This window comes from Aminobacter sp. P4_D5, assembly GCF_056401815.1.
This window is the reverse complement of sequence record NZ_JBFUIP010000029.1, coordinates 1-43,841: the sequence shown is the minus strand read 5'-3', so window position 1 is coordinate 43,841 and position 43,841 is coordinate 1. Positions and strand designations below refer to the sequence as shown.

34 protein-coding genes, 2 tRNA genes and 2 pseudogenes are annotated in these 43,841 nt (G+C 61.5%); 10 read left to right on the top strand and 28 right to left on the bottom strand.

All coding sequences use genetic code 11. From position 1 onward, the window contains the following. From AC1DWF_RS09205 to AC1DWF_RS09160, 10 genes and pseudogenes are all read right to left on the bottom strand, one after another. Positions 1 to 724: pseudogene (locus AC1DWF_RS09205) on the bottom strand (helix-turn-helix domain-containing protein); the annotation flags it as partial. Positions 725 to 1,036: 312 nt separating this feature from the next. Further along, a complete protein-coding gene (locus AC1DWF_RS09200; RefSeq protein WP_476784268.1) occupies positions 1,037 to 1,855 on the bottom strand; it encodes an MBL fold metallo-hydrolase in 819 nt (272 codons plus the stop codon). A gap of 3 nt (positions 1,856 to 1,858) precedes the next feature. Further along, positions 1,859 to 2,641, bottom strand: coding sequence for a TatD family hydrolase (locus tag AC1DWF_RS09195; RefSeq protein WP_476784267.1), 783 nt, complete (start codon positions 2,639 to 2,641; stop codon positions 1,859 to 1,861). A 13-nt stretch (positions 2,642 to 2,654) separates the two neighbouring features. After that, positions 2,655 to 4,196, bottom strand: a complete 1,542-nt coding sequence (gene metG / locus AC1DWF_RS09190; protein WP_476784266.1) for a methionine--tRNA ligase — start codon at positions 4,194 to 4,196, stop codon at positions 2,655 to 2,657. Between the two features lie 86 nt (positions 4,197 to 4,282). Continuing rightward, positions 4,283 to 5,338: a DNA polymerase III subunit delta' gene (locus tag AC1DWF_RS09185; RefSeq protein WP_476784269.1), complete on the bottom strand. Its 1,056-nt coding sequence runs from the start codon at positions 5,336 to 5,338 to the stop codon at positions 4,283 to 4,285. Next, positions 5,335 to 6,006, bottom strand: a complete 672-nt coding sequence (tmk, locus tag AC1DWF_RS09180) for a dTMP kinase (protein WP_476788866.1) — start codon at positions 6,004 to 6,006, stop codon at positions 5,335 to 5,337. The genes AC1DWF_RS09185 and tmk overlap by 4 nt, the downstream gene beginning before the upstream one ends. Positions 6,007 to 6,115: 109 nt before the next feature. Further along, positions 6,116 to 7,282, bottom strand: a complete 1,167-nt coding sequence (locus AC1DWF_RS09175; protein ID WP_476788867.1) for a D-alanyl-D-alanine carboxypeptidase family protein — start codon at positions 7,280 to 7,282, stop codon at positions 6,116 to 6,118. A gap of 117 nt (positions 7,283 to 7,399) precedes the next feature. Further along, positions 7,400 to 8,695, bottom strand: a complete 1,296-nt coding sequence (locus AC1DWF_RS09170; protein WP_476784263.1) for a septal ring lytic transglycosylase RlpA family protein — start codon at positions 8,693 to 8,695, stop codon at positions 7,400 to 7,402. Positions 8,696 to 8,929: 234 nt separating this feature from the next. Then, positions 8,930 to 9,019, bottom strand: a tRNA-Ser gene (locus tag AC1DWF_RS09165). Positions 9,020 to 9,136: 117 nt separating this feature from the next. Further along, entirely contained in the window at positions 9,137 to 9,283 is a 147-nt protein-coding gene (locus tag AC1DWF_RS09160; RefSeq protein WP_476786721.1) for a hypothetical protein, read from the bottom strand. A gap of 111 nt (positions 9,284 to 9,394) precedes the next feature. On the opposite strand from AC1DWF_RS09160, the gene AC1DWF_RS09155 reads away from it, so the two are divergent. Beyond that, positions 9,395 to 10,063, top strand: a complete 669-nt coding sequence (locus AC1DWF_RS09155) for a DUF2161 domain-containing phosphodiesterase (RefSeq protein WP_476788868.1) — start codon at positions 9,395 to 9,397, stop codon at positions 10,061 to 10,063. A 12-nt stretch (positions 10,064 to 10,075) separates the two neighbouring features. On the opposite strand, the pseudogene AC1DWF_RS09150 reads toward AC1DWF_RS09155, so the two are convergent. Both AC1DWF_RS09150 and AC1DWF_RS09145 read right to left on the bottom strand, forming a co-directional pair. Next, positions 10,076 to 13,147, bottom strand: a pseudogene (locus tag AC1DWF_RS09150) (efflux RND transporter permease subunit). Positions 13,148 to 13,189: 42 nt separating this feature from the next. Next, positions 13,190 to 14,320, bottom strand: a complete 1,131-nt coding sequence (locus AC1DWF_RS09145; RefSeq protein WP_476788869.1) for an efflux RND transporter periplasmic adaptor subunit — start codon at positions 14,318 to 14,320, stop codon at positions 13,190 to 13,192. A 291-nt stretch (positions 14,321 to 14,611) separates the two neighbouring features. On the opposite strand from AC1DWF_RS09145, the gene AC1DWF_RS09140 reads away from it, so the two are divergent. From AC1DWF_RS09140 to rimO, 3 genes are all read left to right on the top strand, one after another. Next, positions 14,612 to 14,947: a hypothetical protein gene (locus AC1DWF_RS09140; RefSeq protein WP_476783279.1), complete on the top strand. Its 336-nt coding sequence runs from the start codon at positions 14,612 to 14,614 to the stop codon at positions 14,945 to 14,947. A 203-nt stretch (positions 14,948 to 15,150) separates the two neighbouring features. Continuing rightward, complete coding sequence (locus tag AC1DWF_RS09135) at positions 15,151 to 15,843, top strand: TerC family protein (RefSeq protein WP_476783280.1); 693 nt, start codon at positions 15,151 to 15,153, stop codon at positions 15,841 to 15,843. Between the two features lie 201 nt (positions 15,844 to 16,044). Next, positions 16,045 to 17,361: a 30S ribosomal protein S12 methylthiotransferase RimO gene (gene rimO / locus AC1DWF_RS09130; protein ID WP_476841617.1), complete on the top strand. Its 1,317-nt coding sequence runs from the start codon at positions 16,045 to 16,047 to the stop codon at positions 17,359 to 17,361. Between the two features lie 101 nt (positions 17,362 to 17,462). On the opposite strand, the gene AC1DWF_RS09125 is transcribed toward rimO, so the two are convergent. The 6 genes from AC1DWF_RS09125 to pcsA all read right to left on the bottom strand — a co-directional run bounded on the left by AC1DWF_RS09125 (position 17,463) and on the right by pcsA (position 24,055). Next, positions 17,463 to 18,533, bottom strand: a complete 1,071-nt coding sequence (locus AC1DWF_RS09125) for a BMP family ABC transporter substrate-binding protein (protein WP_476841616.1) — start codon at positions 18,531 to 18,533, stop codon at positions 17,463 to 17,465. A 113-nt stretch (positions 18,534 to 18,646) separates the two neighbouring features. Next, the gene (locus tag AC1DWF_RS09120; protein WP_476783283.1) at positions 18,647 to 19,561 is read right to left on the bottom strand and encodes an ABC transporter permease; all 915 of its coding nucleotides are present in this window, start codon (positions 19,559 to 19,561) and stop codon (positions 18,647 to 18,649) included. After that, positions 19,554 to 20,654: an ABC transporter permease gene (locus AC1DWF_RS09115; protein ID WP_476783284.1), complete on the bottom strand. Its 1,101-nt coding sequence runs from the start codon at positions 20,652 to 20,654 to the stop codon at positions 19,554 to 19,556. The genes AC1DWF_RS09120 and AC1DWF_RS09115 overlap by 8 nt, the downstream gene beginning before the upstream one ends. Continuing rightward, positions 20,654 to 22,231, bottom strand: a complete 1,578-nt coding sequence (locus tag AC1DWF_RS09110) for an ABC transporter ATP-binding protein (protein WP_476788872.1) — start codon at positions 22,229 to 22,231, stop codon at positions 20,654 to 20,656. The genes AC1DWF_RS09115 and AC1DWF_RS09110 overlap by 1 nt, the downstream gene beginning before the upstream one ends. A gap of 101 nt (positions 22,232 to 22,332) precedes the next feature. After that, positions 22,333 to 23,310, bottom strand: coding sequence for a quinone oxidoreductase family protein (locus AC1DWF_RS09105; protein WP_476783289.1), 978 nt, complete (start codon positions 23,308 to 23,310; stop codon positions 22,333 to 22,335). Positions 23,311 to 23,314: 4 nt separating this feature from the next. Next, positions 23,315 to 24,055: a phosphatidylcholine synthase gene (pcsA, locus tag AC1DWF_RS09100; RefSeq protein ID WP_476788873.1), complete on the bottom strand. Its 741-nt coding sequence runs from the start codon at positions 24,053 to 24,055 to the stop codon at positions 23,315 to 23,317. A gap of 386 nt (positions 24,056 to 24,441) precedes the next feature. Here pcsA and AC1DWF_RS09095 point away from each other — a divergent pair, with 386 nt between their 5' ends. Continuing rightward, complete coding sequence (locus AC1DWF_RS09095; RefSeq protein WP_476783287.1) at positions 24,442 to 25,671, top strand: UbiH/UbiF family hydroxylase; 1,230 nt, start codon at positions 24,442 to 24,444, stop codon at positions 25,669 to 25,671. Here the strand turns inward: AC1DWF_RS09095 and AC1DWF_RS09090 are convergent. Further along, the gene (locus tag AC1DWF_RS09090; RefSeq protein ID WP_476783288.1) at positions 25,668 to 26,630 is read right to left on the bottom strand and encodes an AEC family transporter; all 963 of its coding nucleotides are present in this window, start codon (positions 26,628 to 26,630) and stop codon (positions 25,668 to 25,670) included. The two genes, AC1DWF_RS09095 and AC1DWF_RS09090, sit on opposite strands and share 4 nt — an antisense overlap. A 227-nt stretch (positions 26,631 to 26,857) precedes the next feature. On the opposite strand from AC1DWF_RS09090, the gene hspQ reads away from it, so the two are divergent. Then, a complete protein-coding gene (hspQ, locus tag AC1DWF_RS09085; RefSeq protein WP_476785459.1) occupies positions 26,858 to 27,181 on the top strand; it encodes a heat shock protein HspQ in 324 nt (107 codons plus the stop codon). A 75-nt stretch (positions 27,182 to 27,256) separates the two neighbouring features. Here the strand turns inward: hspQ and AC1DWF_RS09080 are convergent, their stop codons facing one another. Continuing rightward, complete coding sequence (locus AC1DWF_RS09080) at positions 27,257 to 27,883, bottom strand: invasion associated locus B family protein (protein ID WP_476785455.1); 627 nt, start codon at positions 27,881 to 27,883, stop codon at positions 27,257 to 27,259. A 234-nt stretch (positions 27,884 to 28,117) separates the two neighbouring features. On the opposite strand from AC1DWF_RS09080, the gene AC1DWF_RS09075 reads away from it, so the two are divergent. Both AC1DWF_RS09075 and AC1DWF_RS09070 read left to right on the top strand, forming a co-directional pair. Beyond that, positions 28,118 to 29,938 carry an extracellular solute-binding protein gene (locus tag AC1DWF_RS09075; protein ID WP_476788875.1) on the top strand — a complete coding sequence of 607 codons (1,821 nt, stop codon included), beginning with the start codon at positions 28,118 to 28,120 and terminating at the stop codon, positions 29,936 to 29,938. A gap of 29 nt (positions 29,939 to 29,967) precedes the next feature. After that, a complete protein-coding gene (locus AC1DWF_RS09070; RefSeq protein ID WP_476785457.1) occupies positions 29,968 to 30,645 on the top strand; it encodes a DsbA family oxidoreductase in 678 nt (225 codons plus the stop codon). A 61-nt stretch (positions 30,646 to 30,706) separates the two neighbouring features. Here the strand turns inward: AC1DWF_RS09070 and mfd are convergent, their stop codons facing one another. Both mfd and AC1DWF_RS09060 read right to left on the bottom strand, forming a co-directional pair. Then, on the bottom strand, positions 30,707 to 34,207 hold the full coding sequence (mfd, locus tag AC1DWF_RS09065) for a transcription-repair coupling factor (RefSeq protein ID WP_476788877.1): 3,501 nt from the start codon (positions 34,205 to 34,207) through the stop codon (positions 30,707 to 30,709). Between the two features lie 8 nt (positions 34,208 to 34,215). Next, positions 34,216 to 34,503, bottom strand: a complete 288-nt coding sequence (locus tag AC1DWF_RS09060; RefSeq protein ID WP_476786675.1) for an FAD assembly factor SdhE — start codon at positions 34,501 to 34,503, stop codon at positions 34,216 to 34,218. 93 nt (positions 34,504 to 34,596) lie between these two features. On the opposite strand from AC1DWF_RS09060, the gene recG reads away from it, so the two are divergent. Further along, positions 34,597 to 36,705, top strand: a complete 2,109-nt coding sequence (gene recG / locus AC1DWF_RS09055; protein ID WP_476788878.1) for an ATP-dependent DNA helicase RecG — start codon at positions 34,597 to 34,599, stop codon at positions 36,703 to 36,705. Here the strand turns inward: recG and AC1DWF_RS09050 are convergent. The 6 genes from AC1DWF_RS09050 to AC1DWF_RS09025 form a co-directional block, all read right to left on the bottom strand. Beyond that, positions 36,657 to 37,412 (bottom strand): DUF502 domain-containing protein, encoded by a 756-nt coding sequence (locus AC1DWF_RS09050; RefSeq protein WP_476841615.1) that lies wholly within the window; start codon positions 37,410 to 37,412, stop codon positions 36,657 to 36,659. The two genes, recG and AC1DWF_RS09050, sit on opposite strands and share 49 nt — an antisense overlap. A gap of 194 nt (positions 37,413 to 37,606) precedes the next feature. Further along, entirely contained in the window at positions 37,607 to 38,185 is a 579-nt protein-coding gene (locus AC1DWF_RS09045; RefSeq protein ID WP_476787255.1) for a DUF2272 domain-containing protein, read from the bottom strand. 179 nt (positions 38,186 to 38,364) lie between these two features. Then, a complete protein-coding gene (gene glmS / locus AC1DWF_RS09040; protein ID WP_476804482.1) occupies positions 38,365 to 40,188 on the bottom strand; it encodes a glutamine--fructose-6-phosphate transaminase (isomerizing) in 1,824 nt (607 codons plus the stop codon). A gap of 146 nt (positions 40,189 to 40,334) precedes the next feature. Beyond that, positions 40,335 to 41,702 (bottom strand): bifunctional UDP-N-acetylglucosamine diphosphorylase/glucosamine-1-phosphate N-acetyltransferase GlmU, encoded by a 1,368-nt coding sequence (gene glmU / locus AC1DWF_RS09035; RefSeq protein WP_476788881.1) that lies wholly within the window; start codon positions 41,700 to 41,702, stop codon positions 40,335 to 40,337. A 100-nt stretch (positions 41,703 to 41,802) separates the two neighbouring features. Then, entirely contained in the window at positions 41,803 to 42,549 is a 747-nt protein-coding gene (locus AC1DWF_RS09030) for a cytochrome c biogenesis CcdA family protein (RefSeq protein ID WP_476786699.1), read from the bottom strand. 154 nt (positions 42,550 to 42,703) lie between these two features. Further along, positions 42,704 to 43,000: a hypothetical protein gene (locus AC1DWF_RS09025; protein ID WP_476788886.1), complete on the bottom strand. Its 297-nt coding sequence runs from the start codon at positions 42,998 to 43,000 to the stop codon at positions 42,704 to 42,706. 310 nt (positions 43,001 to 43,310) lie between these two features. Between AC1DWF_RS09025 and AC1DWF_RS09020 the strand changes: the two genes are divergently transcribed. Next, a tRNA-Lys gene (locus AC1DWF_RS09020) sits at positions 43,311 to 43,386 on the top strand. The last annotated feature ends 455 nt before the right edge of the window (positions 43,387 to 43,841 follow it).

Genomic DNA, 43,841 nt, shown 5'->3' with positions numbered 1-43,841 from the left:
CGGTGCAGGTCATCTGACCGGGCAGGGGTGCGTGCGAACCGTGCGTTGTAGCGCGTAACAAAACCGGGCAGGAACGCATTGCCCGCCTCCATATCCGAGATCCCTGCCAACCGCAGCTCCTTCACCAAGCGGTCCTGAAGCGTCCGATTGGCGCGCTCGACACGACCTTTCGCCTGGCTCGAATTTGCGCAAAGAATCTCGATGTTTAGCTCTGAAAGCGCACGGCCGAACTGCGTCATGCCCTGGCCGCCCTTGGCATCCTTCTTGGTCACCCGGAACACCGAATGCTTGTCGGAATAAAAGGCAACGGGAGCACCATGGTCCTTCAAATAGAGTTCCAGTGCCGCAAAATAGCTGAAGGCGCTTTCCGAGCGCACAAAGCGCAACTGCATCAGCTTGCCCGTCGCATCGTCGATGAACCGTCGAGCTCCGCAAGCTTCTCCGCCGCCAGTGTCGGACCAAAGTCCGCATAGCGCTCTAGCACGATCGCCATGGCATAATCGCGCACGCCGTCACAAATCCGATTGTTCGATGGGCGGCCGATCGCCTTGTGTCGGATCGAGCCCGCGCCGCTCGTCTTCATCCGTTCCAGSAGCCGGCGCACCTGGCGCGGGCTCAGCGCCAGAACATGYGCTGCCGAAACGATCGTCGTCCGGCCGGCAACAACCTTCGACAAAACTTCGATCCGTTGCAGATCGCGCTCGCTCATCGCAATCAGTCCCATCCGCAATCTCCCGCGTCGTCAAAACGCGGGCAGAGTGACATTCTTACTTTGCAGRATCAGGACATTYYAACTTTGCGGCTACAACCAACTATCGCATAAGATAGATTATGGAACTGCAATGATACGCCGGAGCGCTGTTCGGCCGCGTTTCGTGTGCCGCTGGCCTTCACGCAAGCTGCAAGCTTGGGGCCACAGAATGCACCTGTATGGGGCCACAGGATGCACCTGTATGCAAACCGGCGCGCCTATGGTCGTCGGCCATTCTGGCTTATCGACACAACCAGCAACGCCTGACCGCATCAAACAGTCCGTCTATAACCCTGACGGATAAGGTATTTCCATGATTATGCCGTCATAGGCTGGTTCGACATGCGCCGGCGTGGCGTCCATGACGGCAGCGTAGTCCAGCGGCACATGCATGTGCGTCAGGACGGCCTTGCTCGGCTTGAGCCTCTCTATCCATTCCAGCGCCTCCGACAGCGACAGATGGCTGACATGTGGCCTGTGCTGCAATGCGTCGATGACCAGCAGCTCAAGGCCGGCCATCAGTGCTGCCGTGGCCTCCGGGAAGTCGCTGACGTCGGAGCAATAGGCGATCGGCCCGACGCGGAAGCCGAGTGAAATGATGTCGCCATGGATCTGCGGCAGCGGCAAAAAGGTGAGGGGACCCCCCTCTCCTGCTATGACGAACGGCTGATCGTGCTCGATGATGCGCGGCCTAACGATCGGTGGATACGAGCTTCCCGGCGGCGTTTTGATGCAATAGCCGAAGGCCAGCGTCAGGCGTTCCAGCGTGAATTGGTCGGCATGGATATCGATCAGGCTGCCGCGCTCGAGCACATAGCCTCTGAGGTCGTCTATGCCATGGATATGGTCGGCATGCGGGTGTGTGTAGACCACGGCGTCGATATGGCTGACGTTTGCCGCCAACATCTGGGCGCGGAAATCTGGTCCCGTGTCGATGACGACGCGGGTCGTGCCGGACGCTGAAATGCGCTCGACCATCGCCGCCGCGCGCGTGCGCCGGTTCTTCGGATTGGTCGGATCGCACGCGCCCCAGTCGCCGGTGATGCGCGGCGTGCCCGGCGACGAGCCGCAGCCCAATATGGTGAGGCGCAGCGTATCCGGCATCGCTCAGGCCGGCTTCGGCATCTTGGTGAACAGCCGGAAGAAATTGGCGGTGGTGATCTCGGCGATTTCCCCGGCACTGACGCCAATCGTCTCGGCTAGGACGGCAGCCGTGTGGGCCACGAAGGCCGGTTCGTTGCGCTTGCCGCGATGAGGTGGCGGCGCAAGGTAAGGCGCGTCCGTTTCGACCAGCAACCGGTCGCGCGGCACGTCCTTGGCAATCTCGCGCAGCTCGGCCGAGTTCTTGAACGTCACGATGCCGGAGAAAGACACGTAACCGCCAAGCTCGACGCCAATGCGTGCAAGCTCGGCGCCGGAGGAAAAGCAATGCAGGATGAAGGGGAAGGTGCCCTTCCCTGTTTCTTCCCTGAGCATCGCTGCCATGTCTTCGTCGGCGTTACGGGCGTGGATGACCAGCGGCAATCCGGTCTCGCGGGCCGCCGCGATATGGTTCCGCAACCCTTTCGCTTGTGCATCGCGAGGCGCCTTGTCGTAGAAATAGTCGAGCCCCGCCTCGCCGATCGCAACGACCTTCGGGTGCGCGGCAAGCTTGACCAGATCGGCCGTGGTGACGTCGAGTTCTTCGGCGGCATTGTGCGGATGGGTGCCGACCGAGCAATAGACCTCGTCATATTCCTCAGCGATCGCAAGCACTTGCTCGAAGCGCTTCACGCGCGTCGAGATGGTGACCATACGCTCGACCCCGGCGGCCTTGGCGCGCGCGATGATCTCCGCGCGCTCTTCGGCGAAGTCAGGAAAGTCGAGATGGCAATGACTGTCGACTAGCATCTTTTCTGTGGCCTCAGCTTTCCGTCGTCGGCTCGACAAAGCGCGGGAACACCGGCTGCGGTGTCGGCAATGCCGCGCCCGGCACAAGCGCATGTGCAGCGTCGACATGGACAAAGTCCCTGTCGGTCACGGCCAGCAAGTCAAGCAATTTGGCGGCCGATGCAGGAATGAACGGCTGGCACATGATGCCGACGCGGCGGATCACCTCGGCGGTGGTCCACAGCACCGTTTCCATGCGCGCCGGATCGGTCTTCTTCAGTGCCCAGGGTTCTTGTGCGGCGAAATACCGGTTGGCCTCGGCAACGACGGCAAAGATCGCCGCAAGCGCGTGGTGGATGCCCTGCTCCGCCATCGTCTTGCGCGCGGTCACCAGTGCTGCCGTAGCCTGGTCGAGGATCGCCTTGTCGGCATCAGCCAGTTCACCGCGCTGCGGCACGACGCCATTGCAATTCTTGGCGATCATCGACAGCGAGCGTTGCGCAAGATTACCGAGATCGTTGGCGAGATCGGCGTTGGTGCGATTGACGATCGCTTCGTGGCTGTAGCTGCCATCCTGGCCAAACGGCACTTCGCGCAACAGGAAATAGCGCACCTGGTCGAGGCCGTAATGCTCGACCATGGTGAACGGATCGACGACGTTGCCGAGCGACTTCGACATCTTCTCGCCGCGGTTGAACAGGAATCCGTGGCCGAACACCCGCTTGGGCAACTCGATGCCTGCCGACATCAGGAAAGCCGGCCAGTAGACGGCATGGAAGCGCACGATGTCCTTGCCGATGATGTGCACCGCAGGCCAGTAGGCCCACTTCTCGGCATTGGTGTCGGGATAGCCGAGCGCGGTGATGTAGTTGGTCAGCGCGTCGACCCAGACATACATGACGTGCTTGTCGTCACCGGGCACCGGCACGCCCCAGTCGAAGGTGGTGCGCGAGATCGACAGGTCCTTCAGGCCGGAACGAACGAAGCTCGCCACTTCGTTGCGGCGCTCGTTGGGGCCGATGAAGTCCGGCTGGCTGTCGTACAGCGCAAGCAACTTGTCCTGGTAGGCCGACAGGCGGAAGAAGTAGCTCTCCTCCTCGACCCATTCGACCGGCGTGCCCTGGGGGCCATAGCGCACATTGTCGGGACGGACTTCGGTCTCTTCTTCGCCGTAATAGGCTTCGTCGCGCACTGAATACCAGCCGGCATAGCTGCTTTTGTAGATGTCGCCCTTCTCCGCCATCGCCCTCCAGATCGCCTGGGAGGCAGCGTAGTGGCGCTCTTCGGTGGTGCGGATGAAATCATCGTTCGACGCATTCAGAAGTGTTGCCATCTTCTTGAATTCATTCGAATTACGGTCAGCAAGTTCACGCGCGGAAATGCCTTCCCGATTTGCCGTCTGCAGCATCTTGATGCCGTGCTCGTCGGTGCCGGTCAGGAAGAACACGTCCTTGCCGTCATGGCGCTGGAAGCGGGCAAGCGCGTCGGTGGCGATCAACTCGTAGGCGTGCCCGATATGCGGCTTGCCGTTCGGGTAGGAAATAGCGGTCGTGATGTAGAATTTTTCGCGGGACATGGATGAGCCGTCATGAATATCGGATTGAAAGGGTCGCGGTCAGATAACGCATCGGCATGGCGATTGCCATCCGGCTCGGACGAGCGTCACATTCGCAATGCGGTATTCAAGCGGTCGATCATGGCCAGGACGTGTTGTTTCTTATCAAGATTGTAGGTCTCGGTCTCGGATATCGCGTTTTGCGCCTCGTGCCAAGCATCGGACAGGATCTTGGCCCTGGAAAGGTCCGAGTTGTAGCCGGCCTCAGTCGCCGTGTCGGAAAGCAGGTCGAGTGCGCGGCGATTGAAGACGTCAAACTGGATGGCGTTGTCCCTGCCCGCCACCGCATCGGCCAGCCGGTGTGCGGCAGCAATGTCGTTGCGGCCCGATTGCACGATCTTGTCGAGCGCCTCGGCGATCTCCAGCCCACCATATTGGGTGAGCAGGATCGCCACGCGTGCGCTACCCCCTGCCCGCCGCACGAGCGCGGCGCGCGCTTCCGGCTCATCCGGTGCCGGCTGATCGGTACCTGCAAGCGCTGCCAACAAGGCATCATCTTCGAGTGGGGTCAGCCGAATGGTCTGGCAACGCGAACGAATGGTCGGCAACAGGCTTCCGGGCGCGTGCACGATCAGGATGAACAGCGTACGCGCCGGCGGCTCCTCGAGGTTCTTGAGCAGTGCGTTGGCAGCGTTGGTGTTCATGTCGTCGGCCGGATCGACGATGACGACGCGGTAGGCGCCATTGTGCGAGGTCATCGACAGGAAGCGCGACACCTTGCGGATCTCGTCGACGGTGACGACCGACTTGAAACCCTTGGTCTTGTCGTTTTGCGGCCGCGTCAGATGCAGCACCGAGGGATGCGCACCAGTGGCGACTTGCCTGAACAGCGCCGACTTGGGGTCTGGATGCGCCAGCGTTTCAGGCGCGCTGCGATAATCGGGATAGCTCAGCAAATGGTGGGCGAGATGAAAGGCGAGTGTCGCCTTGCCGATGCCGACCGGGCCGGTGAGGATCAGCGCGTGTGGCAGCTTGCCCGAGCGATAGGCGGCAGTGAGCATCGAGATCGCCTGCTCATGGCCGAACAGGTGGGGATTCTCCGCCGGTTCCGGCACGCCGTCCAATGTGTCGTGCTGCTCGGGGGCGATGCGCTCGAACATCAGGCGTCCACCCTCGCCCGGCTGCCTGCTGTGGCGCGCGCCTCAAGGGCTGCGAACACCGCATCGGTGATGGCGTGCTCGACATCCTCCTGGTTCAGCGAGGCGTCGATGAGCACGCAGCGTTCGGGTTCGCTTTCGGCGATCGCCAGATAGGCTTCGCGCCGGCGCTGGTGAATGTCGACTGTCTCTTTCTCGAACCGGTCGGCGACATCCTGGCCGCGCCTCGCCGTCGCGCGCCGCAAGCCCTCTGTCGGGTCCAGGTCGAGGATCAGCGTCATGTCGGGCATCATGCCGTTGATCGCCACGCGCTCGACCGCGGCCATGAAGTCCGGGTCAAGGTTGCCGGTCACGCCCTGATAGACACGCGAAGAATCCAAAAAGCGATCACAGAGCACGATGGCGCCGCGCTCCACTGCCGGCCGGATCACCTGCTCGACATGGTCGGAACGTGCAGCGGCAAACAGCAGCGCTTCCATTTCCGGTCCAAAGGGCTCGGCGGCACCTGACAACAGCACATGCCGCACCGCTTCCGCGCCGGGCGAACCGCCGGGTTCACGCGTGACGACGATGTCGTAGCGCTTGTCGCGCAGCTTTGAGGCCAGGCGCTCGATCTGTGTCGATTTGCCTGCGCCCTCGCCGCCTTCGAATGTGATGAAGAAGCCGCGCGCCAATCCAAATGCCTTTCTGTCCGCCGTATCGCAAGTTCTGCCGAACGAACGGCCTCACGGCATATGTAAGTGCTGAAGCTCTACCGTCGAGAGTGGCAAAGGTCCACCCGAACTATCGCAGCCAGCCGATGGCAAGCTCCTTGACCGCGTCAAAAGCGCGGCTTTGCAGCGAGCCGACACCGACGGCTTCGGCTGCATACAACGGCGTCTCCTGGCTCAGCGTATCGCCGATCCAAACCTTGAGCGATCCTATCGGCGTTCCGGCGGCCACCGGTGCTGCCACCGGGCCGTCATAGACGATGCGGGCAACCAGCCGCTCCCGGTTGGTGATGGGCAAGAAGATGGAGACAGGCTTCTGGGCCACCAGCGCCACATGCGATTTCACCCCGCCGAACACCTGGGCCTCGCCGACCGTTTCGTTTGCGGCAAAAATCTCGGTCTTCTCAAATGCCCGCATGCCCCAGTCGAGCAGTTTGCGGGCTTCCTCCGAGCGTTCGCGGTCGCTGGCCATGCCGCCCATGGCGGCAAACAGCCGCCTGCCCTCGCGGTTGACCGAACCGACGATGGCAAAGCCCTCGCCCTCGGTGAAGCCGGCAGCCATGCCGTCAGCTCCAATATCCATGGCAATCAGCGGGTTACGGTTGCGCTGCAGGATCTTGTTCCAGGTGAACTCGGGCAGGCCGTAGTACCTGTAGAAATCGGGATAGGTCGTCCAGATGTGCAGGCCAAGTTCGGCAAGCTCGCGCACGGTGGTCATCTGGCCCGGTGCGGGCAACCCGGTCGAATTGACGAACACCGACTTCTTGAGCCCGATCTCGCGTGCGCGCTCGGTCATCTGCAGCGCAAAATTGCCCTCCGATCCGGCCATGCCCTCGGCAAGTATGATGCAGCCATCATTAGCAAGCTGCACGGTCACGCCCTGGATCAGGTCCTCTATGCGGATCTGCGATCTCACCGCGGCAAACATGGTCGAGGCGCGCGATGCCGCACCGCCGGTGCGCCAGGCGTTTTCACTGACGGCAAAAGTATCGTCGAGCTTGTAGCGGCCCGACTTGATGGCGTTGAACACCACCTCCATCGTCATCAGCTTGGCAAGTGAAGCTGGTGCAATGAGCTTGTCGGGATCCTTGGAAAACAGCACGGTGCCGGTTTCGGCATCGATCATGTAGGCCTGTGGTGCCTTGGTTTCGAACAGCTGCGCCTGTGCCTGGCTGGTAAAGGCCAGCGCTGCAAATAGGCCGGTCAACAACATGAGCGGCGCGGATAGTCTGAAAATCATGGGAGATGCTGCCCCGTTCGGCCCCGAATTCCGGTCGAGGCCTCAAAGACTATCAGGCCTTGTCTGGGCAGATCAACCGGGCGGGCACGATAGCCACAACTCGCCGAACCGGCGAACTCAGTCGTGCACGGCGAAAGCGTCGGGCGCGCCGTGCGTCCATGCGGCCTTGAGCATGGCGTCGAGCGAAATCTTACCATCCGGATAGAGGTCGACCGAATACCAGGTCTTGCCTTCGAAATCGGATTGCTCGACCAAAGTACGGCCATAGGCGGAAAGCGCCTTGGCGACACGCTTGGCTTCTTCACCGTCCTCGAAAGTGCCGGCGGCGACATAAGAATCCAGGTCCTGCTGGGCGCGCGGCCCTGGATTGAGGCGCTTCCAGGAATCGGTGATGTCGTTTGACGCAATCCCCTTGCCTTCCAGCACCCCGAAGGCTCTTGCAGCTTCGCTTTCGCGTTCGCTGGCGTAGCCCATGGTGGCGAGAGCCACACGCGACTGAGGAACTTGCATCATTTCCACGGGACGCGCAGGCGCGATGGGGCCAAAATCCGGCAAGGCGACATCGACCATGCCCTGCCCGTGCGCTGCCATCACAGGCTGCTCGAACTGGACCGCCTGGGCTGCAAGCGTGTTGGCCGGGGCGCCGGCCTGCATTGCTACCGCCGGCGCAGTATTCGTCATCGTGCCAGGGAAGGCAGCCGCCTGCCCCACCCCGACGCTTGGCGTTGGGCCGTTCATGGCGATCATCACGCCGGTCGGCAAGCCGTCATTGGTCGGATCGCCCATACCCTTGCCAGGTCGGTAGGACGCGAGGAGATACTGGTCGTCCTGGCCGTCGAGCGGTGCGCGTCCGACATATTCGACCTTCACATTGGCCGTGCCGCTATGGGCATAGTCGAGCATTTCAGCGGCGCGCTTGGACAGGTCGATGACACGATCGTTCGAATAAGGCCCGCGATCGTTGATGCGCACGATCACTGAACTGCCATTCTTGGTGTTGGTCACCCTGGCGTAGCTGGGCAGCGGCATCGTCGGATGGGCCGCCGTAAGATGGGTCATGTCATAGATTTCGCCATTGGCGGTCAGACGGCCATGGAACGCGTCGCCATACCAGGACGCAGCACCTACCGTTGCGTAGTTCTTGTCTTCCTTGGGATAATACCACTTGCCCCGAACCTTGTAGGGCTTGCCTGTCTGGTCGCGGCCACCGCCGCGCTGCAGGCCGGACATCTTGGTGGTGACGCGCGGGCTCGCCTTCACGCCATATTCGGATTCGGCGAAATATTCCTTTGAACGCTTCTTGCCGGCGACAGAGGTCGGCTGCGAAGCGCAGCCGGCAATGAATACTGCGGTCGCAGCAAGAATGCTGACCGTCGATGCGCGACCAAAACGCGTCCGCGTCGAATGCTGCATGATCGTGAAGTCCCCTGCCAGTCTACTCAAGCGCCACCACAACGCTGTCGCGCATAGATGGAAAAACAGTTCGCGCACGCTATCCCCAGTCCCCTTGTGCGCAGGAAATGCTTGCTAGCCTATTAATCGACTGTGGTTCGAAACGGGCGAGAATATGGCGCAATTGCGGCGATGGGCTCGGCCCGATACGCCTCGCAAATGAGCAGCGCTAAAATTGGCGGGTTTGTTTTGATGTGGCGGAGGGAGTGGGATTCGAACCCACGGTGAGTTTGCACCCACGCCGGTTTTCAAGACCGGTGCCTTAAACCGCTCGGCCATCCCTCCGAGGCATAAGGACTGCCCGCCTTCCCTGTCCGCGCTTCTTTTAGCGAGAAGACACATATTGGGGTGAGCTGCCCAGAACCTTTGTGGCGCGCTTGTAGCGCTGGTCCAGTCGCCGCGTCAACTTGTTCGATGCAGCTTCGACATGGTTGCCGCATTGCCAAGAGCGGCAACTTCTTCGCAAGCACGACTTGCTTGAAGATCGTCGGTGCAGATAGCTGAGCTTTGGCTCGACTCATCCAACTGCACTCGCATGATATCCGCCATGATTCTTTCAAATGCTGGTGGTGGTCGTTGGCTGGCCACCAGCAAATGCAATAGGCATGAGCCACCGCCACTGCATTTGACGGACGGCCATGTTTGCTGAGGAAAACCCGATTGCTTGAAACAGCGCTCTACAGTCCGGTCAAGCGCTTCCTCGAAGGCCTGGGTTTCGAGGTCAAGGGCGAGATCGGCGGCTGCGACCTGCTGGCGCTGAGTGCAGATGCGCCGCCGATCGTGGTGGTCTGCGAATTGAAGCTGCAATTCAATCTCGAACTGATCCTTCAAGGCGTAGATCGCGCGGCGGCTGCCGACGAGGTCTGGCTTGCTGCGCGCATGTCGCAGCGCGGCAAAGGCCGCGAGGGCGACAAGCGGTTCCGCAATCTGTGCCGGCGGCTGGGCTTTGGTCTGCTCGGCGTTTTCGAAGACGGGCGCGTGGAGGTGTTGCTCAGCCCTGTGGCGCTTGCGCCCAGGCGGGATACGAAACGGCGCTCGCGGCTGGTCGACGAGCATCGCCGCAGACAAGGCGACCCGGTGGTCGGTGGCGGTTCTCGCGCGCCGATCATGACGGCTTACCGCCAGGATGCGCTAAAATGCGCGGTGGCGCTGGCCGAGGGGCCGAAACGACCGCGCGACCTGACCCAAGCCGTCGCGCGCGCGCCCAAAATCCTGCTCGACAATGTCTATGGCTGGTTCGTCCGGGTCGATCGGGGCGTTTATGATCTCACCGACGCTGGCCGAGACGCCTTGCAGCGCTGGCCGCAGCTCATTGTCCTTGAGGTGTAGACACAGTCGGCGTCACCCGGCCTCGGCCACCTGCCCTGCCTCGGCATGCCTTGAATGGTCGGCGGCGATCATCATGTAGACCGCAGGCACGACGAACAGCGTGAACATGGTGCCTATCGCCAGGCCGCTGGCAATGACTAGGCCCATATTGTAGCGCGACACCGCCCCGGCGCCCGACGCCATGATAAGCGGCACCACGCCCAGAACCATGGCAGCCGTGGTCATCAGGATCGGGCGCAGCCGGATTCCGCAGGCCTCCTCGATCGCCTCGCGCTTGGACTTGCCCTGCTGCTGCAAGTCGTTGGCAAACTCGACAATCAGGATGCCGTGCTTGCTGATCAGCCCCATCAGCGTCACCAGCCCGACCTCGGTGTAGATGTTCAGGCTGGCACCGCCGATGCCAATATTGATGAAGATCAGCGCACCGGCGATCGACATGGGCACTGAAACGAGAATGATGACGGGATCGCGAAAGCTCTCAAACAGGGCAGCCAGCGCCAGATAGATGATGATCAGGGCGAAGCCGAAGGTGGCGATGAAGCCCGACGATTCCTGGATATACTGCCGCGACAGCCCGCCATAATCGACCGAATAGCCCTGCGGCAGTGTGCGTTTGGCAAGATCCTGCAGGAATTTCAGCGCGTCGGCCTGCGCCACGCCCGGCGCCGCGACGCCCTGGATCGTCGCACTATTGAGCTGCTGGAAGTGATTGATCGATTCGGGGATGGTTTTGGTGGAAATCGTCGCAATGGCCGACAGCGGGATCGGAACGCCGTTAACGACGCCCACATAATAGTTCATCAGCTGCTGCGTGTTGAGCCGGCTGCCCTGCTGGACCTGCGGGATCACCTTGTAGGAGCGGTCGGCGAGGCTGAAATAGTTGACGTAGCCGCCGCCCAGCATGCCGCCGAGTGCGGCGCCGACATCGCTCATTTTCAGGCCGAGCTGTGCGGTCTTGTTGCGGTCGATCTGGACGACCGACTGCGGGTTGTCGATCTTGAGGTCGCTGTCGAGGAAGATGAACATGCCGCTTTTCACGGCTTCCTGCAGGAAATCGTGCGCCACCTGGTTGAGTTGGACAAACGAGTCCGTCGTGCTCAGCACGAACTGGATCGGAAGGCCTTGGCTGCCCGGCAGCGGCGGCAGCTGGAAGGCTGCGGCGCGAACCCCGGCGATGCCGTTGAGCTGCTGCTGGATGACCGGCTGCAGCTGGTTGGTGGTGCGGCTGCGCTGATCCCACGGCGTGAACACCATGCCGGCGATCGATGTGCCCGGCGCGTCGATCTGGAACACATGCGCGGTCTCAGGATATTTGGCGAAGGTCTCGTAGACCTGCCTGGAATAGAGCAGCTTCTGCTCCAGGGTCGCATTGGGTGCGGGCGTCGACGACGAGATGATGATGCCGGCATCTTCCTGCGGCGCCAGCTCGCTCTTGGCCCCGGCATAGAGAAAATAGATGCTGCCGAGCACGATGAAGGCAAAGGTCGCTGTCACTGGGAGATAGCCGAGGCTGCCGTGCAGCCAGCGCTCGTAGCGGTTGCGGATGCGCGCGAAGGTGCGGTCGATGGTTTCGGTCAGCCGCTCCTGCCAGCCGCGCCGTTCGGGGTCGCGGGCCTTCAGGATGCGCGAGCACATCATCGGCGACAAGGTTAGCGCGATGATGGCCGAGACGGTGACGGCGCCGACCAGCGTGAAGGCGAATTCGGTGAACAGCGCGCCGGTCAGGCCGCCCTGGAAGCCGATCGGCACATAGACGGCGATCAGCACCACCGTCATCGCGATGATCGGGCCTCCGAGCTCCCTAGCCGCCATGATCGCGGCCGGTATGGGCTTCACGCCTTCGTCGAGGTGCCGGTTGACGTTCTCGACGACGATGATGGCGTCATCGACGACGAGGCCGATGGCCAGCACCAGCGCCAGCAGCGTCAGAAGGTTGATCGAAAATCCGAGCGCCAGCATCAGGGCGAAGGTGCCGATCAGCGATAGCGGGATGGCGACAGTCGGGATCAGCACCGAGCGCAGCGATCCGAGGAAGGCGAAGATGACCAGGGTGACGATCAGAAGCGCCTCGCCGAGCGTCCTGATCACTTCACGAATGGAGCTGTTCACGAAGTCGGTGGAATCGTAGACGATCTCCCCGCGCAGGCCTTCCGGCAGCTGCGCCTTGATGCCGGGGAATTCCGCGCGCACGCCGGCGATGACGTTGAGCAGATTGGCGCCCGGCGCCACCTGGATGCCGATATAGACCGCCTACTTGCCGTCGAAGGCGACCTGCGATTCATAGTCGTCGGCGCCGAGCGTCACGTTGGCCACGTCCTTCAACCGCACGATGGCGCCGTTGGCCTGCTTGACGATGAGATTGGAGAATTCTTCGGCGCTGTGCAGGCTGGTCGAGGCGGTGAGATTGACCTCGACCATCTGGCCCTTAGTGGTGCCGAGGCCGGCGATGTAGTCGTTCTGCTGAAGTGCCGTCGAAATGTCGGTTGCGGTCAGGCCATAGGCGGCAAGCTTGGCCGGGTCGAGCCAGGCGCGCAGCGCGAAATTCTGGCCGCCAAGTATTTCCGCGGTCTGCACGCCGGGCACCGCCTGCAGCCTGGGCTGCACCACCCGCACCAGATAATCGGTGATCTTGTTGCGCGGCAGCACGTCGCTGTCGAAGCCCATATACATGGCGTCGATCGTCTGCCCAACCTTGACGCTCAGCACCGGCTGCTGGGTGCCCGACGGCAGCTGGTTGATGACCGAGGCGACCTTGGTGCTGATCTCTGTCAGCGCCTTGTCGGCGTCGTAGTTGAGCCGGAGGTAGATGGTGATGACATTGACGCCGGTCTGGCTGGTCGAGCTCATATAGTCGATGCCGTTGGCCTGGGCGATGGCGTTTTCCAGCGGCGTGGCGATGAAACCGGCAATGACGTCGGGATCGGCGCCATAATAGGTCGTGGTGACCGTGACGACGGTGTTTTCAGTGCGCGGATATTGCAGCACCGGCAGTGAGCCGATGGCGCGCAGGCCAAGCACCAGAATGGTGAGACTGACGACGATTGCCAGGACCGGGCGGCGGATAAAGAGGTCTGTAAAGCTCATCGCCGCATTCTTTCCGCGAACTATCTCGCCAGACTGCGCCTGCTATTTGTCGACCGGTTGTGGATCTGGATTGTTGGCGGGCTGCACGGTGTTGTCGACATTGACCGGCGAACCGTTGCGTAGCTTGAGCTGCCCGGCGGTGACCACGACATCGCCATCCTTGATGCCGCTCAGCACAGCGATCTGATCGCCGCGCGTTGCGCCGGTGGTGACGAACGCCTGCCTGGCGGCGAGCTGGGGCTTGCCGTCAGCGTCTTTGCCCTTGTCGTCGACGAGATAGACGATATCGCCATAGGAATTGAAGGCGATCGCCGTCTGCGGAAGCGTGACGTATTTCTGCGGCGCGGCAGTATCGATGTCGATGGTAGCGAACATGCCCGGCAACAATAGGTGGTCGCCATTTTGCATGGTGGCGCGCAACTGCACGGTGCGCGTTGCCACGTCGACCTGCGAATTGATCGCCGAGATCTGGCCGGGAAATGTCTTGTCGGGGAAGGTGTCGACTTTTGCCGTGACGGCCTGGCCCACCTTGATCTGCGCCAGAGCTTGCTGCGGCACGTAGAAGTCGACGTAGATCGGATCGATCTGCTGGAGGGTGACGATGGAGGTTCCGGCGGGAAGATACTGGCCGAGGTCCACCTGGCGGATGCCGAGACGTCCAGCGAACGGCGCCTCGACGGTCTTGTAATCGACAAGGGCCTGCTGCTGGGCGACGAGCGACTCGGCGTTGAGCAGGTTGGCCTTGTCGGTATCGACCACCTGCTGGCTCACGGCATCGGTTTTAACCAGCTTGGAGTCGCGGTCAAAGGTGAGTTGGGCGATCGTCATGGTCGCCTTTAATGCATTGAGATGGGCGATGTCGTCGGCCGACTCCAGCTGCAGCAGGGCGTCGCCCTTGTTGACGTCGGCGCCGGATTCGAAGTGCAACACGGAAACGATGCCGGCAACCTCGGCGCTGAGATTGGCGCCATTGACCGCACGCACGCTACCCACCGCCTCGAGTTGCGATTGCCAGTCCTGCGAGGTGGCGACCATCGTCGAAACGGTTTGCGGCGGGTTGGCCAGCGAAGCCATCACCTTGGTGATCATCGAGGATTTGAATGCGGCAAAGCCGAAGACACCACCTAGAACAATGGCGGTGAGCGCCAGCATAACAAGCATACGCTTCAGCATCGACAACTCATCCGAAGGTTACGAGTTCTCCTGCGAAGCCTACCCTACACCAAGCCCCCCGTCGCGCAACGGCAACGTCGCGCGATCGCTGGTCGAGATGGGGTTCGCGCTGCAAAACCAACTACGTCTTGTTGCAAAACTAGGTCGGCGCCAAACATTCGGCAACTGACGACCGTGTGATCCTGACCCTCGGTGATGACCGCTGCGATGTCGCATCGCTGCAAAACTTCTGCAACTCACTGGAAATGCGATCTTTCTTGGGCGAAACTCACACGCTATAGAAGGGGCACAATGATCATACAGCGCCTCGCCCTTGCACTTCCGATCTGCCTATCGACCATCGTTCTCGGCGGCTGCAGCCGTTCGTCCGACGGCACGGTGGTTATTCCAAAGCAGGTCGACACGAGGCGGTTCTGGCAGGACGATGAGGCAAAGCGCGCCGCTGCCGAACGCGAACAAGCGGCTGCTTTTCCAACTGGGCCGGAGATCCGCTTCGCCACCCAGCAGCCCGGCCCTCGCCCGGTGACGCGTGCGCCGAGCACCACCGCTGGCGCTGCCAGCACCAAGCCTATTGCCTGCCGTGCGGCAGGCAGCCTCTCAGGTCGCGTCAAATACGTTTGCGACTGAGTTTTCCTGGCCTGCTGGTCCTCGCGGGCTTCCTCCCTTACGTCCATTGTGCCGTCTTGGCGCCGGAAAATGTCAGTCTGGTGTCAGCAAAGCCATGGTTTTTGCGTATTTGAGATAAACGCCAGGCTAGTCGGTTGACGAGCAAGCAGCGACCGTTATAGCCCACATCTATTCGCCTAAATGAACGGAGAGGGTCCCGTCTGATGGAGATATTTACTGCCGCAGGCTTCACAGCCCTTCTGCAGGTCATAGCTATCGATCTCGTCTTGGCGGGCGACAACGCCATCGTCATCGGCCTTGCCGCTGCGGGCCTCCCCGCCGATCAGCGTAAGAAGGCCATCCTCGTCGGCATCGCGGCCGCAACTGTGCTTCGTATCGGTTTCGCGCTGATCACCCAATGGCTCCTGGCCATTGGACCGATGCTTCTCATCGCCGGCGGCCTGCTGCTGTTGTGGGTGTGCTGGAAGATGTGGCGCGAGCTCAGCGTCAGCCACGAACAGGAACATGAGGCGACCGAAGCGCTTTCCGACGCCGACTACGACAAGGACGGCAAAATCGCAGGCAGAGGCCCGCGCAAGACCTTTGCCCAGGCCGCCTGGCAGATCGTCATCGCCGACGTTTCTATGTCGCTCGACAACGTGCTCGCTGTCGCCGGCGCGGCCATGGATCACCCGACCGTCCTGATCATCGGCCTGGCGCTGTCGATCGCACTGATGGGCTTTGCCGCTTCGTTCGTTGCGCGTTTGCTGCACAAATATCGCTGGATCGCCTATATCGGCCTGGTGATCATCCTCTACGTCGCCATCAAGATGCTGTTCGACGGTGCCGTCGATCAGTTCCCCAACCATTTTGGCTTCCTGAGCCCATGGTTCGGCGGAACTAGCGGCGGCCACTAAGACTACATTCGAGACAAGGGCTGGGTTCGACCCGGCCCTTGTCATTTTCAGACGGCGTCAGCGTCCCGGTTTGCTTGACAGCGGATTTGTGCTATTGCGCCGCCCGAATTGAGCTCTTTTTTGAGCCGACAGATCGTAAAAATTCGAGACTTCCGGGCCGGCCTTCAGGGGTTGCGGCCTTTATCCCTTGGAAACCCGTCTATGTCCGCAGCACCCCGCGTCAGTTTTGTCAGCCTCGGTTGCCCGAAAGCGCTTGTCGATTCCGAACGCATCCTCACTCAGCTCCGCGCCGAAGGCTACGAGATCGCCCGTAAGCATGATGGTGCTGACCTTGTCGTGGTCAACACTTGCGGCTTCCTCGATTCCGCGCGCACCGAGTCGCTGGATGCGATCGGCACGGCGATGAAGGAAAACGGCAAGGTGATCGTCACCGGCTGCATGGGCGCGACGCCCGAGCTGATCCGCGAAAAGCACCCCAACGTTTTCGCGATCACCGGTCCGCAGGCCTATGAAAGCGTGATGGCCGCGGTGCATGAGGCAGCGCCGCCGGCCCACGATCCGTTCACCGACCTGCTGCCGCCGCAAGGTGTCAAGCTGACACCACGCCATTACGCCTATCTCAAGATTTYAGAGGGTTGCAACAACCGTTGCACCTTCTGCATCATTCCCGACCTGCGCGGCGACCTGGTGTCGCGTCCCGCTGGAGATGTGCTGCGCGAGGCGGAAAAGCTCGCCAATGCCGGGGTCAAGGAACTGCTCGTCATCTCGCAGGATACCAGCGCCTACGGCATCGACATCAAATATGCCGCGTCGCCGTGGAAGGATCGCGAGGTCAAGGCAAAGTTCCTCGATCTGTCGCAGGAACTCGGCGAGTTCGGCATCTGGGTGCGCATGCATTATGTCTACCCCTACCCGCATGTCGCCGACGTCATTCCGCTGATGGCCGAAGGCAAGATCCTTCCTTATCTCGACATTCCCTTCCAGCATGCTTCGCCGCAGGTGCTCAAGAACATGCGCCGCCCTGCCCATGGCGAAAAGGCGCTGGAGCGCATTCGCGGCTGGCGCGACGTTTGCCCCGACCTCGCCATCCGCTCGACCTTCATCGTTGGCTTCCCCGGTGAGACCGATGAAGATTTCGAGATGCTGCTCAACTGGATCGACGAAGCGAAGATCGATCGCGCTGGCTGCTTCAAATACGAGCCGGTGCAAGGCGCGCGTTCCAACGATCTCGGTCTCGATCAGGTGCCTGAAGAGGTCAAGGAGGCCCGCTGGCACCGTTTCATGCAGCGCCAGCAGAAGGTTTCGGCCGCCCAGCAGGCCAAGAAGGTCGGCAAGCGCCTGCCGGTCATCATCGATGAGGCAAACGGCACCTCGGCCAAGGGCCGCACCAAATACGACGCGCCCGAGATCGATGGTTCGGTGCACATCCAGTCGCGCCGTCCGCTGCGTGTCGGCGACATCGTCACCGTCAAGATCGACAGCGCCGACGCCTATGATCTCTACGGTTCGGCTGTCTGAATCCACCAGTCGACTATCTCAGATCCAACAAAAAACCCCCGGCGAAAACCGGGGGTTCTTTGTTTGCGGAACGCTATCGCGTTCGAGCAATGCCAGCCGGCTTACTGCGGCAGCTTGTCGTCCACGCCCTTGACGTAGAAGTTCAGGCCGAGCAGGACGCTATCCTGGGCCACTTCGCCGGCCTTCAGCCACTCGGTGCCGTCCTGCTTGGTGACCGGGCCGGTGAAGGGGTTGAACGCACCGGACTTGATCTTGGCTTCGGTTTCCTGGGCCAGCTTCTTCGTCTCGTCCGACATGTTGGCGTAGGGTGCCATCACGACGTGGCCTTCCTTCATGCCGCCCCATACGTCGCTCTGCTTCCAGGTGCCGTCGATGACTTCCTGGATGCGCTCGATGTAGTACGGACCCCAGTCGTCGACGATCGAGGTCAGCTGCGTGGTCGGGCCGAACTTGATCATGTCGGAAGCCTGGCCGAACGCCTTGATGCCGCGCTCGGTCGCAACCTGCATCGGCGCGGTCGAGTCGGTGTGCTGGGTGATGATGTCGACGCCCTGGTCGATCAGCGCCTTGGCCGCATCTGCTTCCTTGCCGGCGTCGAACCAGGTGTTGGCCCACACGACTTTGAGCTTGAAGTCGGGGTTGACCGACTGCGCGCCCAGCATGAAGGCGTTGATGCCCATCACCACTTCAGGGATCGGGAAGGAAGCGATGTAGCCGGCAACGCCAGCCTTCGATTCCTTGGCGGCGATCACGCCCTGCACGTAGCGGCCCTCATGGAACTTCGAATTGTAGGTCGCAACGTTCGGATGTTCGCGCTTGTAGCCAGTGGCGTGCTCGAACTTCACGTCCGGGAACTTGCCGGAAACCTTGTTGAGCGGGTCCATGAACCCGAACGACGTCGCAAAGATGATGTTGCAGCCCGAGCGAGCGAAACGCTCGATGGCGCGCTCGGCGTCGGCACCTTCCGGCACGCTTTCGAGATAAGCGGTCTCGAGCTGGTCGCCGAACTTTTCCTTCGCCTGCAGCAGGCCCTGGTGGTGCTGGTAGGAGTAACCGAAGTCGCCGATCGGCCCGACATAGATCCAGCAGGCTTTGACCTTGGCCTCTGCTGCAATGGTGCCGAATGACATCACGGCGGCAGCCGCTRCCAACGACAGAATTGTCTTTTTCATGCTTTTGTTCCTCATAGTGGTTGCCCGGGGCACGATCCCATCCTTTTTATAGTCCCAGTGACATGGCCGTTCCTCGAAAAACCGCAGTGCGGCTTCGAGTTGAGACCATGCCCTTAGCGATCTGGCACAAACGGCCGCCCCAATGAAGCCGGAGTGTTCACCATCGTCAGTCGCCTGTTGCGCGAGATTAGAACAAGGACAACGATGGTCGCCAGATAGGGTAGCGAAGAAAGCAGCTGCGACGGCACGCCGATGCCCAGGGCCTGGGCATGCAACTGGCCGATCGAAACCGCTCCGAAAAGATAAGCACCCGCCAGTACTCGCCATGGCCGCCACGAGGCGAAGACAACGAGCGCCAGCGCGATCCAGCCGCGCCCGGCGGTCATGTTTTCGTTCCATTGCGGGGTGTAGACCAGCGATAGATAAGCGCCCGCAAGACCGGCACAGCCGCCGCCGAACATCACCGCGAGATAGCGGATGCCGATGACCCTGATGCCGAGCGCATGCGCCGAGGTGTGATTGTCGCCGATCGAGCGCAAGGTCAGGCCCGCACGCGTCTTGAACAGGAAGTAGGCCACACCTGCCGTTAGAAATATCGAGACGTAAAACAGCGGGTCCTGGCCGAAGAGCAGCTTGCCGACCACCGGCAGATCGGTAAGGCCGGGAATGTAGATGTAGCTCATCTTGACGCCCGGCAGGCCGACGAAGCTTTCGCCCAGCATGCCGGCAAGGCCGAGGCCAAGCAGCGTCAGCGCAAGGCCGGTCGCAACCTGGTTGGTCACCAGCGTCAGCGTCAAAAAGCCGAACAGAAGTGAAAACAGCGCGCCGACGATGATCGCGGCCAACACGCCGAGCCAGGGCGAGCCGGTGGCAAGTGCTACGCCAAAACCGGTCACCGCTCCCATCACCATCATGCCTTCGACGCCGAGATTGAGCACGCCCGAGCGCTCGACCACCACTTCGCCGACTGCTGCGATCAAAAGCGGGGTCGCCGCCGTCGCAACCGTTATCAGAATGTCTTCAAACATTTTGCTTGGCCTCCACGGTCTTTGCAGCGGAGGAGCCGACAAAGCGGATGCGGTAAAGAATGAGCGTGTCGCAGGCGAGCACGAAAAACAGCAGCATGCCTTGGAAGGCACGCACGACCTTGTCGGACACGCCGATCGAGATCTGTGCCGCCTCGCCGCCGAGGTAGGACAAGGCCAACACCAGGCCGGCCGCGACGATGCCGAGCGGGTTCAGCCGGCCCAGGAAGGCAACGATGATCGCGGCAAAGCCGTAGCCGGGCGAGATCGTCGGCCTGAGCTGGCCGATGGCGCCTGCAACTTCCGAGATGCCGGCCAACCCAGCCAGGCCACCGGAAACGAGGAAGGCGAAAAACACCATGCGCGACTGCGAAAAGCCAGCGAAACGGCCAGCGCGCGGGCTCTGGCCCAGCACGAGCACTTCAAAGCCTTTCAATGTGCGCGAGAGCATGAACCACATCGCAATCGCCGCAACGATGGCAAACACAAAGCCCCAGTTGGCACGGCCCGACGCCGACCAGATTTCAGGCAGCGTTGCAGCAACGCTGAAGGTGCGTGTCTCCGGAAAATTCATGCCGGCCGGGTTGCGCCAGGGGCCGCGCACCATCCAGTCGAGGAACAGCTGCGCGACATAGACCAGCATCAGGCTTGTCAGGATCTCGTTGGTGTTGAAACGCACCTTGAGATAGGCCGGAATGGCGCCGTAAGCGGCACCACCGGCGATGCCCATCAACAACATCAGCGGCAGAACGATCCAGGATTGGAACTCGGGGAACATCACCGGCAGGATCGAGCCAGTGATCGCGCCGATGATGAACTGGCCTTCGGCACCGATATTCCAGTTGTTGGAGAGATAGCAGATCGACAGCCCGACCGCGATCAGGATCAGCGGAGCTGCCTTTACCGCCAGTTCATGCAGCGACCAGACCTCGCGCAGCGGGTCGATGAAGTAGTAATACAGCGCCTCGACCGGGTTCTTGCCGAGCAGCGAGAACATGATCGCGCCTGCAATGAGCGTCAATGCAAGCGCAATGAAGGGTGAAAGGGCGGCGAAAAGCGCCGAGCGTTCCGGACGTCTGACGAGTTCGATCCGCATCACGCGACTTCCTGCGTGTGTTCGGGATGACCCGGTTCGGCGCCGCCCATCAAAAGCCCGATGCGCTCGAGCGTGGCTTCCGCGATCGGAATCGGTTTCGACAGCTCGCCATTGTGCATGACGGCGATCGAGTCGGAGATTTCAAACAGCTCGTCGAGATCCTGGCTGATCACCAGCACCGCCGAACCGTTGCGTGCCAGTTCGATCAGCGCCTGGCGGATGCGCGCGGCAGCGCCCGCATCGACGCCCCAGGTCGGCTGGTTGACCACCATGACAGCCGGATTGCGGTCGAGTTCGCGGCCGATGATGAATTTCTGCAGATTACCGCCCGACAGTGCCGCGGCCTCAGGGTCGGGCGCGCTCTTGCGTACGTCCATCGCTTGGATGATGCGTTGAGCCGCCTTCTGGATCGCGCCTGACTTGACCAGCCCGCCGGTCCCGACAAAAGCCTTACCGTCGGTGGCGTGGCGCGACAGCAAAAGATTCTCCGACAACCGCATGCGAGGAGCCGCACCATGGCCGAGGCGTTCCTCGGGCACGAAAGCCGCACCCAGCAGGCGGCGGGCAGAAATCCCCATGCGCCCTGCCGACTGGCCGCGAATGCGGATCGCCTCGGAGCTTTCCTGCAGTGCCTCGCCGGAGATCGCTTCGAAAAGTTCGCCCTGGCCGTTGCCGGCAACACCGGCAATGCCAATCACCTCGCCGCCAGCGACATCCAGCCAGATATTCTTGAGCGGCATCGAGAACGGACCGGCAGGCTTGCGGCTCATGCCGCAGATGCTGAGCAATTCTTCCCCGCGCACGGACGCGGTGGTGCGTTCGGCGTTCTTGACGTCGGTGCCGACCATCAGGCGTGCCAGCGAGGCCGGCGTTTCCTGCCTTGGATCGCAATGGCCGACAACCTTGCCGTGGCGCATGATCGTGGCGCTGTCGCACAGGCGGCGGACCTCATCGAGGCGGTGCGAGATGTAGAGGATCGACTTGCCTTCGGCGCGCAGCCTTTCCAGGGTCTCGAACAGCTTGTCGGCCTCCTGCGGCGTCAGCACCGAGGTCGGCTCGTCGAGGATGATGAGTTCGGGTGTCTGCAGCAGGCAGCGGATGATCTCGATGCGCTGGCGTTCGCCGACCGACAGGTCGCCGACGAGCGAATCCGGGTCGAGCGGCAGGCCGTAACTGTAGGAAAGCGCGCGTGCCTTGGCGGCAATGGTGCTAATGGGCGTGTCGTCGGCCAGGGAAAGTGCGATGTTTTCGGCGGCGGTCAGTGCCTCGAACAGCGAAAAATGCTGGAAAACCATGCCGATGCCGAGCTTCTTGGCGACGCCAGGGCTGGTGATCCTCATCGGCTGGCCGTTCCAGCCGATCTCGCCGGCATTGGGCTCGAGCGAACCGAACAGCATCTTCACTAGCGTCGACTTGCCCGCACCGTTTTCGCCGAGCAAAGCGTGGATTTCGCCCTTGGCGATGGTCAGGTCGACTTGATCGCACGCCTTCAGCGTGCCGAATATCTTCGTCAGGCCGCGAACCTCAAGCAGGTTCGGACCATTGGCTAAAGGGGTTGTGTCCACAACGCCTCCCATTGTCAGTTCTTTTTATGTTCCCGAGGGCATGGTAGGCGCGTCCTGCTCCCGGCGCAAAGCATGTCACAAGTTGAAAGAGCTTCAAGAAATTAAGCAAAAACTCAAGGAATAAGTACCGTTGTCCCCGTGGTCCTTCTACCTTCGAGATCGGCATGTGCCTGGCCGGCGTCGCGTAGCGCATAACGCTGGTTGATCCTGATTTCGACGGCACCTTTGAGCACCACATCAAATAGCGCATCTGCCGAACGGACCAGATCTCCGCGCTTGGCATTGTAGGCAAAGATGGTCGGCCGCGTCGCATAGAGCGAGCCCTTTTGCGCCAAAAGCGAAATGCTGAATGGTGGGATCGGCCCCGACGACTGTCCGAAGCTTACAAAAGTGCCCATTGGCCTCAGGCAGTCGAGCGAGCCCGGGAATGTGTCGTTGCCGACGGAATCGTAGACGACATCGCACTTCTTGCCGCCGGTGATCCTGGCCACTTCAGCGACGAAATCCTGGTCGGAGTAGTTGATGACGTGGTCGAAGCCATGCGCCTTGGCCAGCGCCACCTTTTCATCGGAGCCTGCGGTGCCGATGACGGTTGCGCCGAGATGCTTGGCCCATTGCCCGAGGATCAGCCCGACGCCACCGGCGGCCGCATGGTACAGGACCGTATCGCCAGCCTTCACCTTGAAGGTGCGGAGTAGCAGATATTCGGCGGTCATGCCCTTCAGCATCATCGCCGCGGCCTGCTCGTCGCTGATGCCGTCAGGCACCTTGACCAGCCTGTCGGCGGCGATCACCCGTTCTTCGCAATAGGCACCGGTGGGCACGGCATAAGCGATGCGGTCGCCGACCTTCAGCCAATCGACGCCCTCGCCCAGTTCGAGCACCACGCCCGCCGCCTCGCCACCAGGTGTCACCGGCATGCCGTTGGGCGCGGGGTAGAGGCCGGAGCGAAAATAGACGTCGATGAAGTTCAGACCGATCGCGGTATGGCGGATCAGCGCCTGCTCCGGGCCTAGTCGCCCGGCATCCGCATCTTCATAGACCAGGACTTCGGGGCCGCCATGGGCGTGGACTCGTATGGCTTTGGGCACGTCGTCAGTCTTTCTCTGTCTCAAGGGCAGGCTTTCCGCCGAGCTTTGGAAAGAACTGCATCACGCCGCCGATGAAGAACAAATAGATGCCGCTGATGGCGATGCCGATCTTGATCCATTCGCTCGCATGCATCTGCTGCAGCAGGGCCGCGGTGCCGAACGCGCACCAGATCAGTGTCATCGGCAGGTTGATGTTTCTGAGCCGTACGACGCGGACCGGATGCAGGAAGTTCATCGGCACGAACGTCAGGATGCCGGCGGCGACGACCACTGCGAATGACACCCATTGCCCGGGCTCGATGACGAACAGCGTGAACACCACCATGTTCCAGACGACGGGGAAGCCCTTGAAGAAGTTTTCCTTCGTCTTCATGCCGGTGTCGGCATAATAGATCGCGCTCGACACGACGATGATCGCCCCCGAAACAAACGACAGCCCCTCGCCCATGAACCCGCTTTGATAAAGGGCAAAAGCCGGGATCAGCACATAGGTGACGTAGTCGATGATGTTGTCGAGCAACTCGCCCGACCATGTCGGCAGGATTTCCTTGACCTCGAGCTTGCGCGCGATCGGCCCGTCGATGCCGTCGACGAACAGCGCCAGCCCCAGCCACCAGAACATCGCCGTCCAGCGTTCTTCGCTCGCCGCAACCAGCGACAGGAACGCCAGGAAGGAGCCCGAGGCGGTGAGCAGATGCACCGAAAAGGCGCGAGCCTGCGGCCATGTGACTTTTTTAGGCTTCACGGTTCCCGCCAATCCAGATTGCAGATCTCAATCGAGCGGAAGACCGTGCCGCATGCAAGTAAAAGGAGCCCAGAGCAGCGGGAACTTGCTTCTCCTCCGACGCTCGACCCGGCATGCAATTGGCAATCTCCGCTTCTTCAGGCACTTAATAGCAGGGCCGCTTTTCAGACAAGCTGAAAGCCGGACCAAAGGATGGAACGCAGCGTCAACTACAGTTCCGCAAGCGCCTTTGCAAACGGCTACCGTCATCAGGAACAGCAAAATGACCGCCGCACTCGTCCAAGCCGACGAATGGGATGAATCGCCGCGTTGATCAATGGCTTAGGCCCGCATTATATCAGGACGACTGAGGTGCAGGGGCACTTCGATAGCATGGACGGCGGCACATGAGCGTCGACACACAAAACCGCATTCTGGTCGCCGGCACGGGGCCAGTTGGCCTGATTTCCGCCCTCGCCTTCGCTGATGCCGGCTTTGGCGTCATCCTCGCTGGACCGCCGGCACGGTCCGATGACGGCCGCACCACCGCCCTGATGGTGCCGGCCTTGAAATTCCTCGATCGCCTTGGCGTGCTCGGTGCCCTTACCCCCGATGCCGCGCCGCTCAAGGTGATGCGCATCATCGACGGCACGTCGCGGCTGATCCGCAGTCCGATGGTCACATTCCGCGCCGGCGAGATCGGCGAAGACCATTTCGGCTTCAACTTCCAGAACCGGGTTCTCAACGCGGTGCTTGAAAGGACGGTCGCGGCACATGCAGGAATCGAGTGGCGCCGTGCGATGGTCGACAACTGGACCATCGAGCCAGGCAAGGTCATTGCCACCCTTTCCGACGGAACAACGGTAGAAGCACACTTGGCCGTCGCTGCCGACGGCAGAAATTCGCCAGCGCGCCAGGCTGCCGGCATTTCGGCAAGCGCGCGAACGCTTCCGCAGGCGGCATTGGTGCTGAACTTCGCCCACAGCCGCGACCACGCCTTTGCTTCAACTGAATTTCACACCGAAACAGGCCCGTTCACACTGGTCCCGCTGCCCGGTCGCCGCTCCAGCCTCGTTTGGGTCCTTCGGCCCGAGACAGCCAAGGAATTCGCCGACCTCGACGATGCTGCATTGTCGTTGCGGATCGAACGCCAGATGCAATCGATGCTTGGCCGCGTCACCGTCGATGGCGGCAGGCAGATCTATCCGCTGTCGACATTATTGCCCCAGCGGTTTGCCCAAAACCGCGTTGCCCTTGTCGGCGAAGCCGCACACGTCTTCCCGCCGATCGGCGCGCAAGGCCTCAATCTTGGCATCAGGGATGTCGATCAACTCGTTGAAATCGCAACGAAACACATTGACGACCCAGGTGCGCCAGCGGCCCTTGCCGCCTACGATTCCGCGCGGCGCCCCGACATTCTTGCCCGTACCAGTGCGGTCAACCTGCTCAACAGGTCGCTATTGTCAGACATGCTGCCGGCACAATTGGCTCGCAGCGCGGGGCTCAACTTCCTTGGCGGCTTTTCGCCCGTGCGCGCCTTCTTCATGCGCGAAGGCCTGAGGCCGGGCAGCGGCTTTTCATCGATCGCCTCAAGCCTGCGTTCGCCACGCCGCTCGCGCGACGCCTCGACGGACTAGGGAAACAGGTCAGGCGGCAATATGCCATGCTGGATCATGTAGAGCAGCCCGGTCACTGTCAGAACCGACAGGCAGGTGGTGACCAGCACGCTTGCCGAGGCGCGCTCGACCCAGACGCCATATTGCTGGGCGATGACGAACACGTTGGTCGCGGTGGGCAATGCCGCTAGCAGCATCGCTGAAAACAGCCATACCGGCGAGAAATTGCCGATCCAGCTCAATACGACGTAGCACAATAGCGGGTGGACGATCAGCTTGAGCAGCGCGATCGGCACCATTTCGTGCGGCACGCGCTTGAGCGGCCTGAGCGCCAGGGTCACGCCCATGGCAAACAGAGCGCAAGGGGCCGCTGCTTGCGACAGATATTCGAGAAAACGCTCGACCGGCAGTGGCGGGCGGAACTCGACATAAGCCGCCAGCACGCCGGCCGCGGTTGCGATGATGAATGGGTGGAATGCGATCTTCTTGATGACATCGGCTGCGACACTTATCGGCGAGCGCGGCTCGTCGCCGGCCAAGGCCATCATCATGGGGGCGATGGTGAAATGCATGATGTTTTCGAAGCAGAAGATCAGCGCCACCGGAACCGCGGCCTCTTCGCCGAAGGCAAGCAGCGCAAGGCCCGGGCCCATATAACCGATATTGCCGTAGGCCGACGCCAGGCCCTTGATCGTCGATTCGGCGATCTCGCCGCGCCCCTTGATGTAGGACACTACGAACATCAGCGAGAAGATGACGAAGGTCGAAAACACCGCCCCGAAGATGTATCGCCATTCGGTCAGGCGCTCGAAAGGTGTCTTGGCCAGCAACTGGAAAAACAACGCCGGCAACGCGACATAGACGATGAAGGTCGTCATCCAGCCAAGCGCTTCGAGCGGCTGTCTGGTGATCCGGGCAAGCACGAAGCCGATGAAGATCAGCCCGAAAAACGGCAGGACCAGACCGATCACCTCAGACATAGGCACCTTCCTGCTTCGCGCCGCACGAACATTTCAACTGCCGGTATCGTGCGGCCTGACAGCACGTCAAGGCGCTATGCCATTGAAATAGCTGCCTTGCTGCGCCAAATAGGGGAATAGGAAGGCACAATCAGCGGGACTGGAGGGCTACTTCGATCCAGATTGCGACCTAAGCGATTGAAAGCGCGTGTGATTCGGCGGATCATGCGCGGCATCGGGTGATCCGCATGAAGACGGCAAAATTCTCTATAGGACAGGTGGTGCGCCACCGTGTCTTTCCGTTTCGGGGCGTAATCTTCGATGTCGACCCCGAATTCGCCAATACCGAAGAATGGTACGAGGCGATCCCCGCCGCCGTGCGCCCCCGCCGCGACCAGCCCTTTTATCACCTGCTGGCTGAAAACGCCGAGACCGAATACGTCGCCTATGTCTCCGAGCAGAACCTGCTTGAGGACAGCTCCGGCGAGCCGGTCCGCCATCCTCAGGTCGGCGAGTATTTTGACAAGATTTCGGATGGCCGATACGCCCCCAAGGCGCGCATCAGTCATTAGGCGCAAGCGCCTGATACGAAACAAAAAAAGCGGGGCCGAAACCCCGCTTTTTTCATGTCAGATCTGTCAGGTCGATCAGTTGGCCGTCTTGGCCTTGTCCTGCTCTTCCTTGAGCTTCTTGGCGAAGTCCTCGTTGTTCTTCGACACGAACTCCTGGAGCTTCTTCTGGCGGTCTTCCAGATCCGACTGCTTCATCGGCTCGCCATCGAAGGCGCCAGTGAAGCCCGACAGCGAAACCTTGATCGGGTTCGGCTGGTTCTGGAAGTTGATCGACGTCAGCGTGAGCTCAGTGCCCTTCTTGAACGAGGCGATGAGCGGATCGGTAAGGGCGATCTCGGCAACGCAGCGGTCCGGGAAGCAGATCACGTATTCGAGCTTCTGCGCTTTGCCGCCGTCGACCTGCAGGCCGATGCCGGGAGGCACGAGACGACCGCTCGGCACGGTAACCTGGAACACCTTGCGGTTGACCTTGCCCTTGAGCTCGATCATCGAAATGCCGGTCACCAGCTGGCCGTTGCTGGCGGTCAGGATGTTCTGCACGTTGCAGATGTCCACGTCAGCCTGCTTGGAGCAAGCCTTGAACCAGCCCTGCGGGATCTGTTGCTGCTGCGCGGCAGCAGGTGCGAGGCCCGATGCCAGCATACCGGCAACGCCAGTCGCCAAGACCGACAGGCGGAGACCGTCGAATTTCTGGCTCGTCATCTTCATGAATTCCTCTCAAACAATCCCGGAACCGGCCCAAGCCGTGTGTCGACGCTACCTGTTGGGCAATTGAGGCAACAGCATGACTTCGTCGCGCCTGTTACACTGCCGTGCGCTGTGAATCCAGCCCGCTTCAGCGCATTTCTTGTGCCTTCAGCCGGCAATGGACGGCCCTTGTCTGGGTGCGCTACCCTTCGAATCATCAAAGTTTCCCCGAATTCGTGGAGAATCGTCGTGAGACGCACTCTTTCGCTGCTGGTTGCCACCGCCGCAATCGCTCTTCTTGCCCCGCGCGCGGCCAATTCAGAACCGGTCCACGGCCTTTCCATGCACGGCACTCCGGCCTTGCCGGACGACTTCAAGAGCTTTCCTTATGCCAATCCGGACGCCCCCAAGGGCGGCAAGATCACCTATTGCGTCATAGGAAGCTTCGACAACCTCAACCCGTTCATCATCAAGAGCCTGCGCACCACCGCGCGCGGCATGCTCGACACGATCTACGGCAATCTGGTCTTCGAATCGCTGATGCAGCGCAGCGCCGACGAGGCCTTCAGCGTCTACGGCCTTACCGCCAAGTCGGTCGACATCGATCCCGACCGCAAATGGATCGAGTTCAACATCGATCCGAACGCCAAATGGTCGGACGGCCAGCCGATCACGCCCGACGATGTGATTTTCACCTATGAAGTCTTCACCGAAAAGGGCCGCCCGCCTTACAGCGACCGCATGTCCAAGATCGAGAAGATCGAAAAGACCGGCGACCTCAGCGTCCGCTTCACCTTCAACGACAAGGCCGACCGCGAATTTCCGCTCATCATCGCGCTGACGCCGATCGTGCCCAAGCACTTCTTCGACATGGCCACTTTCGACCAGACGACGCTGAAGCCGATCGTTGGGAGCGGACCTTACACCGTGGCCGACGTGAAGCCCGGCGAGCGCATCGTCTTCAAGCGCAACCCCGAATACTGGGCACGCGACATCCCCTCGAAGCGTGGCTTCGACAATTACGACCAGATCACCATCGAGTATTTCCTCAACACCGCGGCCCTGTTCGAGGCGTTCAAGAAGGGCATTTGCGACACCTTCACCGAGGCCGATCCGGTCAAGCGTGAGCGTGGCTTCGACTTCCCCGCCTTCAAGAACGGCGACATCGTTGCAGAAACCTTCAAGAGCGGTTTGCCTCCCGTGGTTACGGGCTTCATGTTCAACACGCGCCTGCCGAAATTCGCAAATCCGGTCGTCCGCCAGGCACTCGGTTTGCTCTACGACTTCGAATGGGCCAACCGGAACCTGTTCAGCGGCAAATACGAACGCACCGTCAGCTTCTGGCAGGGCTCGGAACTGTCAGCCTATGGCGTGCCGGCCAACGACAAGGAAAAAGCGCTGCTGGCGCCCTTCCCTGGTGCTGTGCGCCCGGACGTCATGGACGGCACCTACCGCCCGCCAGTTACGGACGGTTCCGGCCAGGACCGCAAGGTTCTGAAGGCTGCCTTCGACCTGCTCAAGAGTGCGGGCTACACGCTGCAGGGCGGCAAGATGCTCGACCCTGAGGGAAAACCCTTCGCGTTCGAAATCCTGACCTCCTCTGAAGCTGAGCAGCGCCTGGCCGCCATCTACCAGCGCACGCTGGAAAAGCTCGGCATCACCATGACGATCCGGGCGCTTGAGGCCGATCAGATCCAGTCGCGCAAGCAGGCCTTCGATTTCGACGTCTTGATTGGCGTGACCGGCTTCTCCGGCACATTGTCGCCCGGAATCGAACAGATTGGCCGCTGGGGCTCGTCCTCCGCCCAGAAGCCCGGCTCGTTCAATCTTGCCGGCGTCTCAAGCCCGGCCGTCGACGCGGCCATCGAGGCGATGCTCCAGGCCCGCGAGAAGGACGATTTCGTTGCCGCAGTGCGCGTCCTTGACCGATTGCTGATCTCCGGCAACTACATGGTTCCGATGCAGCATAATTCCGAGCAGTGGATCGCTTATGCCAAGAGACTAAAACATCCGGAAAAAACACCCATATCTGGCTATCAATTGCCGGTCTGGTGGAGTCAGGGCGGTTAAATCGGACTGCACAAGCTAAGGACCTATCCATGACCGACCAGAACCAAATCACCATCGACGTCGTCTCCGACGTTGTCTGCCCATGGTGCTTTCTTGGAATGAAGCGCCTGGAAAGCGCACTTGCCAGCCTTCCCGAGGTCAAGGCCGAGGTGCGGTGGCGTCCATTCCAGCTTGATCCGACGATCCCGCCGGAAGGCAAGGAACGCAAGGCCTACATGCTGGCGAAATTCAGCGACGAGGCGCGCCTGCAGCAGGTTCACGCCAATTTGGTCTCGCTCGGCGCGGTCGAAGGCATTGCTTTTGATTTCGATGCCATCACGGTTGCGCCCAATACGCTCGACGCCCACCGCCTCATCCGTTGGGCGGCGGCTTCCGGCAATGACGTGCAAGACAGGCTCGCGCGTTCGCTGTTCAGCCTCTATTTCGAGCAGGGCAAGGATATCGGCGACCACGCCGTGCTGGTCGAGGCAGCCCGCACCGCAGGCATGGATGCGGCCGTGGTCGAATCGCTGCTTGCCACCGACGCCGACCGCGACGACGTGACCAATGAGATCGTCACTGCCTCACGCATGGGCATCACCGGTGTGCCGTGCTTCCTGATTGATGGCAAATATGCGGTCATGGGCGCCCAGGATTCGGCGACACTCGCCGACGCCATCCGCCAGGTCGCTACCGAAAAGGCAGCCGGCGCGCCGACGCTCAACTGATCTTCATATTGCCGAAAATGCCGATCCCTCGTCGCCGTCAGGTGGTGAGGGATTTGTGCATTTAAGCCGCTTGTTCGGCGAGCTTCGCCAACTGCGTCATGATGACGGCCGAGCCAGCCAGCCGCTTCTCCGGATTTGGCCAGTCGCGCGCAAACACCACGCTGTGGTCGGGCCTGATCTTGGCCAGCGAGCCCTGCTCGGCGATGTAGCGCACCAGCCCGGCCGGATTGGCGAATTCGCGCTTGCGGAACTGCACCACCACGCCCTTCGGCCCGGCATCGAGCTTCTCGACATTGGCCTTGCGGCACAGCGCCTTGATGAAGACGATCTTGAGCAGGTGCTTGACCTCTTCCGGCAACGGTCCGAAGCGGTCGATGAGTTCGGCGCCGAAACCGTCGATCTCTTCGGTATTCTCCAGATCGCCGAGACGGCGGTAAAGCGCCAGCCTGAGCTGGAGGTCGGGTACGTAAGCCTCCGGGATCATCACCGCCGTGCCGACCGCGATCAGCGGCGACCAGCCTGTGTCGATCGCTTCGCCGCTGCCACGCAGCTCGGCCACTGCCTCTTCCAGCATCTGCTGGTAGAGCTCGAAGCCGACTTCCTTGATGTGGCCCGATTGCTCTTCGCCCAGAAGGTTGCCGGCACCGCGAATGTCGAGATCGTGGCTGGCGAGTTGGAAGCCTGCGCCCAGCGTATCGAGCGACTGCAGCACCTTGAGCCGGCGGTCGGCGGTGGTGGTCAGCGTGCGGTTGGCCGGCAGCGTGAACAGCGCATAGGCGCGCACCTTGGAGCGGCCAACGCGGCCGCGCAACTGGTAGAGCTGGGACAGGCCGAACATGTCGGCGCGATGCACGATCAGCGTGTTGGCCGTCGGAATGTCGAGGCCGGATTCGACGATCGTCGTCGACAGCAGCACGTCGTACTGGCCGTCATAGAAGGCATTCATGATGTCGTCGAGCTGGCCCGCCGCCATCTGGCCGTGGGCAACAGCGACCTTGAGTTCCGGCACTGATTCCTGAAGGAATTGATGCACTTCCGCAAGGTCTGCAATGCGCGGCACGACATAGAAACTGTGGCCGCCGCGATAGCGCTCGCGCAACAGTGTTTCGCGAATGACCAGCGGGTCGTAGGGCGAAATGAAGCTGCGCACCGCCATGCGGTCGACAGGCGGGGTGGCGATCAGCGACAGTTCGCGCACCCCCGTCAGCGCCAGTTGCAGCGTGCGCGGGATCGGCGTCGCCGATAGCGTCAGCACATGCACGTCGCTCTTCAGGTCCTTGAGCCGTTCCTTGTGCTTGACGCCGAAATGCTGCTCCTCGTCGATGATCAGCAGCCCGAGATTCTTGAACTGGATCGACGAACCCAGCAGCGCATGCGTACCGACGACGATGTCGACAGTGCCGTCGGCGATGCCTTGCTTGGTCTCGGCCAGTTCCTTGGTGCCGACAAGCCGCGAGGCCTGCCGGACCTTGATCGGCAGGCCGGCGAAACGCTGCGTGAACGTCTTGAAATGCTGGCGCGACAAAAGCGTCGTCGGCACCACCACCGCCACCTGGAAACCTTCCATAGCCGCGATGAAGGCTGCGCGCAGCGCCACCTCCGTCTTGCCGAAACCGACGTCGCCGCAGATCAGGCGGTCCATCGGCTTGCCAGCTGCGAGGTCCTCCATCACGGAATCGATGGCGCTCTGCTGGTCGTCGGTCTCCTCATAAGGGAACCGCGCCGCGAACTCGCCATAAACACCGTCCGGCGGATTCATCGCCGGGGCTTCGCGCATATGCCGTTCGGCGGCGATCTTGATCAGTTGGCCCGCCATTTCGAGCAGGCGCCGCTTGAGCTTCGCCTTGCGCGACTGCCAGGCACCGCCGCCGAGCTTGTCGAGCGTCGCCTCAGCCGAATCCGAACCGTACCGCGACAGAAGCTCGATGTTTTCGACCGGCAGGAACAGCCTACCGTCAGAGGCATAGTGGATTTCGAGGCAGTCATGCGGCGCGCCCAACGCCTCGATGGTCTTCAATCCGACAAAACGGCCGATGCCATGATCGGAGTGCACGACGATGTCGCCCGCCGATAGCGACGAGGCCTCGGCGATGAAATCGGCGGCGCGCTTGCGCTTCTTTGAACGCCGGATCAGCCGGTCGCCCAGAATGTCCTGCTCGGCAACAAAAACCAGTTCGCCAGACTCGAAGCCCGCTTCGATCGGCAGCACGGCAAGACCCGCCTCGCCCGGCTTCAGCGATTCGACCTCGGCCAAGTTCGTCACGCGCTTGAGGTTGCCGAGATGGTGCTCGTCGAGGATCTGCGTCAGGCGGTCGAGCGAACCCTCGGTCCAGCCGGCAACGACGACGCGCCGCTTGGCCGCGCGCTGGTCTGCGATATGCCGGGCCACCACGTCGAAGACATTGGCGTTGGGATCTGCGCGCTCTTCGGCAAAGCTGCGGCCGGCGTGCGAACCGGCGTGCAAGACCCTGCGTCCGCTCGAAAAAGGCGTGTCGAAGGGCGTCAGTTCGGCGTTGACCTGGTCGGCGAGTGCTGAGGTCACCTCGTCCGGCGACAGGTACATCTGTTCCGGCGCCACCGGCTTGTAGGGCACCGCGTCCTTGAGGCCCTTGCCTTCCGCCTGCTTGCGGCGGGAATCGTAGTGGTCGAGGATCAGCGTATGGCGTTCGCCGAGCGCCTCGCGCGCCAGATGATCGAACACGACCGGCGCGTCGGGCAGGTAGTCGAACATCGTTTCGAGATGCGAATAAAAGAACGGAAGCCAGTGCTCCATGCCGGCAAAGCGCCGGCCCTCGCTGACCGCGGCATAAAGCGCATCGTCGCGCGATGGCGCGCCAAAGGCGTCGATATAGCTGCGGCGAAATTTGCTGATCGTCTCCGGCGTCAGCGCCACTTCGCTCATCGGCTGAAGCGTCACCGAGTTGCGGCTGCCCGTCGTGCGCTGGGTGGCGACGTCAAAGGCACGGATCGTCTCAAGCGTGTCGCCAAAGAAGTCGAGCCTGAGCGCGTCGGCGGCGCCGGGCGCATAAAGATCGAGGATGCCGCCGCGCACGGCGAATTCGCCGACGCCACGCACCGTGGGCACGCGCTCGAAGCCGGCGCGTTCGAGCCGCGCGACCAGCAGGTTCATCTCGACCTGATTGCCCGGCTTGGCGCGGAATTCCTGTGCCTCGATCGCCGCCGATGGCGGCACGCGCTGCAGCAGGGCATTGGCCGTCGTCAGAACGATCGCCCGGTGCGGCTCCTTGCGGAGCGCAATCATCGCCGCGAGCGCATCAAGCCGGCGCGCCGCAGCGTCCGAGCCGGGGGAGACGCGGTCGTAAGGCAGGCAATCCCACGCCGGCAGTTCGAGCACGGGCAGCTCGGGTGCAACGAACGCCAACGCCTCGACGATCTGCGGCAGCCGCTGTCCGTCGCGTGCGACAAACAGTAACGGCTTATCGGGCGCCATCTCGCCAGCAGCGGTCGCCAGCGCAAAGGCCTCGTAGCCGTCGGCGACGCCATCGACGATGAACTGTCCGGCGCGACCCTTCGGCAGGCCGATTGGTTTGATCAGGCTCATGATTTCACTCAGGCTGTGAATGCGCCGCGCGACGCCACGATCTGGCGGTAGACGTCATGGTCGACAGCGTCTGGCACCGCGTGCTCCCCAATGATCCACGACAACAGCTCCTTGTCGGCGATGTCGAGCAGCACCTCGTAGTGGTCGAGCTCGTCGTCGCTCAGCTTGTGGATATTGGCGTCGGCGAAACTGCCAAGGATCAGATCCATCTCGCGCATGCCGCGGTGCCACGAGCGGAACAGAAGCTTGCGCCTGCGCGTGTCCAGCCCTTCGCTCGAGCGTGTCGATCCGGTCATTTCAGCAAATCCTTTGGTGTCCCGGCGCATATAGCGTGGATAGCTCGTCCTGTCAGCCTTTGCCCCGGCAACTCCAGCGCATAAGCTGACATCATGCGCCCATCATTGCTTGATCCGTTGTTTTCTCCCATCACTTCGCTCGCCGGCATCGGACCCAAGGTCGCTGTGCTGATCGAAAAGGTCGTCCCGGCCGATCTGGGCGACCGTGCGGCGCGTATCGGCGACCTGTTGTTTGTCCTGCCCAATAGCGTCATTGACCGGCGCAACCGTCCGGGCATCGCGCTCGCCGCCGAAGGCGCCATCGTCACGCTCGACGTGCGCATCGACAGGCATCAGCCCGCACCGCGCGGAAACCGATCGGCGCCCTACCGCGTCTTTGCCCATGACGACACCGGCGAGATCGCGCTGACCTTTTTCCACGCGCATGCCGCCTACCTCGAAAAGGCGATGCCCGAGGGTGAACACGTGATCGTCTCGGGTCGCATGGAGTGGTTCAACGGCCGCCCGTCGATGGTCCATCCCGACCATATCGCGCTCGCCAGCGAAGCCGACAAGTTGCCGCTGATCGAGCCGGTCTATCCCCTCACCGCCGGCCTGTCGTCAAAGGTGCTGCGCCGCGCCATCGGCCAGTCGCTCGAACGTCTACCGGCTTTCCCCGAATGGCTCGACGCCGAGCTGATGCGGCGCCAAAGCTTTCCAAACTTCTCCGCAGCTCTCCAGCGCATCCACAATCCGATCGACCCGATCGACGCCTCGCCCGAAAACGCCGCTTGGCGCCGGCTCGCTTATGACGAATTGCTCGCCGGCCAAGTCTCGCTGGCTTTGGTTCGGGCCCGGGTACGCAAGCTGCATGGTCGGCCGCTGACCGGAGACGGGCGCATTGTCGATGCCTTGCGCTTGGCCCTGCCCTATTCCCTGACCGGTTCGCAGCAGGTGGCACTCGAAGAGATCGAGGCCGACCTCGCCAAGCCCGAACGAATGCTGCGGCTGCTCCAGGGCGATGTCGGCTCGGGCAAGACGGTAGTCGCGCTGCTTTCGATGGCGCGCGCGGTCGAAGCCGGCGGCCAGGCCGCTTTGATGGCGCCAACCGAAATCCTCGCCCGCCAACACCTCGCCACCATCGCACCGCTGGCCGAGCGTTTTGGCATGTCCGTCGCCGTGCTCACCGGCCGTGAAAAAGGCCGCGAACGTGCGCAGATCCTCGCCGGGCTGGAAAGCGGCGAGATCGACATCGTCATCGGAACGCACGCGCTGTTTCAGGAAACGGTGAAGTTCCATGACCTCGCACTTGCTGTCATCGACGAGCAGCACCGCTTCGGCGTCCACCAGCGCCTTGCCATCACCGCCAAGGGCGATGCCCCCGACATGCTGGTGATGACAGCAACCCCCATCCCGCGCACGCTTGTGCTCACCGCCTTTGGCGACATGGATGTGTCGCGCCTGACCGAAAAACCCGCTGGACGCCAGCCGATCCGCACGGTCACGCTGCCATTGGAGCGTATTGACGAACTCGTTGGTCGCATCAGGGATGCGGTAGCCGAGGGCCAGAAGATCTACTGGATCTGCCCGCTGGTCGAGGAGTCCGAGGAGATCAAGCTGATGTCGGCGGAGGACCGCTTCGCCTCGCTCCAGCCTGTCTTCGGCAATCGCATCGGCCTCGTCCATGGCCGCATGAAGGGCGCCGAAAAAGACGAGGCGATGCGCGCCTTCAAGGCGGGCGAAACGCGCGTTTTGATTGCAACGACTGTCATCGAGGTCGGGGTCGACGTGCCCGATGCCACCATCATGGTCATCGAGCACGCCGAACGTTTCGGCCTTGCCCAGCTTCATCAGTTGCGCGGCCGCGTCGGCCGTGGTTCGAAACCGTCGTCCTGCGTGTTGCTCTACAAGGACCCACTCGGTGAAACCGCCAAGCGCCGCCTGTCGGTCATGCGTGACACCGAAGATGGTTTCCTCATCGCCGAAGAAGATCTGAAGCTACGTGGCGAGGGCGAGATTCTGGGCACGCGCCAGTCGGGCACTCCGGGCTTCCAGGTCGCCCGCATCGAGGCACATGCCGATCTCTTGGAGATCGCCCGCGACGACGCGCGGCTGATTCTCACCCGCGACCCCGATCTGGTGTCGCCCCGCGGCGAAGCGCTCCGGCTGCTGCTTTATGTGTTCGGTAGAGATGAAGCGGTGCGCTTGCTGCGCGCCGGTTGAGGCAGTTCGCCGACCGGCGGGTTGCCCATTGGCCCGTCAACCAGAACGCCCTTCGCTGCTGCCTTGCTCTTGACCTCGGGTGCCACCAGCCCAGCCGAGACGATCAGCTTGGCGCCATCCTCGATGCTCATGTCGAGCACCACGATGTCGGATTTCGGCACATACATCAAAAAGCCGGTCGTTGGGTTAGGCGTGCACGGCATGAAGACGGCGATAAGCGGATCGCCCTCCTTGTCCAGCTTGTMGTTGATTTCGGTCTGCTTTTCATTGGCAACGAAAACCAGCGACCACACGCCCTTGCGCGGATACTCGACCATGCCAACGGTCCGGAACATTTCGTTCTTGTTCGACAGCACCGTCTCGAACAACTGCTTCAGAGCCTTGTAAAGACCGCGCACCAGCGGCATGCGGTTCAGCAGACGCTCGCCGAACGCAACGATTGCCCGGCCGATGAAATTGGCGGTCAAAAAGCCGATCAGCGTGATCAGCACCAGCGCCACGATCAGCCCGAAGCCCGGCACCTTGATCGAGAGATAATTATCCGGATTGTAGGTGTTGGGAATGTAGGGCTTCACCCACGAGTCGACCCAGCCGATGAACGACCAGGCAATGTAAACGGTAATCGCCAGCGGCGCGCAGACGATGAAGCCGGTGAGGAAGTAGTTCCTCAGCCGCGTCATCGCCGAAACCTTGTATGCGTCCGACATCGTTCACCGCCGCCCTATTTGCAGCGCAACATTAGTGAACAGCCGGGCGCTTTGAAACAGCGATCTTCGTAGGGGCAGTCCCCTGGGATGTCGCGACGACTGCCAAATTGCTTGCCGGGCAACAGCCGTCCGCAAGAAGCCGGTCCGCCCAGCGCTTGATCAGGGCGAAGCATCCGCTTGGCAAAAATCAGTCGCTATTTCAGGTTCTCTATGATGCAGACAAATCTGGTCGGGTCGGCCGCAGGCTGTTTGATGAGACCGTTCGACCTGATCCGAACAACGCGATCCCCAACGGTATCCGCCTCATTGCCTCCGACGGTCCTCACATAGCGCCCATTTCCGTCGGAGCCTTCTTCAATCACAATTGCCGAATGCGAGGCGTATTGCTGGTGCGCGGCAGCGTGGTCAAAGCCGAAAGTGTTGCCGCCGCGATTGTTCTGAATGATATCCCCGATCTTCGGTGCGTATTCCGAGATGCTGCGTCCACGGAAAACACCTTCCTCATTCCGTGCATTCCTGATCGCCTTGAACACGAACTCTGAATGGCTATCGGCGAACCGGAATTCGGCCGCCGTCGCGCCAGCGCACTTGATAAAGTAGGAAACAAACACCGCCGACCAAGGCGTCCCAACGCCAGGAAACTGCATTCCAATGTCGGTCCAATACTTCCTTATTCGGGAAGCCATTCTCGATGTGGTTTCATGCGATCCATGAAGCAGATCGAATTCGGCCTCGGCCAACGAGGCTAGTTTCGTCGCATAGGTTGTTGGCATTTGACACCCCCAGACAATGCCGGGCCAGAATACGCGCCGAGAAGCTGCATTGCAACCTATATTTGCATTAATGGATGCAATTCAACCATAGATGGCAAATGGGGCATGGTCGCACCAATCCGAGCGACGAATTCGCCGCCCGGAGCAATTAGACAAACACCGGAGGGATAAACCTCGCCCTACTCCACCGTCACCGATTTCGCCAGATTGCGCGGCTGGTCGACGTCGGTGCCCATGAACACGGCGGTGAAATAGGCCAGCATCTGGATCGGCAGCGCATAGATGATCGGCGCGATGAACTCCGGCACGTCGGGCAAGACGATGGTTTCCATCGTCTTCACGGTGGCCTGCGCCGCTCCCTTCTGGTCGGTGATCAGGATGATCTTGCCGCCACGCGCCGCCACTTCCTGCATGTTCGACACGGTCTTTTCGAAGATGCGGTCGTGCGGTGCGATGACGATGACCGGCATGTTCTCGTCGATCAGCGCGATCGGCCCATGCTTGAGCTCGCCCGCGGCATAACCCTCGGCGTGGATATAGGAGATTTCCTTGAGCTTGAGGGCACCTTCCATGGCGAGTGGAAAATTGGTGTCGCGGCCGAGGTAGAGCACGTGCTTGTAGGATGCGAGTTCCCGCGCCACCTTCTCGATCTGCTTGTCGAGCTTGAGCACCTGGGCTGCATAACGCGGCGTTTCCGACAGGCTGCGCACCAGCGCTCTTTCCTCGTCGGGCGTAATCGTGCCGCGCTGCGAGGCGGCACGGATGGTGAGCGCCGCCAGCACCGAGAGCTGGCAGGTGAAGGCCTTGGTCGAGGCGACCCCGATTTCGGGGCCTGCCAGCGTTGGCATCGTCACGTCGGATTCGCGCGCCATCGTTGATTCGCGCACATTGACGATGGCGCCAATCGGCACGCCCGCCTTGCGGCAATAGCGCAGCGACGCCAGCGTGTCGGCGGTCTCGCCCGACTGCGATACGAAGAACGCGGCACTCTTCTTCGAGATCGGCATTTCGCGGTAGCGGAACTCCGAAGCGACATCGATGTCGACCGGCAGCCGCGCATGGCGCTCGAACCAGTATTTGCCGACCAATCCGGCGAGATAGGCCGTGCCGCAGGCCGAAACCGCCAGGCGGTCGATGTCGGCGAAGCTGAACGGCAGGTCGAGCGGCTTCGAGGTCCCTTGCGTGAAGTCGAGATAATGCGCCAGCGTGTGCGAAATCACTTCCGGCTGCTCATGGATCTCCTTTTCCATGAAGTGGCGGTGATTGCCCTTGTCGACGAGGTAGCTTGAGCCGACCGACTGGCGCCGCTGGCGCTCCACCGGCGTGCGTTCCATATCGTAGATCTGGAATTCATTGCGGCGCACCACGGCCCAGTCGCCATCCTCAAGGTAGGTGACGGAATTGGTGAAGGGTGCCAGTGCGATTGCATCGGAGCCCAAAAACATCTCGCCCTCGCCATGGCCGATGGCCAAGGGCGGTCCGTTGCGGGCGCCGACGATCAAATTGTCGTCGCCCTTGAACATGATGGCCAGCGCAAACGCGCCGCTGAGCCGCTTCAGCGCCGCATGCGCCGCATCGATGGGCTTTGCGCCGCCCGCCAACTCGCGCGCGATCAGATGTGCGACCACCTCGGTATCGGTCTGCGAGGTGAATTCGTAGCCGTCGCTTTGAAGCTCATCACGCAAATCGGCGAAGTTCTCGATGATGCCGTTGTGGACGATCGCCACGCCGTTGGAAAAATGCGGATGCGCGTTGGTCTCGTTGGGCACCCCATGGGTCGCCCAGCGCGTGTGGCCGATGCCGATATTGCCGTCGAGCGGTTCGGCTTTCAGTCGTCGCTCGAGATTGATCAGCTTGCCTTCGGCGCGGCGGCGCGCCAGTTCGCCGTTCTCGATGGTGGCGACACCGGCGGAATCATAACCACGATATTCCAGCCGCTTCAGCGCATCGACGATCAACGGTGCAACCGGCGTCTGGCCGACAATTCCGACAATTCCGCACATGATCTCGCCCCGTCCAATCCCTCAAAAGCCCTGTCGGCCTTTTAGGCAGCACAACGAACAAGCGGAAGTCACATTCCGTTTCGCTGCGTATCAGCCATCCAGTTCGTCAGGATGGACCACAATGGCACGCTAGGATTGAAATGCGGTTACTTCGTGCCGGCCTTCTTCGCTGCCGCCGCTGAAGCGAAGCGCTCGCGCAATTCCTTGCCCTTGCCGGGCATTGTCTTCTGCCGCGCGCGGCCAAAGGCCAGCGAATCTTCCGGCACCTCGTCGGTGATGACGCTGCCCGATGCGATATAGGCCCGCGCGCCGATGGCGATCGGTGCCACCAGCGACGTGTTGGAGCCGACGAAGGCGCCCTCGCCGATGTCGGTGAAGAACTTCGAGTAGCCGTCATAGTTGCAGGTGACCGTGCCCGCGCCGATGTTGGCGCCAGCACCAACGCGCGCGTCGCCGATATAGGTCAGGTGGTTGACCTTGGCACCCTTTTCGATCGTCGCCTTCTTGACCTCGCAGAAATTGCCGACCTTGGCTTTTTCGTGCAGTTCCGCGCCTGGCCGCAGCCGTACGAACGGCCCGATCTCGGCACGCGGGCCAACATTTGCTCCCTCCAGATGGCAAAACGCATGGACCGTCGCACCATCGGCGATCGTAACGTTCGGGCCGAACCAGACATTCGGCTCGACCACAACGTCCGAGCCGATCTCGGTGTCGTGCGAGAAATATACAGTCTCAGGCGCGATCAGCGTCGCACCGTCGAGCATCGCCGCGCGGCGCCGGCGTTTCTGCCAGATGCCTTCCGCTTCGGCCAGCTCGGCACGGTTGTTGATGCCCAAGACGCTTTCAAAGCTGGCCTCGGTCGCCACCACCGTCAGGTCGGCTCTGTCGGCGATCTCGACGATGTCGGTGAGATAGAACTCACCCTTGGCATTGGCGTTGCCGACCTGGTCGAGCAGCTTGAGGGCGTGCGCGCTCGAAATCGCCATCAAACCGGCATTGCAGAAGCCGATCTTGCGCTCTTCGTCGCTGCAATCCTTGTCCTCGCGGATCGCCACCAGCTTGCCGGCCCTCTCGATCAGGCGACCATAGCCTGCTGGATTCGGCGGACGAAAGCCGATCACAACGACAGCAGCGCCTTCAGCGAGCTTTGCCCGCGCCAAAGCCAGCGAATCGGCCTCGACCAGGGGCGTGTCGCCGAACATCACCAGGATGTCGTCATGGCCCTTGGCGATCGCCGCGCGTGCCGCCAGCACCGCATGTGCCGTGCCCAGCCGCTCAGCCTGGACGAAGATTTCGGCTTTCGGGGCAAATGTTTCGGCTGCCTTCCTCACCTCGTCGCCGCCATGACCGACCACCAGCGCGATGCCGTCAGCTCCCGCTGCCTCGGCTGTCTTGGCGACATGCGCCACCATCGGCAGGCCAGCGATCTTGTGCAGCACCTTGGCCTGGCTGCTTTTCATGCGTGTGCCCTCGCCGGCGGCAAGGATGATCGACAGGCAGGTTCTCGATGTCATGGCGTCGTCCGGGTTTGCAAAAGGCGGCTGGAATCGGCCACCTTTCTAGCATTGCTGGCAATCGCCTCCAATGCAGACGGAATGGGGCCGTTTCTTGGAGCTACCCGAGTTGCCCGAGTACAGGGAAGCGTTCAAGCAGCCAGTAGGACGCGGCCTGCACGCCGCCGGTCAGGAAAAGCACTCCGGCCACCACCAAAAGCGCGCCGATCGCCTTTTCGACCTTGCCGAGATGTACCTTGAACTTGGAGAGGAAGCGCATGAAAGCGCCGGAGAACATGGCGGCGATCAGGAAGGGAATGCCCAGGCCGAGTGAATAAACGGCCAGGAGCAACGCGCCCTCACCCACCGTTTCACGCCCGCCGGCCAGCGTCAGGATCGGCCCCAGCACCGGCCCGATGCACGGCGTCCAGCCAAAGGCGAAGGCGAGACCCATGAGATAGGCGGCGAGGTTGCTTGCTGGCTTGCCCTGCGACTGGAAGCGCGCCTCGCGCGACAGAAGCGGGATGCGCAATATGCCGAGGAAATTGAGGCCCATCAGGATGATGAGCACGCCCGCCGCCATGGCCAGCGGCTCCTGCCATGTGCGCAGCAACTGACCGATGGTCGAGGCTCCGGCGCCGAGCGCAACGAACACTGTGGTAAAGCCGAGTACGAAGGAGGCGGATGCGGCAAGCAGGGGGCCCCGGGCACGCGAAACGGTCGCCGTTGCGCCCTCAGCCTTGAAGTCGTCGACCGAAACGCCGGCCATGTAGCAGAGATAAGGTGGCACTAGCGGCAGTACGCAAGGCGACAGGAAAGATAGGGCTCCTGCCCCCAATGCGCTGAGATAACCGACGTCCAATGCCATTTAATGCCGCTCCACCGATGTTTAGGCCGCTATAGCGGCAGCGGCTATCAGGCACCAATCACCATTTTGTGGCAGTCATAGTCGGGCCGGTTTTTGCCGGCCCGAACAAGTCTTCGTTGGCGGAATTTCGCCAGATCTTAGTCGTGGCCAGATCTTATTCGTGGATCGTGTATTCGCCCAACTCGCAGAGGTTCTGCTTGTCTTCGGTGGTGTCGAGGCTTGATCCTTCCTCGAACTCGAAGCGCATGTCGTATTCGCATACGCTGCGGCCGTCAGCGATGGTGATCTGCATGCTCTCGCCCGCGCCCAGCGTGTCACGGCCGAAAATGTCGTCTTCCCACTTGTCGACGCCGACCGGCGAGGCATAGAAATTCGTCAGTACCGACGACGTGCCGTTCTTGAGGGTAAAGACCAGATCTTCCGCCTGGGCGACTGCGGGAAGAGCCGACATGACCAAAACGGAAGCAACGGCGAGTTTCAAAAAAGTACGCATTTATAAATTTCCATAACGATGGTGGCCCGATATTGGGCGCCATGATCTAGCAGCGGGACATGACGCCAGCAATATCACTGCCCCTTAATATTACGCTGGCCCAACGCGGCAGGCGGGGCATCTAGGACCGACATTCCACAGGCTGTTTGCAACAGCATTTTTCCGGTTGACCCGCCGGGGCACTCTCCCTATGTTCCGGCCGAATTTCGAGGTCGCCGCGCGGCCTTCGAGAGCACGTAGCTCAGCAAGTAAGCAGCTACGTACGGTCGGGCGGGTAGCTCAGTTGGTAGAGCATTCGACTTTTAATCGAATGGTCATGGGTTCGAGTCCCATCCCGCCCACCAGCATCTTGATTTATTCCCAAATCGTTGCGAACCAACCCTAAGGGAATGGATGTTGAGTTGCCCAGCGGGCTCGCAGCCCGATGCTAATTTAGCAACAAATTTCGTGAATACCGGCTCCCGGCGATTCCACGCAGCCGAACACCCTTCAGCAACTTAGGAAAATAGCAGCCGCTGCCGGTTACATAAGGGCATCGTGTCGATGACACACGCCCACAACAAATCTCAAATCCATTTATCTGAGGCACCCGCGAGCTGTCCGATCTCAGTCAAGATCTACTCTTGACGAACATCTTCCATTACAAGCTTGCACTTATAATATTCCGAGACCAAGGGAAGCATCGCCCTCACCCAATCATCTCGATTTTGCAGCCGGCCTGACCAGGAGTGCGTTACAATAGGCGAAATCTGAAGACCGGCTACGCACGCATCCGAGCCGATATGCCGCCTTATATGGG

Coding starts and splice junctions, on each gene's coding strand:
- AC1DWF_RS09025 (WP_476788886.1), bottom strand. CDS start 43,000: ATGTCGGCTCTTCCCGCAGTCGCCCAGGCGGAAGATCTGGTCTTTACC.
- AC1DWF_RS09140 (WP_476783279.1), top strand. CDS start 14,612: ATGATCATACAGCGCCTCGCCCTTGCACTTCCGATCTGCCTATCGACC.
- AC1DWF_RS09110 (WP_476788872.1), bottom strand. CDS start 22,231: ATGGGAGGCGTTGTGGACACAACCCCTTTAGCCAATGGTCCGAACCTG.
- AC1DWF_RS09030 (WP_476786699.1), bottom strand. CDS start 42,549: ATGGCATTGGACGTCGGTTATCTCAGCGCATTGGGGGCAGGAGCCCTA.
- AC1DWF_RS09175 (WP_476788867.1), bottom strand. CDS start 7,282: ATGATTTTCAGACTATCCGCGCCGCTCATGTTGTTGACCGGCCTATTT.
- AC1DWF_RS09080 (WP_476785455.1), bottom strand. CDS start 27,883: ATGACGAGCCAGAAATTCGACGGTCTCCGCCTGTCGGTCTTGGCGACT.
- metG (WP_476784266.1), bottom strand. CDS start 4,196: ATGTCCCGCGAAAAATTCTACATCACGACCGCTATTTCCTACCCGAAC.
- mfd (WP_476788877.1), bottom strand. CDS start 34,207: ATGAGCCTGATCAAACCAATCGGCCTGCCGAAGGGTCGCGCCGGACAG.
- AC1DWF_RS09160 (WP_476786721.1), bottom strand. CDS start 9,283: ATGGCGGATATCATGCGAGTGCAGTTGGATGAGTCGAGCCAAAGCTCA.
- hspQ (WP_476785459.1), top strand. CDS start 26,858: ATGAAGACGGCAAAATTCTCTATAGGACAGGTGGTGCGCCACCGTGTC.
- AC1DWF_RS09195 (WP_476784267.1), bottom strand. CDS start 2,641: ATGCTAGTCGACAGTCATTGCCATCTCGACTTTCCTGACTTCGCCGAA.
- AC1DWF_RS09090 (WP_476783288.1), bottom strand. CDS start 26,630: ATGTCTGAGGTGATCGGTCTGGTCCTGCCGTTTTTCGGGCTGATCTTC.
- AC1DWF_RS09200 (WP_476784268.1), bottom strand. CDS start 1,855: ATGCCGGATACGCTGCGCCTCACCATATTGGGCTGCGGCTCGTCGCCG.
- AC1DWF_RS09135 (WP_476783280.1), top strand. CDS start 15,151: ATGGAGATATTTACTGCCGCAGGCTTCACAGCCCTTCTGCAGGTCATA.
- AC1DWF_RS09115 (WP_476783284.1), bottom strand. CDS start 20,654: ATGCGGATCGAACTCGTCAGACGTCCGGAACGCTCGGCGCTTTTCGCC.
- recG (WP_476788878.1), top strand. CDS start 34,597: ATGCGCCCATCATTGCTTGATCCGTTGTTTTCTCCCATCACTTCGCTC.
- AC1DWF_RS09120 (WP_476783283.1), bottom strand. CDS start 19,561: ATGTTTGAAGACATTCTGATAACGGTTGCGACGGCGGCGACCCCGCTT.
- glmS (WP_476804482.1), bottom strand. CDS start 40,188: ATGTGCGGAATTGTCGGAATTGTCGGCCAGACGCCGGTTGCACCGTTG.
- AC1DWF_RS09060 (WP_476786675.1), bottom strand. CDS start 34,503: ATGACCGGATCGACACGCTCGAGCGAAGGGCTGGACACGCGCAGGCGC.
- AC1DWF_RS09145 (WP_476788869.1), bottom strand. CDS start 14,320: ATGCTGAAGCGTATGCTTGTTATGCTGGCGCTCACCGCCATTGTTCTA.
- AC1DWF_RS09045 (WP_476787255.1), bottom strand. CDS start 38,185: ATGCCAACAACCTATGCGACGAAACTAGCCTCGTTGGCCGAGGCCGAA.
- AC1DWF_RS09095 (WP_476783287.1), top strand. CDS start 24,442: ATGAGCGTCGACACACAAAACCGCATTCTGGTCGCCGGCACGGGGCCA.
- glmU (WP_476788881.1), bottom strand. CDS start 41,702: ATGACATCGAGAACCTGCCTGTCGATCATCCTTGCCGCCGGCGAGGGC.
- AC1DWF_RS09170 (WP_476784263.1), bottom strand. CDS start 8,695: ATGCAGCATTCGACGCGGACGCGTTTTGGTCGCGCATCGACGGTCAGC.
- AC1DWF_RS09070 (WP_476785457.1), top strand. CDS start 29,968: ATGACCGACCAGAACCAAATCACCATCGACGTCGTCTCCGACGTTGTC.